The organism is Flavobacterium sp. RSSB_23 (genome assembly GCF_051547145.1).
Classification (GTDB): Bacteria; Bacteroidota; Bacteroidia; order Flavobacteriales; family Flavobacteriaceae; genus Flavobacterium.
Genome location: NZ_JBPTTO010000002.1, coordinates 173,015 through 230,685, shown reverse-complemented (window position 1 = coordinate 230,685; position 57,671 = coordinate 173,015). Strand labels below are relative to the sequence as shown.

Below are 57,671 nucleotides of genomic sequence, written 5' to 3'. Positions count from 1 at the left end.
TGCTGATTACTTAATTTTTGCAATTCCTTCGGCTTTTTTGGAGGGAGAATTGACCAAAATAACTGTTCCGCTAAAAGACAAAATCATCTTTTCGGCCATCAAAGGGATTGTTCCAGAAACCAGCTTGATTGTTGGAGAACATTTTCATATTCAATACGACATCCCTTACTACAACATAGGCGTAATTACAGGTCCTTGCCACGCTGAAGAAGTTGCCTTAGAACGACTTTCTTATCTTACAATTGCCTGTGGTGACCCAGACAAAGCAAAAAAAGTAGCCGAAAATTTATCAGGAAACTATATCAAAGCCAAAATATCAGATGACATTATTGGAACAGAATATGCGGCCATGCTCAAGAACATTTACTCAATAGCAGCTGGTATCGCACACGGTTTAGGTTATGGTGATAACTTCCAATCGGTAATCATGAGTAATGCGATTCGTGAGATGAAAAAATTCATCAAAAAAGTCCACAAAATGAAACGTAACATCAATGATTCTGCCTATTTAGGAGATTTATTGGTAACAGGATACTCAATCTTTTCTAGAAATAGAATGTTTGGAAATATGATTGGAAAAGGCTACACTGTAAAATCAGCCATGATGGAAATGAGTATGGTTGCCGAAGGCTATTATGCTGTAAAAAGTGCTTACAAACTGAACCAAGGCTATGGTGCCAAAACTCCAATTATTGATGCTGTGTATCAAATTTTATATGAAGGGAAAGAAGCCAAAGCCGTGTTTAAAAAACTAACGGAAGAATTGGATTAAATCAGCATCCAAATTATTTTAACTTTAAAACAACACCTTAAATAAAACTAATGAGATATATACTTTCATTCATTCTATTAAGTATTGTTTCAATTAGTTTTGGACAAAATAACGCTGGAGCCGCACAATTTTGGAATCAATTAAAAACACATTGTGGACAATCTTTTGAAGGACAAATTACAGCAGGCGCGACCCCTAACGACCCTTTTTCTGGAAAAAAATTAGTAATGCATATTCGTAGTTGTGAAAACAACAGAATACGAATTCCTTTTTTTGTAGGGGAAGATAAATCTAGAACTTGGGTCCTGACTTTTGAGGATAATAAAATTCAGCTCAAACACGACCACCGTCACGAAGATGGAACACCAGATAAAATCACTCAATATGGCGGTATGTCTACCAACAGTGGATTACCAACAATACAATTTTTCCCAGCTGATCAAGAAACTGCTTCTTTGCTTCCAAATGCTTCCACTAATGTTTGGTGGATTATTCTAGACGAAAAAACATTTAGTTACAACCTAAGACGTATTGGTTCAGACCGATTGTTTACCGTAACTTTTGACCTTACAAAACCTATTCAAAATCCATCTGCACCATGGGGATGGAAAGAATAAAAAAAGGCATCTGTTTTATAAACAGATGCCTTTTACAAAAACACACAACTAACTAATTAACTAAAACAACCAATAAACCTTTTCTTTAGAATCATTTTCTGTTTACTTAAAAACAATTGGCGTGCCAAACTAAAAACCCTTACATCTAAAGAGATTATGTTTTATGAAGTAACTTGAATCTGTCCAATTAATGGATTTTATTTCAAAATTTGGACAAAAAAAATACCATTGGAAACTCCAATGGCATTTTTTAAACGTTCATTATAGCTAATTTACCTCACAATTACTCCATCCACAAAAAGGATAGGCACTTCCTCCATTTCGGATTCATTGATGCTATTGGCTTTGAAAATGAATTTTTTATCGTACAAGGTTCCATCAATAAAATACGTTACCATAAACTCGTTATTGAGCGTAAGTACACTTTTCTCAATCATTTCTATTTTAACAACAGAAACCGCTGGTATTTCAACGAAAGCGTGACGCAAAAGCGATGTTTTTTTCATTTCGCCATCAATCGTTCCAAAGGCTTTTGAAACAACCATAACGCCTTCTAAATTGAAATCACTATCGTTTACCAAGTAGGCGTACCACACTTTTTCCATAAAGTCGTCGCTCCATTCTTGAACGGCAGCAATAAATACATTTTCTACGACAGGTATGATGATGTCTTTTTTCATAGTTTAAAAAAATGAGTCCCTAGTACTTAGTCCTCAGTCAATAGATGCTATGACTGCAAAAGAACTAACTGCTAAGGACTATTAACTAGTTACTAAATAATCGATTTAAATTGCTCTAAGAAACGCACATCGTTTTCATAAAACATACGGATATCACCAATTTGATACAACAACATAGCGATACGCTCTACTCCCATTCCAAAAGCAAAACCATTATACTCATCTGGATTGATACCACAATTGGTTAAAACATTAGGGTCTACCATTCCGCAACCACCAATTTCTAACCAACCCGTACCTTTGGTAATACGATAATCGGTTTCAGTTTTTAAACCCCAATAAATATCTATTTCGGCACTTGGCTCTGTAAACGGAAAATAAGACGGTCTAAGACGAATTTTTGACTTCCCGAACATTTCCTTCGTAAAATACAAAAGCGTTTGTTTTAAGTCGGCAAAAGACACATCCTTGTCGATGTACAAACCTTCTACTTGATGAAAGATACAGTGCGAACGAGACGAAATGGCTTCGTTACGAAATACACGACCTGGAGAAATCGTACGAATAGGTGGTTTGTTATTTTCCATATAACGTACCTGAACCGATGAAGTATGCGTACGCAACAACACATCAGGATTGGTTTGAATGAAAAAAGTATCTTGCATATCACGAGCAGGATGGTATTCTGGCAAGTTCAAGGCTGTAAAATTATGCCAATCGTCTTCGATTTCTGGTCCTTCAGAAACATTGAAACCAATGGTTGAGAAAATATCAATAATTTGATTTTTCACTAAGGATATTGGGTGACGTGAACCTATAGTGATTGGTTCGCCCGTTCTGGTTAAATCGCCATAAATACCTTTGCTTTCTTGCTGATTTTCTAAACCTTCCTGAATCGATTTTACTTTTTCTTCAGCAGTAGTTTTTAGTAAATTGATGACTTGTCCAAATTCCTTTTTCTGCTCGTTTGGCACATTTTTAAACTCGGCAAACAACTCTTTCAAAAGTCCTTTACTTCCCAAATATTTGATTCGGAACGCTTCTAATTCCGCTCCATTTTGAGTAGAAAACGCTTGTGCTTCTGCAATGTATTCTTTTATCTTATCTATCATTTTCATTCCATAATTGAGGTGCAAATATATGATTTTTTGTTAGTAGTGACAAGTCGCGACTTGTCAGTACATAGGAAAGTCGCGACTTGTCACTACAATAAAAATATATTATTCAATTACCTCGCGTTCTACAAAATAATTCACAATCGCTTCTTTCATCAAAACGGTTTGTTCACCGGCTTTTAAAGGCGGTAATTCCTCCTTCACTTTATAATGTGGCCAACCTTCTTCATCAAAAAAATCAAACTCATAAAACCCATAAGGTTCCAGCAATCTACAAATAGCAATATGCATCAGATTTACCTTTTCATCTTTCTTGAATTCACGGTGTACCTGACCCAACTCTTGTACACCAATCAGGTAAATGATAGCGTCTAAATCCAAATCCTCGCCTTGCGAAAATCGATCTGACAATAAGGAAACCAAGCGTTCCCAACGTTCTTTTAACTGTATATCTCTAGACATTATTTTAAAATTTAGGAATTAGGATTAAAAAAATTAGGATTTGAGAACAAATACTATCATTTAATGCTAAATAATTTTCGGCAAAGATAAGCACTTGAAAATTGAGTTACGGTATCGCCTATTTCTTTTATATTTGCGGTTTTAATTTTTTACCCTAAAATATGACTTTTTTTGATCTTTTAATCGGTGGTTTATTGGCGTATGCCTTGTTCAAAGGCATTCAGAACGGCCTTTTTGCCGAATTGGCTTCTTTAGTTTCTTTGTTGATTGGAATTTACGTAGCGGTAAAATTCTCAGCACTTATGGCATCCATAATTTCAAGCATTGTAAAATGGAATCCGTATACAATACAAATAGTGGCTTTTATACTAACCTTCATTGTGGTAGTGGTTGGTATCTATATGCTTAGTAAATTTTTTACAGGTCTAGCCGATTTTGCTTATCTAGGTTGGATCAATAAAGTAGGTGGTGGCGTATTTCGAGTGTTGAAATTTGTACTGATTATCAGTGTATTTTTGACCATTTTCGAAAAAATCAATTACCATAATTTCTTGGCTAAAAAAGAGACTTTAGATAAATCGCTATTTTTTAACCCGATACAAAAAACGTCCGCTTTTATTTTTCCTTCCTTAGAGAAGCTATACGATAAAGCTAAAAAATAAGATCCTTTCTTTAAAGCATACAAAAGCGCCCTTGAAATCTCAAATCCTCAAGGGCGCTTTTGTATATAATCATTAATTACTTTACTTCTTTTATCGCACTAGCATTAAGCCAACCCTCAGTACCATCGGTAAGTTGCACTTTTCTCCATTGCTCTAAATTTTCCAGTACATAGACTTTGGCACCTTCGTGAAGCATTATAACAGCTGGGCTGGAATTCTGCGGCTCGCTTTTGACTTCTGTAATTGCTGCGAAAAGGATGGCTGGTCGATCATTTTTAAAATGACTTTGTTCAAAATAACCCGCAAAAACGCATATCAAAACGAGTAGCAATCCAAAAAACATCCCAAAGAAAAAAACACGTTTCGCTAAAGAAGTTTGAGCAAAGTAATACCCTAAAAAAAGTAATAGTACTACCACAGCAAATCCTATAGCTATCCACGCCCAAGTATCATAATGAAAGAAAGCGGTAAAATCATGTACCAGTTTCTCGAAACCTACTTTGGGAACCACTTTAATCTCATCAATGGTTTTCTTTTGGGCAAATTTCAAATTATTTAGAATTTCTGTATCATTAGGTTTTAAGACCAAAGCTTTTTCATAATTATAAATCGCTGGCGCTACCTGATTGAGCTTGTAATAACAATTGCCCAAATTGAAATACAAATCGGCAGATTCTTTTTTCTCCGTTTGCACCACCGATTCATAGGCCTGAATGGCTTGCTCGTATTGCCCTCTTTTATACAATGCATTCCCTGACTCAAACCCATTTTGAGCAGTTAAAACACTGGTTATAAATAATAATAAATAAACTATATTTTTCATAGTGGTTACACAATTTGTTTTTCTAATCCCGAAATAATTTCGATGGCTTTATCAAAATCCTGCTGAATGGAAGCACTAGAAGAAGGCGCATAACGCGCAATCTCACAATTCTCGGTCAAAGCAATAAAATCATTTACAGCCTCAGGATTCGCTTTTCTAGACAACAACAATTCTTGAATGTTATCTTTACTCATTTCTGAAGTTTCGATGTGTAATTTGGCTTTTAAGAAATTATGCATCGCTTTTTCGAGTGCCACATAGAACAACTCTTTGTTCGCAATTTGTTTTTTGGCTTCCGACAAATATTTTTTAGCCAATTTATTGTTCATTTTGATTCGATTACCAAAGACATCACTATCTATGGCTTCTTTTTTCTTTTTGAAAATCACAATCAAAGGGATTATTCCAAAAGGAAGCAATAACAGCGCATAAAAGCTATTTGAGCCTAGGAAATCTTTTCCGTGAACGTCTTCAAGCTCTGTTTTGAGCTTGATGAATTTGAATTGCTCCAGATTACTAATCTTATTTTTAGCCGTGCTCGCCACTGCGGTACTGTCTGTAGCAGTCGGACCATCTAAAACAGTCACCAAAATCTCTGGAGAAGTAATCGTTTTGTAGGTACCCGAATTCAAATCAAAATAAGTGAATTGCATTGGTTTGATTGGATAGGTTCCTTTGAACTGCGGAATAATGGTATAACTGTCCGAAATCTTACCTGCCATTCCAGAAAGTGGCGTATTTACGGATTCCGTATGAACAGGGTCATACATTTCTAGAGCGTTTGGAACTACAGGTTTGGGTAAGGTGAATAATTTAAGATTTCCTTTTCCAGCGGCGCTTACTACCAATTCTAAACTTTCACCATTGTGTAGCGTTGTTTTGCTTGGCGTAACTTTAAAATCAAAACTTCCCACAGCACCTGAAAAATCTGCTGGCTTGCCCGATTCTGGCAATCCTTTCACCGCAATGGTTCTTGATCCTGCAGAAACTCTTTTACTCGTTTCTCTAATCATCATTTGACCAAACATATCTCTTCTGTTAGTTGGCAACTGTACATCTATGTCGAGCGATAACGGTTCGATTTCGAGTTTTCCTGATTTTTGCGGATATAAAACGGTTTTTCTTAGCACTACGTAACGGAAACGCTCTCCTCTGAACATCCCTTCTTCAGCGACTAATTGTTTGATATCAATATTTTGGCTCCAAAAATCATTGTATTTTGGCTTACTTAACTCACGCCAATTTGAAATTCCGATATTGTAGCTGAAATACAACTTATACACAACGGTAATGGGCTCGTTGATATACGGATTGGTTTTAGAAACATCGGCCACTAAATACAAATTATTATCGGCAGAAATTTGTCCGTCATTCTCTTCCTGACTTTGTTGTACTGCATTGGTAACAGTAATCTTTACAGGAGAGGTTTTGTATACCTGACCATTAAACTCAATCGCTGCTTGCTTAATCACCAAAGCTCCTTTTCGAGTGGGCAACAAAAAATAAGAATACACTTTTTCAAAAGAGCTCCTACCGTTGACCCAAGATTGACTTACTTGTTGGCTAGGTCCAGCGATGATTCGGAAACCATCGAAAGAAGGTTGAATAAAATTATCACCATCTACATTCATAATAAAGTCAACACGAAGGCGTTCATTTAACGCTAGAGTGTTTTTACTCACTCGTGCCTCAAACTGAACTTGAGCCAGAAGCGGGTTAGCAATTATAAAAAGTGCAACTGCAATAAATTTTTTCATTTTAAAATGCGGTTTTTGAATTACCAATCTTTTTCGGTTTGAACTGGTTTTCCTTGGCCTTGTTTGGCTTTTACTTTATCTTGAATTTTCTTTTCTTCGTTGTTTACAGCATCCAAAAGGTTTTCTAAACGGTCTTTAGAAATATCGCCAGGTTTTGGTTTGGGTTGTCCTTTTTGGTCTTGATTTTTGCTGTTTTTTTGCTCGTTTTGATTAGGATCTTGTTTTTTGTCCTGATCGCCTTTATCGTCTTTTTTGTCTTTGTCTTTATCTCCGTCTTTCTTGTCGTCCTTCTTATCTTTATCCTTGTCTTTGTCTTTTTTATTATCCTTATCGTTTTTCGGTGGATTGTCTTTTAGCATTTTTTTGGCCAAAGCATAATTGTAACGCGTTTCTTCATCTTCGGGATTAGAACGTAAAGCGTTTTTATAAGCATCTACAGCGGCTTCGTAATTTTTATCTTTCATAAAAGTATTACCCAAATTGTGCAATATTTTGTGCTTTTGCGATTTTACTTTGGCTTTGCGTAATGCTTCAACATAGGCGTATTGTGCTTCGGCATTTTGATTTTGTTTGTAAATTGCATTTCCTAAATTGTAGGGAGCCACTGTTCGGTTTGGGAATTTCGATTGTGAAATTCTATAATTCGCCTCCGCTTCTACAAACTTTTTTTCTGCAAATTCTTCATTCGCTTTTGGTAATGCTTTGTCTTTTTGTTGAGCAAATAGGCTGCCTAGCCCCAATAGGGAAAACAAGAAAAGGAATATGAAATATTTTTTAATCATTTGTAATTTTGTATTTTATCACTTTCAAGTACATTTATCAACTTCACATTGGGAGGTTAGAAAACTTTATTTCTCGTTAAACAAATTCAATTTTTTCACCCAACTTGTTTTGCGTTCTAACAGAAAAACATCTACCAAAAGCAGCAGAAAACCAATGGCTAAAAACCATTGAAATTGAGATTGGTACTCCGCCATTTCAGTTGCTTCAAACTCAGTTTTTTGGATTTTATCCAAAGTATTTTTTACGAATTCTAACACTTCTTTGGTATTCGCGCCGTTTACATAGTTTCCATTCGTTGCCTTTGCGATGCTTTTCAAGCTTTCTGGATTCAATTTTGTGATAACGATTTGATTGTCTTTGTCTCTTTTGTAACTTTCAATCACACCGTTTCTACGCAAAGGAATCGTACCTCCTTTTTCTGTTCCGACACCAATGGTGATGATTTTCATACCAATTTTATTGGCTTCTTCGGCGGCGCTTTCAGCTCCTTCAGAATGGTCTTCTCCGTCCGAAATCATAATCATCAACTTGCTTGTTTTGCTTTTTTCATCAAAATAAGTAGCCGATAATTTAATCGCTTCGTCCAAAGAAGTTCCTTGAGACGAAACAATGTCGGTATTCATACTTTGCAAAAACATCTTCGCCACACCATAATCTGAGGTAATTGGCAATACAGGAAAAGCACTTCCTGCATAAGCTACAATACCAATACGGTCACTGCCAAGTTGGTTGATGATTTGAGAGACGATTTGCTTGCTTTTTTCTAAACGACTGGGCGCGATATCCTCAGCCAGCATACTTTTAGAAACATCGACCGCGAAAACTATATCAATACCTTCACGTTTCACCGTTTCCATTTTGGTGCCAATTTTAGGATTCACTAAACCTAAAATCAAGCAGGCAAAAGCCAATACTAACACAATTAATTTCAATACCGATTTAAAACTAGAGCTATCTGGACTCAACTTTTGCACCATTTCAACCGAACCAAATTCGCGTTGTTTTTTTCTTTTCCAATACAAATTGTACAAGAAAACCACTACCAAAAGAGGCAATAAGATGAGTAGATATAAATATTTTTTTTCGTCTAATTCCATTTTCTATTTAAATTCCAAAAATTAAATCCCAAATTCCAATTGTGAGTGTAACTACTCCAAAATAAATTCCATCCATTGGAATTTAGAGTTTTAAAAATTGATTTTTGTTTTATTTAAAACAATCCTTTTTAAATCAATATTTTAAATAAAACTCCTGTACACTGTATTTCTCAAACCAACTTCGATTAGTAACAATAGTCCTGCTAGCAACACAAAAAATCGGAACTTTTCGTCGTAGTCGTAGAATTTTAATTCTTCTATTTCTGTGGTTTCAAGTTTGTTGATTTCGTTATAAATCTGTGCTAGTTTGTCGTTACTTGTTGCTCTAAAGTATTTACCATCGGTTTTTCGGGCAATGTTTTTCATTAATTGCTCGTCGATTTCTACTTTCATCATTTGGAACAAAAAGCCTCCGTTCGGTGCGATTGCATAAGGAAACATTGCCATTCCGTTTGTTCCAATTCCGATAGTGTAGACTTTAATTCCGTATTGTCTGGCAATATCTGATGCGGTTTCTGGTTCAATAAAACCAGCATTGTTTACACCATCTGTTAAGAGAATAATGACTTTACTTTTAGCTTTGCTGTCTTTTAAACGGTTTACGGCTGTCGCCAATCCCATCCCAATTCCAGTTCCGTCTTGCAAAACGTTGTCGTATTTTATGCTTTTGATAGCTTCTTGAACAATCGCTTTATCACTAGTCACAGGAGTTTTAGTATACGATTCGGCAGCATAGACTACCAATCCAATACGGTCATTGGGTCTTTCGTCAACGAAACTGGCTGCCACACGTTTTAGGGCTTCCATTCGGTTTGGCTTTAAATCTTTGGCCAACATACTTCCAGAAACGTCAATCGCCATCACGATATCAATTCCTTTGGTGGTTTTCGTTCTATTGCTCACATCGACTGTTCTAGGTCTTGCCATTGCCACAATCAACAACGCTAATGCCAAAATTCTAAACACGCTTAAGTAAGGTTTCAACTGCACCCAAAATGATTTTTTTCCTTGAAAACCTGCTGTTGAACTCATTTTAAGCGCAGCCACTTGATGATTTCTTTTCCAGAACAACCAAGCAATCACCACTGGCAGTAACAAGAACAACCAAAAAAATTCTGGATTTAAAAACGTTATCTTTTCCATTAGTTTCTTGCTAGTTTTAATTCAACAGAATTCAATATACGTTCTGCTATTTTTGTGGCGTACTCATCTCCTTCTTCGTGCAAAATCATAATTTGCTGCAATCCGCCATTTTGACTAAACAATAAAATCTCATAATACAACTTCGTACTGCTATTGGATTTATCGTCAACTTTGGAGAATGTTCCGTATCCTTTGATTCCTTTAAGACCCTCGGGAGTTTCAAAATCCTCTTGTTTAACGAGCATATTTTGAGCGCCTTGTAATTCCATCATTTTTATAGAACCTTCGAGGGCTTTTGACAAATCAAGGGCATTTTCTTGTTTGAAACTATAAGTGGACACCATCAAATAGAAATCTCCTAAAAAGCTTCCATAGCCAAAAGATTGCATATCTTTAATTAATGCTAGACCTTCTTTTGGTAACGCTTTTTTCAAATCAACACGGGTCAAGACTTCTGGAGTTTCAATGATTACACCAGGGTTTCCGTATTGACTTTTTACCCATTCTCCTTCAAGTAATTCTTTGGTTTGATGTCCGATAATAGAATGTACCGTGTACATAAATCCTTTGGTTACCACAAAAAACAAGAATACTCCGATTACGATTCCTACACCAACTCCAACATAAGTTCTGATTTTCGCTTTGCGTTCTTTTTCTAATTGAAGCTGTAATTGCTTTTGTTTTTGTGCTTCGTTCAACACATTTTCCTCTTCAGATTCAACTACAACAGGTATTGCATTATCAAGGGTTAAAATCGCTTTTTGAATTTTATTTCTATCTTCTGTGATTTCAAAATCTAGAGGTTTAGATTTCGCAAATTTCACCAAATCGGCTTGTTTCAATACACGTTCTAAGTTATCGATTGTTTCTTGAGATAACTTCATTTTCTTTTTCTGAGAAGCCGCTTTTAATCCCGCAACCAATTCCGCTGTGGTACTTTCCATAGCTGGAATGGCTATGGCTTCTTCGATATAATTTCTAGCAATATCCGTCAATTCGCTATAATATGCTTTTACATCACCTTTTTGCCAAAGCTCTTTTTGCTCTAAAGTATTCAATAAACTCGTGGCTTTTTCGATAGGCGTTTTGTAAACGACAACTTCTGGTGCCACTGTTTTTTTACGAATTTTGAAGTACCAATAGGCTACTGCCCCAACGATAACAAGAGCTATCAAAAGATACAACCACCAATTGCCCCAAGAATCTTGCGCTTTGATGATGCCTTTGATGTCGTACATTTTTTGTTTCAATGTATCAACAGCAACATTAGCGACTTCCACTTTAATAGAATCCGAGAAAAAAGGTTTTTTATCGATTAAAATCTTTACCGAAGGAATGGTATATCTTCCAGAATCAAACTGAGTCAAACCATACTTTTTGATTAACTCAATTTGGTCATTTTTTTTAACCGTATCAATTGGATAGGATTCGATAACTTCTAATGGTCCAATATTTTTTAGGTTAGGAAAAGCAACCTTTGAAGTAGTTTTTACCGTAGTCTTTAGAGTTAGTTTAAACTCCGCGCCAATTTTATTTTTGGTGGTGTCTATAGACGTGAACACTTGTTTTTGCTGAGCAAAAAGAGAAGTCGATAGCGCTATAAATAATAGGTAAAGTTTAATTTTCATTTGTTTTTACTTTAACCCTTACAGAGTTTAAACTCTGCAAGAATTAGTTTAACGAGATTTAAAATAACTCAATAGTTTAGTCACGTAACTTTCATCAACTCTGGTGTTCACAACTCCTGAGCCTGACTTACGAAAGGTTTCCTTAAAATAATTCACTTTATCTTGATAGTGCTTTTCATAATTCATTCGAACTGTTTTTGAACCTGTATTGATTAATTGAGTTCGTCCTGTTTCGGCATCGAGCATCGTCACCATTCCTAAATTGGGCATTTTTTCTTCGCGAATATCGTACACTCGTATTCCAGTAATATCGTGCTTTTTGGAAGCAATCTTCAAGGTTTGCTCGTAATTTTCACACATAAAATCAGAAATCATGAACACAATCGCTTTCTTTTTTTGAGTGCTTGATAGAAATTTCAAGGCTTGAGCAATATCTGTTTTATGGCTTTTAGGCTCAAATTCGATTAGTTCTCGTATCAGACGCAAGACGTGAGAACGTCCTTTTTTGGGTGGAATGTACAATTCTATTTCGTCAGAAAACAAAATCAAACCTATTTTGTCATTGTTTTGAGTGGCCGAAAAAGCCATAGTAGCGGCAATTTCAATGACAATTTCCTTTTTGAACTGACTTGTAGAGCCAAAATTTTCAGAACCCGAAATATCGACCATTAACATCATCGTCAACTCGCGCTCTTCTTCAAAAACTTTTACGTGGGCTTCGTTATAACGGGCAGTTACATTCCAATCGATAGCGCGAATATCGTCACCATATTGGTATTGACGCACTTCGCTAAACGTCATTCCGCGGCCTTTGAAAGAGGTATGATACTCACCAGAAAAGATATGATCGCTCAATCGTCTGGTTTTGATTTCTATTTTTCGTACTTTTTTTAAAAGCTCTTTTGTATCCATTTATTAAGTGATTAGTGAATAGTAATTAGTGAATAGTAAAAGCTAATTACTAGTCACTAATTACTAGTCACTTTTTAGGGTACTTCGATTTCGTTTACGATTTTGTTGATGATGTCTACCGAAGTTACGTTTTCAGCTTCGGCTTCGTAGGTTACACCAATACGGTGACGCAATACATCGTGAACCACAGCGCGAACATCTTCTGGAATTACATAACCACGACGTTTGATAAACGCATAACATTTGGCAGCATTGGCCAAGTTGATACTTCCACGAGGGGAAGCTCCAAAACCAATCAAAGGTTTTAAGTCGGCTAGTTTATATTTCTCAGGGTAACGCGTTGCAAAAATGATATCCAAGATATATTTTTCTATTTTTTCGTCCATATACACCTCGCGAACCGCTTCTTGAGCACGTAAAATTTGTTCGACAGAGACTACTGGATTTACTTTTTCATAGCTTCCTTTTAAATTTTGACGAATTACATAACGTTCGTCTTCCATTTTAGGATAGTCAATTACTGTTTTAAGCATAAAACGGTCCACTTGAGCTTCTGGTAACTGATAGGTTCCTTCTTGCTCAATTGGGTTTTGTGTGGCTAATACCAAAAAGGGTTTGTCTAATTTGAAAGTAGTATCACCAATGGTTACTTGCTTTTCCTGCATCGCTTCTAGCAAAGCCGATTGTACTTTTGCAGGCGCACGGTTAATCTCATCGGCAAGGACGAAATTGGCAAAAATTGGTCCTTTTTTGATAGAGAATTCATTTTGCTTGATGTTATAAATCATTGTTCCAATAACATCGGCAGGCAATAAATCTGGGGTAAATTGTATTCTGCTAAAAGAACCTTGAACGGCTTGTGATAGGGTATTGATGGCTAAAGTTTTGGCTAATCCTGGAACTCCTTCTAACAGAATGTGTCCTTGACCTAAAAGCCCAATTAGCAATCGCTCTACCATGTGTTTTTGTCCCACAATAACTTTGTTCATTTCCATTGTAAGCAAATCTATAAAAGCACTCTCCCTTTCTATTTTCTCATTGATTGCTCTAATGTCTAAAGTTGTTGTATTTTCTTCCATTGTTAAGTTTTTATTCTCTTTGATATTTGTCCCTTGTTTTGATGGTGCAAATTGAATTTTTTTTTAGACGTTTGGTGTTAAAAAATGGTTAAAAGTTCGGAAGATTCCCGAATTTTAAGTAAGAATTATGATACTATCTATTAAATTTTAAGAACTTTGAAAAAATTACTTTATTTCCAAAGTTAAATTACATTTTAATCACATTTTAAGCATGACTAAATCTTCATTATCCCCTATTATTGCTGGTGCGATGAATTGGGGCGTTTGGGACAAAAATCTCAAAACAAAAGAGATGGAAAATCTCATTCACATCTGTTTTGAAAACAAAATAACCACTTTTGACCACGCCGATATTTACGGCAGTTATACCACTGAAGCACAGTTTGGAAAAGCACTTTCGAATTCAAAAATTAAAAGAGAGCAGATTCAATTGATTTCGAAATGTGGGATTCAAATGTTGGCCGAAAAAAGAAACAACACCATCAAACATTATGATTATTCGAAAGACTACATTATTTGGTCTGTAGAAAATTCTTTGAAAAACCTGAAAACGGATTTTCTAGATGTACTCTTATTGCACCGACCAAGTCCGTTGATGCAAGCCGACGAAATTGCAGAAGCGGTTGAGAAATTAAAATCCGAGGGAAAAATCATTGACTTTGGAGTATCAAATTTCACCAGTTCACAAACGGAATTGATTCGACAAAAAACTCCGATTTCGTTTAACCAAATTCAATTTTCGGCTACAGATTATCAGCCGATGCTTGACGGAAGCTTGGATTATATGCAACTGCACCAAATTCGCCCATTGTCTTGGAATCCGCTAGGAAGTGTTTTCCGTCAAGAGAATATGCAAACTTACCGCTTGCGCAAATTGTTGGCTACGCTAGTTTCTAAATATGAAATTGGTGCCGACACGATTTTATTGGCTTGGATTTTAAAACATCCCGCTCATATTATTCCAATCGCTGGAACGGTAAATGTGGCGCGTATTCAGTCGTTGATGAAAGCTACTGAGTTACAATTGTCGCAAGAAGATTGGTTTGCGATTTGGACAGAAAGTATGGGTAACGAGGTACCTTAATGTAACTATTGTAAATGATGCCAAAAAGGTAATTTGTTGCCTTTTAACCCCGATAGGAGCGGCATCCTTTTTTTATAAACCTGACAGGTGTTAAAGACCTGTGAGGTTTATAAAAAAAGATATAGCGGATAGCGGGACTTTGCCTCCTGATAAATCCCTTTGTTACTGTTCCTAAAAATTCTTAAACTCTTATCAACTTACATTTTATGATAAAAACTGCCTTAATCACTGGTGCTACCAGCGGTATCGGAAAAGCAACCGCAACATTACTCGCTCAAAATAATTTTAAAATTGTGCTTTGTGGCCGAAGAAAAGACCGATTGGAAGCCTTGGAAAAAGAATTGAGCGCTTTTACTGCTGTTCACCATTTGTGTTTTGATGTTCGCGATAAAAAAGCGGTTTTTGAAAGCATTGGGTCTTTACCCGAAGCCTTTGCGGATATTGACATTTTGGTAAATAATGCCGGAAATGCCCACGGTCTTGACTCCATCCAAAATGGGGATATGGACGATTGGGACGCTATGATAGATATTAATGTCAAAGGATTGCTGTATGTTTCTAAAGCGATTATTCCAAAAATGATTGCTAAAGAATCTGGACACATCATCAACATTGGGTCGATTGCGGGAAAGGAAGTATACCCGAATGGCAATGTGTATTGCGCTTCAAAATATGCGGTAGATGCGCTAAATCAGAGTATGCGAATCGATTTGAATCCTTACGGAATCCGTGTTGGAGGTATTCATCCCGGAATGGTAGAAACGGAGTTTAGCGAAGTGCGTTTTAAAGGCGATACGGAACGCGCTGCCAATGTTTACAAAGGATTAGCGCCTTTGCGACCTGAAGATATTGCGGATATTATTCATTTTGTGGTGACGCGACCTTATCACGTCAATATCGCAGACTTGATTGTGTATCCAACGGCTCAGGCTTCGCCAACTATTGTAAAAAGAAATTAACTATTTTTAATGTAGTAGAACTATCTATCTTTAATTACATTCAAAAAAAGCTAGATAGTTCTTTTTCTTTACTATACCATCAAAAAAGTGTACTTTTAGAGACCCAAAGTCCATAAAAGACAACCTTAGTTATGATTAATAAACGCTTGCTTATTAAGAACCTATTGGCTCATAATGATGAGAGCAGTTTTTATGACAAAAAGCGACAATTGAATTTGCATTCTAGAGAGGGAAAAGCCAAGTTTTTGAAACATATTTGCGCCTTATCCAACTCCAATCCTACCAACAATTCATATATAGTCGTCGGCGTTGAAGACCAAGACAATGCCATTGTAGGCGATGATTTTTTTGATGATAGTCGGATTCAGAATTTAGTGAATGCCTTTCTCGAAAATCCGCCTCAAATTCAGTATGAAAATGTGCCTTTCCCCAATCTGCCCAAAGATAAAGTGGTAGGTCTTGTTACCATTAAACCCAATCCGAAAACCTCTTTTTTCAAAAAAGGAATTCATACCATACTTGCTAATAGTGTTTTTATTCGAAGAGGCAGTAATACGCTCCCAATAGAAGGCGAAATAGAACGCAATCATCAAAACACCGAAACAGTTATTGGAATCGAAAATAATTCGCGTAACAGCATTGCGTATACATTAGACGGCGTAATTGATTTTATGAATTTTCGTCACAAAGATATGTCGCCTAAATACAAAGTTTTCAAGGAGTTGTTCGTGATTTGCTGGGCGGGAATAGCTAAACATTACAAAGGAAAAACCTATTTGTCTAGAGTAGATATTGCCCTAATCAACGAACAAATTAAGCTTTTTTACTCTGCTCAAGATGTGGTAGAAATTACATTTGACGAGGATACCTTTACGATTATTGAGTATGTCCCTTTGGGATTGAATGACAAAACCAGTTACTATCCTTTGGAAAAACAAACCTTGCGTTTTCACGATAATGGGTATTACAAAATCGATAGGGATTTTCTGTTTGAACCTCCCGAATTCAATACCAAAATGTTGTACCACATTTATAATGCAAACGGCGCTTTGCTCAACAAACTCGAAAAAGGACAACTACTAAACGATAGGGAGTTAAAAGACCTAGAAAACTTACCTTCAACCTTGATGATTTGCTACCTCAACGGATTTGACGATGCCAAACAAAAATTAATTGATGCCAAAGCGGTACTTAAACCTTTTCCACAAGTGTATTTGTCTTTTAAAGAAGCACTAAGAATTTTGAGAAAAATGAAGTATGATGGGCAGTCGGCAGCTAATTAAATTCAGATGTTCAACTAATGGAACATTCATTAATACATAGCACTTTTTATATTTCAAAGTCCTACAACCTATAATTTACTGTTGCCTCTAAACGGTACTTTATCATACTAACACTTCAGCTATCAAAGCCCTATTTAAGCTTATTCAAACTATTAACAATAGTTAACAAGCAGCGTTAAACCTGTCCTAAATTCCGGATACATTGACATATGTCATATCTGCCCCAATAGACAATAATTATTTTTGTAAAAAACACCTATTGAACTGATATTTAAACACTTTTCGACAATAAAATTTATTGGTCGATAGTATTTGCATTTGATTAATTTATACCTTTATGAAAGGTATATGACAGAAAATCAATGCGTTTCAACATTTTAAATCAAATTTTATGATACTAGCAGGTTCTTTAATTGCAATATTCTTTATTGCAATCGTTGCAAGGTTACTAATCAAAAATTACTATGCGCACGCTGTATTACTCATTAGTGGATTACTAATGTTGGGCATCGCTTCTGTACTAGGTTTTGAAATGCCTAAACTAGACAAACCTACTGGTTCTGCATTCTTTGACATTTTTGAATACATCAACATCGCTTTCAGTCAAACCAATGCTAATGTTGGTTTGATGATTATGGCAATTGGAGGATTCGTTGCTTTTATTGATAAAATTGGCGCTTCAGATGCCTTGGTTTATCTGGCAATGAAACCCCTTTCTTTACTCAAAAAATACCCCTACATTATTGCCTCATTAGTTATTCCTATTGGGCAATTTCTATTTATTTGCATTCCTTCGGCAGCGGGCTTAGCACTTTTGTTAATGGCTTCCATTTTTCCTATTATGGTGAATTTAGGGGTGAGTCGACTTTCTGCAGCTTCGGTGATTACGGCTTGTACGGCTTTTGGGGTGGGTCCTGCCTCAGTGATTACCGCACGCTCAGTTAAAATTATTGAAACCGATTCAGTATCTCATTTTTTTGGTGCTCAAATACCATTAATGATACCACTGACTATAGCCCTAATGATTACCTATTACTTTGTCAACAAGTATTATGACAAAAAAATGAAAGTAGAGGTAACCAACGTTGAAGCCAAAGAAATAGAATTGAAAGTACCTGTTTTTTATGCTATTATCCCCATTTTACCACTTATCATTTTATTAGTGTTTTCAGATTTGTTCCAATTCTTCGAAACTCCAATCCACGTGAATACCACAATGGTTATGATTTTTTGTGTATTCGTAGGACTCGTTTTTGAAGCAGTGAGAACCCGAGATATCAAAGTAGTTTTTAATTCATTGAAACTTTTCTTTAACGGAATGGGAGACATTTTTAAATCGGTTGTGACCCTTATTATTGCTGCCGAAATTTTCTCCAAAGGATTGATAAGTTTGATGTTCATTGATGGTTTAATCAGTAGTTCACAAAGTCTTGGTTTGGGTGCTGATGGTATTAGTATTGTGATGGCGCTGATGATTTTCTTAGCTTCGATTTTGATGGGAAGTGGTAATGCAGCCTTTTTTGCTTTTGGTCCTTTGGTTCCTAAACTTACTGGTGAATTGTCTGTTACTACTACGCACATGATTTTACCAATGGAATTTGCTGCCTCAATGGGTAGAACGGTTTCACCTATTTCAGGAGTGCTGTTATCAACCTCAGAAATCGCCAAAGTTTCCCCATTTGATATTGCGAAACGCAATGCCATTCCATTCGTTGTTGCTTTACTAATAATGCTTATTCACCACTTTATACTATAGCTATGTTAAAACTTATTCAAAACGCTACCGTTTATGCCCCAGAATTTTTAGGCAAAAAAGATATTCTTATTGCTGGAGAAAAAATAGTTGCTATCGAGGATGCCATTGCCGTTTCGACGCTGTTTTCAGAAGTGATTGATTTTAAAGGCAAAATCGTAACACCAGGTTTAATTGACCAACATGTCCACATTACTGGCGCAGGTGGTAAACATGGCTTTGGTTCTATGACGCCAGAAATTATGTTGAGCGAATTTATTGCTTGTGGTACTACAACCGTAGTAGGATTGTTAGGTACCGATGGCAGTGCTAGAAGTATAAAAACCTTATATGCCAAAGCCAAATCTTTAGAATCTGAAGGTATTTCGTCGTATATCTTGACCAGTTATTTTGGATTGGATGCGGTTACCTTTACCCAATCTATTCAAGACGATATGATTTTTATCGACAAAGTAGTGGGCTGCAAAGTAGCCATAAGCGATGAAAGGTCTTCGTATCCTGAAGCTATTGATTTACTTCGTGAATTAAAACAAGTGCGAGTGGGCGGATTAATCGCCGGAAAGAAAGGCATTCTTCATATCCATCTAGGTGCGCTTAGTTCTAGAATGGACGTTTTGTTAGAATTAGTTCAAAAATACGAATTCCCAATCGAACATATTTCTCCAACGCACGTGGGGCGTACCCTTCCATTGTTTGAGCAAGCCATTGAGTTTGCCAAATTAGGCGGTATGATTGACATTACCTCAGGCGGAACAAAATATACAGACCCCTACAAATCGGTGTTATATGCTCTAGAAAAAGGAGTCTCTATTGACAAGATGACTTTTAGTAGTGATGGTAATGCTGGAATCGGAATTGTTAACGAACAAGGCGTTACAATTGGATTCAAAAAAGCACCCATTCATTTGAATTTAAAACAAGTGGTATTGTTAGTGCAAGAAGGAAAATTGCCCATTGAACAAGCCTTCAAACTAATCACTAGTAATCCCGCCAAAAATTTAGCTTTAAAACATAAAGGAAGTATAAAAGTAGGTTTCGACGCTGATTTTTGTGCTTTTACCAACGATTTACAATTAACAGATGTTATTGCAAGAGGTAAACAAATGATGAAAGACGGAGACATCCTTGTTTACGGAAATTTTGAAACTAAAATTAATTAACATCCTCACTATGAATATAACAAAACTAAATCATTACCTCTTGGTATTGTTGTGTTTTGTCTTTGGAACTACTGCTTACTCCCAAGATGATGACAAAGATAATTATGACAATGATGAGGAAATCAACTTAGACGCCACTTCCAGTATTGTTCGTTTAAAAAGGAATTATACGCTTGGAGACGGAATCAATCTCATTTCTGAAAATGGTTCAACTATGAACATTACTCAAAGTGTTCAATCAGTGTTTTTAATGAATACTTCCGATGATTTCGAGACTCTGAATTCCCAATTTAGAATCCGAAGAGCCCGAATGAAATTGAGCGGCAATCTTTTCGACAAGAAATTGTACTACAGAATTCGTTTAAACTTTGCTTCAGATTACCAAAGCACTACCTCAGGGAATCGTTCTTTTAACAATCTACTACAAGATGCTTATATCGAATACCGTCCTATCAAAGGACATCGTATCAATTTTGGACTAAGAGCGGATTATTTGGACTCTAGAGAAACCAGGATTGAGGGCGAGGTATTAGGTTTTATAGAACGAAGTGAACTCTCTAGCACTTTTGATGCTATTTTTGATTATGGGATTCGTTACCAAGGAGAATTTAGGATTGCTGGACAATTATTCAAACCTTATCTTTCTATTACCACTGGAGAAGGACAATCTGGATTAACAAAAAACTTTGGAGGTTTTAAATATGGTGCCCGCTTGGATTATCTTCCGTTTGGCTCTTTCTCTAAACTAGGCGAATTTTATATGGAAGATTTGGCAAGAGAAAAAAAACCAAAATTGGTAATTGGAGCCGTATACAGCTATAATGATGGACAAACCTCAGCTAAAGGAACTAACGGTGGTCGCTACTTGTATGGCGATGCGAATCAAAATATTGTGCTGCCTGATTATCAAAAATTTGGAGTTGATTATATGTTCAAATACAGAGGATTCTATTCTTTGGGAAGTTATTTTATGACGCAAGCCAGTGTTCCTACCAATATTGCAGGTGAATTTTCTTTATCTGGAAACTTCACACCCTTCACAGGAACTCCCGAGGAAACCAAAAATAGAGTACTATCTCGATTAAACTTAGGCTCTGGCTTCAATGTTCAAGCTGGGTATTTATTGCCTTCAAACTGGTCTTTTGGAATGCGTTATACCCAATTATTCCAAGATGAAATATCCAATTCTTTTGATACGTATGATAAAAGCTATTCACTTGTAGCGACCAAATACCTATCTGGTCACGATTTAAAGATTCAAGCAGAAATAGGAAAATCGAACATAAAAGGAGGCTCCAATGATTATTTATATGGACAAATAATGGTAACCATACAATTATGATTATGAAATCGCCACTTATAACAGGTTTGTTGCAAACAAACACCAATAAAAAGGCGATACCATATATGACCTTTAAAAAATAAATTTTACATATATGAAAAAGATATGCGTCACATTAGTTTGTTTTCTTTTTGCCATACACCTCAGCGCTCAAGAAAACGATATTTATACCAAATTCTTCCCTGATTCTCAAAAAGAATTTCCTGTACCCATTACTAGTGGGAGCGATTACTATACCAGCTATACTAACGTGCTTAAATTTTTAGACAATTTAGCCGTAAAGCACCCTGAGATAATGACTGTTTCAAACATTGGAAAATCACAAAGAGGCAACACTATTCCATTGGTCACTTTAAATAAAAAAAACAATACAAGCGATGCACAAAAAGTTCGAGTGACCTTCTTAGGAAGTATGCACGGAGATGAACCCATCAGCACCGATGCCATGTTAAACACTATTTATGAAATTCTTGAAAATCCTAGCTATAGCTCCTATTTAGACAAGGTCATACTTGAAATCGTTCCTGTTGTAAATGTAGATGGTCATAAAGACGAAACCCGATTTTCGAATGATGAAACCGATTTGAATCGAAATCTAGGAATACTCAATGTACCTGAAACCGTGAATATCAAAAACGCTATCAACACTTTTGACCCTCATATCGTTATTGATTTTCACGAGTACAACCCACAACGAAAAGATTTCTTAGATATTGATGATTGTTTGACTTCATCATACGATGCGATGTTTTTGTATTCAGGCAATCTCAACGTGGATGAAAACATTCGAAAAATGATTGAAAAAGATTTTGTTATACCAACCCAAGCAGTATTAGAAAAAAACAAAAGAGTGGTACGCAATTATTGCACGTCACAACGAATGGACAATCAAGTCATCTTAAATATTGGAGGAATAACCTCTCGTTCTAGTGCAACCAATTATGCTTTACAAAACAGAATTTCTATCCTAATGGAAATTCGAGGAGTGACCGAGAAAGAAAAAGCCGTAAAAAGAAGAATTGAAACATCCACTTTGGCAGCTTTATCTTATTTAGAAATTGCCAATAAAGAGTCCGAAAACATAAAATCGACGGTAGAAAAAGCCAATCAAAAAGCGATTCAAGGTAAAACAGACATTGTAATTGTTTCAAAACCGACTATGATTGAGTCCAATTTTCAATTCATAAATACGTGTACCGATGAGTATTCCATTTATAAATTTTTAGCCAAAGACAACAACAATCACATTCCAGAGGAAACCAGAAAACGACCTGAGGGCTATGCTATTATTACAAAAAGCAAACCTTTATTTAACGTATTAAGAACTTCTGGAGTTGAATTTTCGGTTACTGAAAAACCTTATGAAATGGAGGTTGAAACCTATGTGCCAACGACAAACGCAACATTCGAATTGAAAAAAGAAACGATGAACATCCCTGCTGGTTCCATATTAATCAATACGCATCAAAAAATGGGCAATACCATCGTGGATTTACTAGAACCTGAAGGAGCTAATTCGTTATACCAAAACAAGATTTTAAAATCATTACCCAATTCCGATACATTACGACTATTACGCGTGAATTTGAGTCAAATCGTTCAATTACAAAATTAATTTATCATGCAAAAAACACTTAAATATACTATCGCTGCCTTACTATTAATCAGTACTTATGGTAATGCACAAGAGATAAAGCAAGTCCAAAAAACAGATTCTACCTTTATTTACAAAAACGGAGAAGGAACCTTTATCACTTTGGGTAAAAAGAACAAATCTGTGGTTACTATTTCTGGAACCATCCAATCTGGTATCGCTTTCAACAAAGCCGATGATGGCACTGATACCGAAAATACCAGCAGAATGTCTATCAATATGGCCCGTATCTACTTGAACGGCTCTTTTTTGAATGACAAAGCGCGAATTGGTTTGGTTACTGATTTTACAGGAACCAAAGGCCTTTTAGAAGCTTGGGTAGGCTTGAATCTTTATAAAAACAATGCTTATTTATATTTTGGTGAAAAACGAACGAATACTAACAACCGTTTGGCCTTAGAAGACGAACGCTTTGCCCAAAATATTTCACAAACCATCGCTGGACAATCCAATGATGGCGTGGCTTATGGTGGATTAATGCAAAACTTTGTAGGCGCAACACGTGAAGGAGGTTTGTTCATTGAAACGAATTTCACAATTGGAGGCGTTAGATTGTATCCCTCAGTATCGATTACCACGGGAGATGGTCAAATCGCTTTTGGTGAACAATCAAATTCAGGAATGAAATATGGTGGCCGTTTAGATATCATGCCCTTAGGTGATTTTATCAAAAATAATGCGTTTATCAGTCATGATTTGTACTACGAACCATCCTTAAAAATAGCTTTTGGTGTGGCTGGAAGCTATAATGTAAAAGCCAGCGAAGCTAGAGGAAGTGGTAGTAACATTATCACAGGAATTTTTGATAAAGACGGTAAAGCCACCTATGCAGATTACCGTAAAATTGTAACCGATTTTAACGTAAAATACAAAGGATTCTCTTTCATAGGTGAATATACCAATGCCTCAGTAAATGGTAAAAACTTGTACAGCAACAGCTCCGCTTCTACCCTTTTGAATGCTGAAACATCGGCTACAAAATACAATATGGGTTATGGTGTCAACTTACAATCGTCTTATGTAACCCGCAACGGATGGGCTTTTGATACTCGCGTTTCTTTCATTGAACCAGAAGTAGATGCAGCAACTTCTTTAATCCAAAAAGAAAATTGGTACACTGTCGGTATCAACAAATACTTGAAAAACAATGCCTTGAAAATTGGTATAAATACTACGTATGTAGACCGAAAAGTAGAACCTGCTAACACCTCTAACTGGAATACCAATTTAGGCGTACAATTAACTTTCTAAAATTATTATTATGAAATCGCCATTATCAAAAAGTTTGTTGCAAACAAACACCGATAAGTAGAAAGCGATACCATATATGACCGCTAACAAATAAATTTTACACTTATGAAAAAATATCTATATACCAGCTTACTAAGCATCGTTTTCTTCACAGGATGTTCCTCTGATTTCACCGAAGAAAAAATAGACATTCCAACCAATGACTTTCAAGAATTGTTGATTTCAGAAATTGCTACGTTTGTAAATACCGATGCTACTGCAGGTTCAAAAAGAAACCATTATATCGAATTATATAACGGAACAGATAAAGCAATCGATTTATCGAACTATGCTATTGGTTACCAAGCCACCTCTGATGAGGCTACCTTAGCAGAATGGACCTTTACTGACCCTAACAATTACCTACTCTTAACAGGCTCATTGGCCAGTGTAAAAGCCTATGTAATTGCCTCTGTACAAGCCGATGCTACTGCAGTAAAAAGCGATATTACTTGGGGCACAACAAGTACTAATAGCACCAACGCAAGTACACCACTACAACTAAGTGGGAATAGCGCTATTGCTTTATTGAAGAAAGACGCCGCAGGCACACATACCTTAAACGGAGCAAAATATAAAATTATTGATGTGTTCGGAAGTCCAAAAGTGGCTAGAGTTACAGCGACAATAACCTCAACTCGAAACAATTTTATGTGGACTATTTCAGGTGAAACCTCAGAAACCCGAAACAATACCTTCTGGAGAAAGAAAACCGTAACCAAACCTAATACGGATTGGGCTGTTTCTAAAGGAACAACTGCCTTAGATTCTGAATGGAATATTTCTCCTGCCAGAGCTTGGGATTATTCTAATATAGGATTGTATACCAATTAATTCTTAAAAAAATAACAAAGAAGCCAGCAAAATTGCTGGCTTCTTTGCTTTATAAACCTTTTATATTTGCTTATCGCGTCACTTCTTCAATCAAATAAAAAATAGAAGTAAACGATATTCCACTAGATTTTTCTAAACCAATTTCACACGTTCTACTGGTGGAATAGCCACTAGTACAATTACTCGGTATTTGATTTTTAATATCTCTTAATCCGTGTTCGTTTAATTCAGGAATCAAGAAACCACGGTCACCTGCAAAGCCACAACAGTTGCTGTCAATCATCGTTACGTCCTCAGCACAATAGTGCGCCAAAGCCAATAATTGCTCCATTTTTCCGATTTTCTTTACCGAACAAACAGGAAAAATAGTCACTGCTTCCTTTTTCTTTTTTACGGTTAATTTAGGCAACACAAAGTCCAACATAAACTCAATTGGGTCAACAATTTTCAAATTGCTGGTGAATTCTTCTTTGGAATGGTAAAAACAAGGACTCATATCGTACAAAATAGGATACTTGCCATTCTCTGAAACACTTAGCAAATCCGCTTCTAAAAGTTGGGATTGCTTATGATTCACGGCAACAAAACCTTTGCTAGAAAAAGGCATTCCACAACAATGCGCATCCAATTCTTTTGGATAAATAATGGTATAACCCGCCCTCACCAACAACTGATGAGTCAGTGCTGTGAGTTGTAAGTCTTCTTCTTTTTGAAATTCGTTTTTTCCCATCGCACGGTTGATGCAGGAAGGGAAATACACTACTTTTAAATCAGCCATTTTTCTTTATTTTTTGCCACGAATGCACTAAATTTTAAATTTATTTCACCGCAAATTACTTCGTCTATTCGCTATCGCTCGGGTCGCAGATTAAGTTTTACAACTACTTAAATTAAAATTTGCGAATTTGCGGTTATTCTTCCACTTTTATTTTACTTGCTCCTTTCGGAATTTGGGGAATCCATTTAGGAATATTGCCTCCTGAAATCCAATGTAATCCACTAGAAATCGATGACATAATTCTCGTCCCAAAAACCGAGTGAAAAAACGACACTACTTTTAATCCCGCTCGCATTATCGCGGTAGTACTTTCCATATTTGAACCTATGTAGTCGGCCACTTTCTTTTGAGAATCCGTAATCGCATCGGCTCGCCAATGTTTGACAAACTTGCCCGTATCAATGTGAACAGGACAAGCCAAAGCACACAAACCATCGGTAGCACAAGTTTCATCCAGTTGATAAGTAACATCTTTTCGAATGTCTGCCAATCGTTGCGGATTATCATTAGTTACTTCTAATCGGCTGATTTCTCTGGCAATAACGATGCGTTGTCTGGGCGAAAGCGTTAATCCTTCGGAAACACAATGCGGTTCACAGAATCCACATTCCATACATTTATCAATAATAGCGTGAGATTCTGGTAAAGGTTTTAAGTGTTTCAAATGCGCTTTTGAATCGAGATTGATCAAAACATCAGGATTGATTTGGTTCTTGGGATCAAAGATCTTCTTAATGCGTTTCATAATGTCATAAGCCGCCGCTCCCCATTCTTTTTCCACAAAAGGCGCCATATTACGTCCCGTTCCGTGTTCCGCCTTTAAAGAGCCTCCAAATTGATCCACAACAATTATCGCCAATTCGGCCATTAAATCTTCATAGCGTTGCACTTCCTTCGGATTTGAGAAATCTTGCGAAAACACAAAATGCAAATTCCCTTCTAGCGCGTGTCCAAACAAAACCGCGTCGTGGTATTCGTATTTTTTGAATAAGGCTTTTAGTGCCACACAAGCTTCTGCCAATTGCGGTAGCGGAAAAGCAACATCCTCAATAATCACCGTAGTTCCCGTTTTTCGTAAACCGCCTACCGTTGGTAACAAACCTTTTCTGGCCTTCCAATTAAAGTAATATTGTTTGGGGTCTGATGTGAATTCATAATCCGTAAAAGTCGGTATACTCAGAATTTGAGCTTTCACTTGTTGTTGTTTTTGCAACAACACTTCTTTATCATTGTCTCTGCATTCTACCAATAAAGCACAAGCATCTTCGTGTAACGTTTTAAAATAATCAGGTGCTTCGGTATCATTTTCTACCGAACGAATGGAATCTCTGTCTAGCAATTCTACGGCGGCAACAGGACTTGATTTCAACAAAATCGTCGCGTTACAAGCATCCTGAATCGAATTGAAAATCAACAACGAGCAAGATTTATGCTTTTCGTCTACAACCGTCTTGAAAGTCACATTCGAGATAAACGCCAAAGTCCCTTCAGAGCCCACCATCAAATGCTTGATGATTTCAATAGGGTCTTCATAATCCACCAAAGCATTGATGCTGTAGCCCGTAGTATTTTTGATTTTAAATTTCTGACGAATGCGCTCCTCCAAAGCCAGATTCGCAACAATCGTATGTCGCAAGTCCTTAATTTCGTCAATTAAATGTCCCTGAGTTTCATAAAACGAAGCCACACTTTCCGCATCGGCTGTGTCTAGGACTGTCCCGTCGTGTAAAATCATTCGAATATCAGCAATGGTTTTATACGAATTCTGAGCCGTTCCACAGCACATTCCGCTGGCGTTGTTGGCTACAATTCCGCCAATCATCGCCGCACCAATAGAAGCCGGGTCGGGACCAATTTTTAGTCCGTGTGGCGCCAAAAATGTATTCGCTCTAGCGCCTACAATTCCGGGTTCAAGTTTTATCTTTTGCTTGTCATCTAGTAATTCGTAGTGCTTCCAGCCGTGCGTCGCCACGACCAAAACCGAGTCCGTTATCGCTTGTCCCGACAAACTCGTACCCGCCGCTCGAAACGTCAAAGCAATATTCAAGGCATTTGCCGCTTTGATAATCGCCACCACTTCGGCTTCAGAATGTACCAAAAGCACCATCTTCGGAATCAACCGATAAAAACTCGCATCCGTTCCGTAAGCCAAGGTTTGCAAAGGATTTGTCAATATGCGCCCCGAGTCGAGCACAGCTGAAATTTGGTCTTTAAACTTTTGATAAGAAGGAGATAATGACATTGCTTTGTGTAATAAAATGTAAATTTAAGCATTAGCGACCATTAATTTCACCCCAAGACGCACCATTGTTTTTAGGAGCAGCAAAAAATGGGCACATCAGGAAGCAAAGTCCCGCTGTCCTTCCTATCTTTTTATCCAGAAAAAGGATAAAAAGGATATTCCCTCCCATCGGGGCTAAGGATGAAAATAGTCTTTTTTTTGTAAACATTTCTTTGACTTTCTCGCATAAAAAAACGAAGCAATAGGCCTCGTTTTCATATTGTTTTGGAATAAATTCCTAATTTTTCAAGTCTTTAATCACCTTAAAGGCTACATCTACTTCGTTCTCACTCACCAAGATAGTAAACTCATTCGAAGTCGAAATTACCTCATTGATAATGATTCCTTCCCAAGCCAAACGCTGAAAAATGAAATAATAAATACCCGGAACCACTATGTTTTCTTTTGGCAACTTAACCGTAATCGAAGCTAAATTTTCTAATTTCTGAATTAACTTCTCACTAGAAAAATGCTTTTCTACCAAGTGATTCACACTGTTACTCACTACAATGTTAATCTCATTAACCCCACGTGAAGAAGTATAGAAAATATCCGAAAACGTATTAATGTCAGTAATCAAATCGGCTTGCTTGTTCAAAACAGTGTCAGAAACCGCAAAAGTGTAATCCGTTAACTCCGAGCGTACGGTAATTTCACCAATGTTTTTGATTACTTTATTGATTTTATGATTCAATTTGAAATCCAATTCTTCTGTTAATCGTTTCAAAGCCATCACCACAGCACCTTGTTTTACCTCTTTACCAAATTCACTTTCTAATTCGGTCATAATATTCCGAGATAATGAAGTCAAGTTGATAATACCCAAAGAAAGAGCGTTCAATAAAAAAGGTTTGGTTTTGATGTAATTTTCAACAATTGAAGAAACAGTTTTCATAACAAATACATTTTTAATTTTTTTAGAGAAAGATTAGATTTAACTGACAAAATGTGTTAAATCTCTTTGCAAATATAAATAAAAAACAATTTGTTACAAATATAACATTGAATTTTTTTCGATTAAAAATGAAAAAAAGCGTCGGTAAGGTGTTCAATAGCAAAGGATTCCTTCTCTTTATGAATCGCAATAATGTCAAACCGTACATTTACATCGATTTCGTTGAGGGTCACATAAGCATCGACAGCTTTTACCAATAATTGAATTTTTTTGGGTTTTACAAAGTCTTGTGGCAATCCAAACTCGATAGAAGACCGTGTTTTGACCTCAACAACGGCCAAAATATCTTCTTTTTGAGCCAAAATATCAATCTCCGCCTTCTGAAAAATCCAATTCGTTGCTAAAATCGTGTACCCTTCTTTTTTCAGAAAATCAACCGCTAGCTCCTCGCCTAGTTTTCCTAATTCGTTATGTGCTGCCATATTTTAAATCAAAATCCTTTTGAAATTTTAAACATATAAGTCATTTCAGTTTTTTTTATTCACCATATAAGGCATATAAGGCTATTTAAGATTTGAATAGGAATGGGCTTTAGCCCATTCATTATAATGCAAACCCACATCAGGCTTTAGCCAAAATACAACATAATTTTGGCTAAAGCCTTACTAGATTCACAATAAAAAACATCCCGCTAAAGCAGGATGCAAGTGATGATTTTACAACTAATACTCTCGTTAATTCAATGTATAATCAGTTTTTCAACCATATAAGACATAAAAGGTAATTTCAGAACACTCATTATTTGAATCACCAAACTAAAAGAAAACCTTTCTCTGTGAACCTTGTGCCAGCCTTTGTGGCCTTAGTGGTTAAAATCCAAAGTAGTATTTTCAACCCCAGCTTATATGCCCTTCAATGACTTATATGGTTCAACCAAAAATTATTTCCAAACTCAACTTATATGCCCTTCAATGCCTTATATGGTTCAATAAAAAATGGTAAACCTATATGTTTCAACCCAAAAACTATTCAAAAACCACAGTAGACCCTGTAGCCGTGACTTCAAGTGTGATGGTATTTCCCAAAATCAACGCGCGATTATCCTTGATATGCCCCGCCGGGAAATTATACACCACTGGAATATTATAGGATTTGGTTACATCTTCAATAATTTCAAGCGCATTTTTGCCCCAAGGAATATCGTTATCCTTCATTTTGGTCATACCACCTACGATAATTCCTTTGATGCTTTCCAAACAACCGTTGCGTTTTAAATTCATCATCATACGGTCGATGTGGTACAAATACTCATCTAAATCTTCGATAAAAAGAATTTTATCCGAACAATCAATAGCAGAAGGCGAACCAAACAAACTATACAAAATCGATAAATTCCCGCCTACCAATTCACCTTTGGCTTTGCCCAAACGATTCATTGGAGTAGGTTCAATAGTGTAGGCTAAAGGTTGTCCAAACAAGGCTTTGTACAAAGTAGCAATCGATTCAGGAGCGGTTCTAGGAATACTCACAGGCATCGTTCCGTGAATGGTTTTGTAGCCCAACGTATTCAAATGATTGTGCAAAACCGTAACATCACTAAAGCCTACTATCCATTTAGGGTGCTTTTTGAAAGTAGAAAAATCCAATAAATCTATCATTCTCACCGTTCCGTAACCGCCGCGAGCGCACCAAATGGCTTTAATATTTGGGTTGTCCATTTGCTTTTGAAAATCGGCAGCACGTTGTGCATCCGTTCCCGCCAATTGATTTTGGTCTAAACCAATGGTACTTCCAATCACCACTTCGAGCCCCCAACTGTGCAATAAGTCGATAGTTGGTTGTAAATTATCTTCGATATTTTTTCGAGCGGTAGCCACAATGGCAACGGTATCTCCTTTTTGAAGTACGGGTGGTGTAATCATCTTTTTTTGAGCTTGACTGTTAGTAATCGAGCATACAAAAACAAAAAACAAAGCTTGCCATAAAAAATGACCTTTGCTATTGGCTTTTGCTTGTCGATTTGTAATAATGTTTAAGTTGGATTTCAATAGTTTCAAAACTGAGTTAAAAAACAAATATAGGCAAATCCTAAAATATGCAGCGGTTTCTAATGGAAATCCCTTAACTTTACTTGTAGCGATTTTAGTATAATAAATATGAAATATAACTGGTTGATTTTTGGACTATTTCTTGCTTTGGGGACATCTCCTCTATTTTCACAAACCAAAAAATTCAAAATACATACGGTTGCATTTTACAATTTTGAGAACCTTTTTGACGCCATCAACGACCCCGATACTTTTGACGAAGAATGGACACCCGAAGGTTTACAACGATGGACGAAAGCAAAATACCAAACCAAGCTCCATCATTTGGCACAAGTACTTTCAGAAATTGGCACTCCTGAAAACAAAGAATTACCCACATTTATCGGCGGATGCGAAATCGAAAACCGAGCCGTACTCGAAGATTTGATTCAACAATCCCAATTACAAGAGGCTGAATATGGCATCATCCACTTTGATTCGCCCGACAAACGTGGCATTGATGTGGCTTTGTTATACCGAAAAAAATGGTTTCGACCCACAAATTACAGTGTGATTCCCTTGTATTTGAATGCTACTCCAGAATCTGAAAAAACCAATACCACTGCATCAATAGCTGAAAAAACAGAAGATGATGTTCCCATTCTAGCACCAACCAAAAGGATTTACACTCGAGACCAATTGCTAGTTAGTGGCTATTTAGAAGGAGAAGAAATCCATCTCCTAGTCAATCACTGGCCTTCTCGTTCGGGTGGCGAGCAAAAAACAAGTGCGTACCGGGAAGCCGCAGGAAAACTGAACAAAAAAATCATCGACTCGTTGCAACAGCTCAATGTCAATGCAAAAATAATAACGATGGGCGACCTGAACGATGGGCCTCATAACAAGAGTATAAAAGTGGCTTTGGGAGCCAAAGGAAAAAAAACAACGGTAGCTCCACACGAAATTTTCAATCCGTTTGAAGCTTTGTTGAGCAAAGGCTTGGGTACGATTGCACACCAAGATGCTTGGGATGTTTTTGACCAAATTATGCTTACAGGTACTTGGCTCAGTACAGATTATTCGACTTGGCAGTATTGGAAAGCAGGCATATTCCAACGGAATTACCTCATTCAAACTCAGGGAAAATTCAAAGGCTATCCACTTAGGCATTCCCTAACCGAAGTTGGATATAGCGACCATTTCCCAGTATATGTCTATTTGATTAGAGAAGGAAAATAGAGGAAGAATCTGCAACTATTTTTTGGTAAATGGTATTTTTCTTGTCTCCTTCTTTAGCGATTAACCCTTTTAAAATTCCATTTTTTAAATCTCTACTTGCTGTAGCCGTAGACAATTCCGTAAAAAACTTTAAGTAATCTTTCCTAGAAAAAACAGTGATAGGTTGTTCTAAAAACAATTCCAATCGTTCGGTTTCATTTAATTTTCGGTTACTATTTACAAGTAATTCAGCCAATGAAACTTCAATAATTTGAAGCATGTAGACAATAAATGCAGTTGATTTTCCTTCTTTGTCAGAGGTAGACAACGCTTTGTAATAAGCTTCTTGGTTTTTAGCAATAAGAGATTCAAAAGGTAAGAATTCAAATATCGGATAGTCATTCATTAAGATAATGGTTTGCCATAATCTCCCCATTCTACCATTTCCGTCCATAAAAGGATGAATAAATTCCATCTCATAATGAAAAACACAACTTTTGATGAGCGTCAATTCTGAAGTGTCTTTTAAATAATGAAACAAATCTTGCATCAAAAAAGGTAAATTCTCGGAGGGTGGAGCAATATGTTCTACCTTAGTTCCTTTGACAATACCAACACCTTTTGTTCGATATTTTCCTGAATTTTCGACCAATCCTTTCATCAACATTTGATGAGCTTTTAGAAAATCTTTATTGGAATGATACTTAAAGGAACGGATTTTTTTATAGACTTCTAAAGCGTTTAACACCTCAACAATATCTTTCTCAGGGCCTATCACTCTCTTGTTTTCAAGAATTGCTGTAATCTGTGACTCAGACAAGGTATTCCCTTCAATACTAAGAGAAGAATGAATCGTTTTAATTTGATTTTGCTTTCTTAATGTTGGACTTTGTTTCACTAGATATTTGGCATTAACCTCTCCTATTTTAGTTGAAATAGAAGCAATTAATCTTAAAATATCGGAAGTAATATCGTAGGGTGGTTCCATTATGATAGTATCATTTGATAGTATCAAAAATACTATTTTTATGGTTTCATTATCTATTTTAAATGAAAAAAACTAATCGGGTAACCCCTAATAAGATAGATGTTAAATTGAATGGCCTGCTCTCACACGCTCAACGATTCAAAAGTCAGGCCTTTTCCTTATCTTAGCCTTTCCAATTTTAGCACAAAAACAATGGCCATAGCAAAACCCTTCAACCTCAACCAATGGATTCAAGATAACCGTGAGTTATTAAAACCACCCGTTGGCAACAAAAACCTTTATGTTGATTCTGGCGATTATATCGTGATGATTGTGGCGGGTCCGAATGCCCGAAAAGATTACCACTATAACGAAACAGAAGAGCTGTTTTACCAACTTGAAGGCAGTATAAAAGTCATCATTCAAGAAGAAGGGCAGCGCAAGGAAATGGAACTGCATGCAGGAGATATGTATTTGCATCCCGCTAAAATTCCGCACTCGCCCGTTCGTTCCGAAGGTTCTATTGGACTAGTCATTGAACGCAAAAGAGCGGGATTGGGTTTTACCGATGGTTTGCTTTGGCATTGTGAGTCTTGTAATCATAAATTGCACGAAGTCTATTTTGAACTCCACAACATTGAAAAAGATTTTCTCCCTCATTTTCAACATTTTTATAGTTCTGAGGCGTTGCGTACTTGCCAAAATTGTGGCACCGTGATGGATACCGACCCAAGATTTATGGGGAAGAAGTAAACGTTTGCACTAAATTTTTAAAACATATAAGGCATAGGAGTTTTCAATGCTTTGTGTAAATGCTTGTGAATTATGGTATTGTTTTTTGAACCATATAAGGCATTTAAGGTCATTGAAGAGTTTACTTAGTGAACATTGCGTTTTTTTACCACTAAGCAACACAAAGAAGTCACGAAGAAGCACAAAATTATATAGCATTCCTTTGTGAACTTAGTGCAAAACCTTGTGTCCTTTGTGGTTAAATTTTTACACAAAGCAATACTCTTTCACTTTGCGTCCCTTGCGTAAACCCTTGCGTCCTTTGCGGTTAAGCTTTTTACCACACACACTAAAGATTTAAACAAAACTTAAATGACCTTAAATGCCTTATATGGTTGAAAAAAATGGAAACTAAAATGTCTTATATGTTTCATTTTTTTAATAGTAAACTACAACTCCATACGTACACCTTGTTCAGGAAAAACAAAAGTCAATCCCAAATCATTTGGAGCCGCTAATTGTTGCTTAATTTTTTGGATAGCAGCAGCTGGAGGTTTCAAATGGGTAATGATGATTTTACATTTTTGCAAGGCTCCTTTTCCAGTGAGTGCTGCTAAAACCTGCATTTCTTTCATCAAATGTTTTGGTGTTAAATGTCCGAATAGGAATCCATCGGGTTGTTCGTTAGGAAACGAAACTTCTATAAAAATACCTTTCAACTCTTGTTTTTGAATCAAGGGTGCGATGGCTTTCCAAAGGTCGGCTAGGTTTGTGGTTTTTTCTACCGCATCAGGTCCTGTGTCGCCTAAATACAAGACCGCATTGTTGTCTTTTTTAATTAAAAATGCTGTGCTTTCGTAGGGATTTACGTGACTCAACGGAAACGCTTGTACCGTCATTGAGGTATTCGAAATGGGTAGGATTTTTCCAAAAGAAAGGGTTTCGAAATGGTATTTTTTTAAGGGTTTACCTATGCCTGAATCGCCAAAATTCGCCCAAGTCTGGTCGTTAAAATAATGGCTTTGCATCATTTTCATAGCAGGAGCTATGGCGTAAACAGTTTTAGTCGAGTCCGCAGGCGAATTGATAATCAAACCCGACACGTGGTCCAAATGGGCATGTGAAATACAATACCCTTTGATGTATTGGCGCAAAACTGTACTTGAAGACACTGAGAAAGTACCTTTTTCAATTGCTTTTTCAATACCTGAATGAACGGTTCCAGCATCTAAACAAACGTATTCCTTTGTTCCGAAAGGAGCCACTAAATAGGCCGATAAATTGCGTTCATCGATTCCGCCATACACTCCCAAAGGCACCACTTCAAAAACGGGTTTCGCTTTTTGTCCAAAAGAAACTATAGTGGATGCTAAAAACAACAGCACCCATCCAAAAACTTTTCTCATCTTTTCTTCATTGAAAATTAAAGGTTAAAAGTACGGCTTCTGCTGAAAATGACTGTTTTTTTTCTAAATGAAATCTATCTTAATTTTGGGATTTAGGTTACTTTTACAGCTTCTCAAAAGGACTTCAATCAACAGAAAGTCTTGATTTTTTGGTGTTTACTAATTTTAACTAGGAACACTTCTTTGAAATTTGCATCTAAATACTATCTTTACGAAAAAATATAACAATTTTAACTAAAAAAGTTACAATGACAACAATAGCAACTCAATTCGGAATGAACGAAGCCCTAGCGCAACTAGGTATTAAAGCAGTAAATGAAGGAACTTCTACTGGAACCCAGCACTTTGCAAGCGGTTCTTTGTTAGAGAGTTATTCTCCTGTAGACGGACAATTAATTGCCTCAGTAACCACAAGTTCTGCTGCTGATTATGAAAAAGTGATGCAAACTGCGACGGCTGCTTTCAAAACATTTCGATTGATGCCAGCCCCACAACGTGGTGAAATTGTACGTCAGTTTGGAGAAAAATTACGCAAAAACAAAGAAGCTTTAGGGAAATTGGTTTCTTATGAAATGGGGAAATCGTTGCAAGAAGGCTACGGCGAGGTTCAGGAAATGATTGACATTTGTGACTTTGCAGTAGGATTATCTCGTCAGTTACACGGATTGACGATGCACTCTGAGCGTCCGGGGCATAGAATGTATGAGCAATACCATTCGCTTGGCGTAGTAGGTATTATTTCTGCCTTCAACTTTCCGGTAGCGGTTTGGGCTTGGAATACGGCTTTGGCTTGGATTTGTGGCGATGTTTGTGTTTGGAAACCTTCTGAGAAAACACCTCTTTGCGGAGTAGCTTGTCAAAATATTATTGCCGAAGTGTTAAAAGAGAACAACCTTCCAGAAGGAATTTCTTGTTTGATTAACGGCGATTACACTATTGGTGAATTGTTGACCAAAGACACTCGTGTACCTCTAATTTCGGCTACAGGTTCTACTAGAATGGGGAAAATCGTAGCACAAACAGTGGCGGGTCGTTTAGGAAAATCGCTTTTAGAATTGGGCGGAAACAATGCGATAATTGTGACTCCTGATGCTGATATCAAAATGACGGTAATTGGCGCTGTTTTTGGCGCTGTTGGAACCGCAGGACAACGTTGTACCTCAACGCGTAGATTAATCATCCACGAAAGTATGTATGACAAAGTAAAAGATGCTATTGTGGCGGCTTACGGGCAATTGCGAATTGGAAATCCATTGGATGAAAAAAACCACGTGGGACCACTTATTGATACACAAGCCGTTGAAATGTATAACCAAGCATTGACGAAAGTAGTAGCCGAAGGCGGTAAAATCTTAGTTGAAGGTGGTGTACTTTCGGGTGAAGGATATGAGAGTGGTTGTTATGTAAAACCAGCTATTGCTGAGGCTCAAAATAGCTTCGAAATTGTACAACACGAAACCTTTGCTCCTGTATTGTATTTGATGAAATACAGTGGCGATGTTGAAAATGCAATCGAGTTACAAAATGGCGTGGCACAAGGTTTATCCTCTGCTATTATGACCAATAATTTGCGTGAAGCAGAACGTTTCTTGTCAGTAGCAGGGTCGGATTGTGGCATTGCCAATGTGAATATTGGAACTTCGGGAGCTGAAATTGGTGGTGCTTTTGGTGGAGAAAAAGAAACTGGTGGCGGAAGAGAATCAGGTTCTGATGCTTGGAAAGTGTATATGCGTCGCCAAACCAATACGATTAATTATACAACCAATTTGCCTTTGGCACAAGGGATTAAATTTGATTTGTAATAGCGCTTTTAAATATATCAAAACCCTTTCAGAGTTTAATTCTGAAAGGGTTTTTTATGGCTAATTGTTTCCAAAAAAAACTAATGTGGCTTCCTAGCCCCGATTGCAGTGGAAATCCTTATAGGCCGGGGTTCGGGCTATAAGATTGCAACGGAAAGCGGGACTTTGCTCCCAAAAAAGCCAATTGCCCACTGCTTCTAAAACTATAAGTTAAATGATGCACCAATAGTGAAGGTAAATTGATTGTTTAGAGGATAGAAATACCGAGTACTTTCGCTGTATTTGGCTATGGGAAAACCGGCTTCTGTAAAAAGACCAAAACCATCTGTAAAGAAATAGCGAGCTCCAACGTGGCCTCCAAAATTCTTTAATCCTAAGCTTAAGCCTGGATATAAGTCGAATTTTTCGTCAATTTTGAGTACACTACTCAAATTGGCATTAATTCTAAACTTGGCTTCGAAACGGTCTTTAAATTGAGGACTGGAATTTGCTCCTCCACCATCTAAGCTATTAGCTCCTAAAACATATGCACCTACAAAGCCGTAGGACAGATTTTCACCTAATCCAAAATCGGCAGAGAGCTGAATGCCAGTTCCTTCATTTTGAAACTGCATTCCGATATTGAACTTTGTGTCGCCTTTGCCTTTAAAGGCTTGTTGCGCTTGGATAAAACTAATACTTAATAGAGCTACTAAAAGGGCTATTTTTTTCATTTATAAAAACTTTGTTTTGGTTTAATTTCTTCCTTTTTCGTCGAAATACAACTGATGCAAGGGTTCGCTTTGCCAGTATTCTTTGGTATCGATGTCCATAATTGTGAGTGGTCCTTTGAAGGCGGCACCAGTGTCTACATTCCAAACATTCGCCATTTGAACGGGTGTGGTTTGCTCTAATCGAGTGACTGGAGTGTGGCCAATATAAATTTCGTTATAAAGTGTTAGGCGTTTGGGGTACGACAAATGGTCTTTTGGCAATGCTTTATCTAAGGCTACGGCCGTTTCCCAAAGGGTTCTATCCCAATAAAATAGGCGAGGAAAGTATTCGTAATGGATTCCATTAAGATTGGTAAAACCCGCGTGAATAAACAATCGGTTCTGCTCGTCTAGGTAATAATTGTCTAAAGAGTGTAAAAATTCGATATGCTGCTGAATGGTAGCTTCGTCCACCTTTTCATAAGCCAATACGGTCGCCTCACCTCCGTGTTTGTACCACAAGGGGTTGTCTTTTCCACTATCTAGGTAGTCTAAAAAAAGTTCATCGTGATTCCCTTTAATGCAAATGATGTTATGTGTTTTTTTCATTTCGATGAGCAAATCGATAACTTGTGGAGACTGGCTCCAGCCATCGACATAGTCGCCCAAAAAAATCAATTTATCGGATGGGGTTACTTTGGCTCGCTCTAATACTTGATGCAAGGCACGCAAACCGCCGTGTATATCTCCAATGACTAATGTTCTCATATAGTGTGGTATTCTAAAATAAAAATGCAAAAATAGGGGAAAAATGGGCTCGTTTTTATTTTAAATTAGTTGCTTGCGACACTATTTACTTCTATCCAATACCCATCTGGGTCCTGAAAATAAACTTGCTGAATACCATCGGCGCGAGTAGTGATTTTGTTAGGCTCTCCTGGCCAATCGGAATACGGTATGTGTTCTTTTTGCAATTGCTTTATCAAGGCATCAAAATGTGGTGTGGTTAAAGCCAAATGCACGGCTTTGTTGATTGTCACTGGCGAAGTAATCGTGGAAACCAAATGCAACTCTTTGCCATCTCCTAAGGAAAACCAACGAATGCCTTCTTTTTGAGTTCGATTGGTGATTTCTGTCAAATACAAAACTTTGGAATAAAAAGTCGCGGCTGTATTGACATCTTTTACAGAAATAGCCAGATGATTCAAGCTTAATCCTAATGTTGTTTTTTCTTGGGCAAACAAGCAAATCGACCAAAGAAACAAACTATATGTAATTGCTTTTTTCATAGTTTTTATGGTTTGAATAAAAACTAAAGATAGGTATTTTTATATCATTTACGGTAGTGGCACTAAACCTTAAGCACTCCTCTAAACCCTCTGGCTGCATAATAGGATGATGCGCCGTTATGATATACAAAAACCGTTTTGTAACGGTAATCGCCAAATAAAGCACCACCTAAAGCGCGAATCGGAGCAGCTGTCAACAACCAACTTGAGGTTTTGGTATCGAATGGTCCAAATTGTTGTAAATAGCGGTATTCTGATTCGTTTAGTAGCGTAATTCCCATCGCTTCAGCCGCTGCTACCGCAGAGTTTTCGGGTTTGAATTCTTTTCTTTCGTCCAAAGCTTTGGCATCATAACACCAACTGCGACGTCCTTTGGGACTCTCTACCGAACAATCATAAAAAAGATATTCGTTTGTAGCTGAATCATACGCCACCACATCTGGTTCACCACCAGTTTCTTCCATAGCTTGGAGCGATTGCAACTTCAACGGTTGTTGCTGTAGTTTTGTTACTACGTTCTCCCACTGTATGCCTTGATGGCGATGGCTATTTTGCTCAAAACGATTTTGTAGCAATTGCAACAATTGCTTATGTTCTTCGGAAGTAAGGGATTGTAGAGGGAGCATAGGTTTTGAATTAGAAAATTATAATCGAAATTCCTTTTCGAAATCGAATATAAAAAGAAGGAAACAGAAATTATCTAACTTTTCGTTTTTCTGAATCTTGTCGATTATCCCAAAAAGCTACAATTTCAATAGTATTCCCTCGTAACTCATAAAAAATCAAGTACTTTTTTACTGGAATAACACGAGTAAATTTGTTCGAAGTTAATCTTCCAATAAACGGTGTTTTGGATAACGTTTCTAATAAATCTTCTACTTCCGATAGAAATTTCATACTGTACTTTGCATTTCCATTTCTGTAGTAATAAAACTCAAGTATCGTTTTGAACTGAATTTCGGCTAAAGTTGACCAAACTATTTCTTTTGGAGCCATTCTCTCAATTCTGAAATTACTTGGTCGTTTTTACGAAATTTACCTTCTTGTAGTTCTGCTCTCGAAATTTCAATTGAAGCCTCTTGTTCGTTTGTTAACTGATAGAGTTCTTGCTCTGAGGAATCAAAAATGGTCTGTAAAGCACTTAAAAAATTTACATCCTTTGACTCTTTTATCCTTGAAATCAAATTTTTCTTTAATTGTGAAGTACTGTCCATTACGCCAATTTTTTAATTATCAAAAATAAACAATTTATTTCTAATTAACAGAAAGTTACAAAACCTTTAAAAGTACAATAGTTATAGTACTTCAAACAGAATCAATAATTTTAAAGTAAACGATTTTCTTCTTAATACCTACTTCTCCCCTCCCAACAATTCCATCAACTCCAAACATCTTCGGGTGGTTTTGGCATTATCGAAAGTCAGCAACAAACGAAGGCCAGCTGGGGTTTGCTTTTCTTTCATTTTGCATAGGTTAGGATGCTTTTGTACAAAATCCAAGACTTTGTTGAAGCGATTCGATTGGTAAAAATCCGATTGTTGGTCGGAAACAAAATACCCAATCATTTTGCCTTGTTTGAGTACCAGTTTTTCGATGCCCACGCGAGTGGCAATCCACTTAATGCGAATGCTGTTCATCAAGGCATTGGCTCTAGCTGGCAAAGGACCAAATCGGTCTATCAACTTGTTAATGAAAACCGTGAGTTCTTCTTCGTTTTTGACTTCTCCTAGTTCGTTGTAGAGCAGCAATCGCTCCGAAACAGTATTGATGTATTCATCCGGGAATAACAACTCAAAATCGGTGTCGAGTTGCAGGTCTTTCACATATTGTTTGGTTTCGATGTTGTTCTCTTCAGGATATAGGTCTTTGAATTCATTCTCCTTAAGTTCCTCGATGGCTTCATTCATAATTTTTTGATAGGTATCAAAGCCAATCTCATTGATGAAACCACTTTGTTCCCCACCCAACAAATCGCCTGCGCCTCGAATCTCTAAATCCTTCATCGCAATGTTAAAACCGCTTCCCAATTCACTAAATTGTTCCAAAGCTTGGATGCGTTTTCTGGCTTCCTCGGTCATCGCAGAATACGGCGGACAAATGAAATAACAAAATGCTTTTTTGTTGCTTCGTCCCACGCGTCCTCGCATCTGGTGCAAATCCGACAGTCCAAAATTATTGGCATTATTAATGAAAATGGTATTGGCATTGGGCACATCCAATCCGCTTTCGATGATGGTGGTGGCAACCAAAACATCGAACTCTCCGTTCATAAACGCCAACATCAATTCTTCGAGTTTTTTACCATCCATTTGGCCGTGACCAATGCCTACTCGTGCGTTGGGCACCAAACGCTGAATCATACCAGCAATTTCTTTAATATTTTCGATTCGGTTATTAATGAAATACACCTGACCATTGCGCTGAATTTCATACGAAATCGCATCTCGAATGGTTTCTTCATTAAAGCCAACCACGTGCGTTTCTATCGGATAACGATTGGGCGGTGGCGTAGTAATTACCGATAAATCTCTGGCCGCCATCAACGAAAACTGCAAGGTTCTTGGAATAGGAGTTGCAGTAAGTGTCAACGTATCTACATTAGCCGCAATGGTTTTGAGTTTGTCTTTGACGTTTACGCCAAACTTTTGCTCCTCGTCTACAATCAACAAACCTAAATCTTTGAAGACCACATTTTTGTTAACCAATTGATGTGTCCCAATCAAAATATCTAACTTTCCTTCGGCGAGTTGCTTTAGGGTTTCTGCTTTTTGCTTGGCGGTTCTAAAACGGTTCAAATAGCCCACTGTTACAGGCATATCTTTCAATCGCTCGCTAAAGGTTCGGAAATGTTGGTAGGCCAAAATCGTAGTCGGCACCAAAACCGCGACTTGTTTGCTATTGTCCACGGCTTTGAAAGCAGCACGAATGGCGACTTCGGTTTTACCAAAGCCTACATCACCACAAACCAATCGGTCCATTGGGCGTTCGCTTTCCATATCGGCTTTGACATCCTGAGTTGATTTTACTTGGTCAGGGGTGTCTTCATAAATAAACGAACTTTCCAACTCGTTTTGCAAATAACTATCGGGTGCAAATTGAAAGCCTTTTTCCAAACGACGTTTGGCGTACAACTGAATCAAATTGAACGCAATATGCTTGACTCTCGCTTTGGTTTTTTGCTTTAAAACTTTCCAAGCATTCGACCCTAATTTGTAAATTTTGGGAGGCGTTCCGTCTTTGCCGTTGTATTTCGAAATTTTGTGCAGCGAATGAATGCTCACATACACAATGTCATTATCAGCATACACCAACTTAATCGCTTCTTGGGTTTTGCCTTCGACCTGTATTTTTTGCAAGCCTCCGAATTTCCCAATTCCGTGGTCAATATGGGTCACATAATCGCCTACCGAAAGTGAGGTCAGTTCTTTGAGGGTTAAATTTTGCTTTTTCGAATAGCCGTTTTTGATGCTGAATTTGTGATAGCGTTCAAAAATCTGGTGGTCGGTGTAACAAGCAATTTGGTTTTCTTCATCGATAAAGCCTTGATACATTGGCAACACGATGGTGTGGTATTGCTTTCGAATGTTTTCGGCATTGGCTTCGTCTAAACTTTCAAAAATATCGTGAAAGCGTTTGACTTGTCCATCATTGGAACAAAACAAATAATTCTTGTAGCCATTGAAATGATTTTCGTTCAGGTTATTCAACAACAAATCAAACTGTTTGTTGAACGACGGCTGCGGTTGAAAATGAAAAGGAAACGTTTTTAGGGTTTTAAAAACCGCTTTACTTCCCCATTCCACCACCGAAAAATCCAAAGCGCGCTTAATGAAACTCGCTTGGTTCAAGAACAATTGCTCGGGTGTAGAACGTTTGATTTCTTGGGATAATTTCGCGAAAGCTTCTTCGGCTTTGCCAAAATGTTTGTCTAAATCGGCCAACAACAGCTCGGTATTTTGAATAAAAATTACCGTTTGTGGCGAAATATAATCCAGAAAAGATTCCCGATTTTCTTGAAAAAAAGAGTTTTCTACATTGGGAATAATCGTGATTTTTTTCTTGGTCTCAATCGACAGTTGCGTGGCGACATCAAAAGTTCGAATGCTTTCGACTTCGTTGCCAAAAAACTCGATGCGGTACGGATTATCATTCGAAAACGAAAAGACGTCTACGATTCCTCCTCGAACCGAAAATTCTCCGGGTTCGGTAATAAAATCAACTCTTTTGAACTCGTATTCGAATAACACCTCGTTGATAAAATCGATAGAAATTTTATCATTGACCGCAACTTTCAAGGTGTTTTTGTCTAATTCCTTTCGGGTGACCACTTTTTCAAAAAGCGCTTCGGGATAAGTGACAATTACGGCGGGTTTTTTACGCGAATTGATGCGATTCAACACCTCAGCGCGCAACAACACATTGGCGTTGTCGGTTTCTTCTATTTGATACGGTCTTCGGAAAGAGGCGGGATAAAACAGCACATCTTTTTCGCCCACTAATTGCTCCATATCGTTCAAGTAGTACGCCGCTTCCTCTTTGTTATTGAACACCAACAAAAAAGGCAATTCGGTTTGGGTAAACAACGAACGCGTCACAAATGAAAATCCAGAGCCTAGCAAACCTGTCAAATGCAATTTGCTAGCAGGTTGTGCCGTCAAACTCGCACTGATTTGGATACACTTAGGTGATTTCTCGTAGGTACTGTATAAAATCGGCTTACTCAACGCGTGGGGTGTTTTGTGAAGGTGGCATACTAGATGGAATGGCTCTTGCAGTATCTCTTATCATTTGTAGCATTTCAGATTCACCAAATTCTACAGGAATCTTACTTTTTACGTCAATTTTGTCCATTTCGCGTTGTAAAGCAATCAATTCCAAGTTAATTTCAGCAACTTGTTTGACTACTTTTTTATGTGGAATTTGAGTCAAATGCAAGTACATATCCAACAAACTTACATTGGTTATCAAAATCGAAATCCTGCTTTTGATTGCTGGATTGTTGTATTGTCCGGGAATATTGTCTTTTAATTCCAACGCTTTTTTGGTCAATGCTTTGGATTTCTTTTGAAAAGCGCTAATCGAACTTTTCGGTTTCTGAGACAATTCATCCATAAACGTACGCCATTGTGGCCAAAAAGACATACTGTTTTCTGCTACTGCATTTATTGGCGCAGACTGAAAAACCCAGCCTTTGTTGATATTGGTAAAAATGATTTCGTTTTTTTGCGCTTCCTTTTTTTGCGCTTCCATTCGGAGTTTGTTGTCATCGTTGCAAGAAGACAAAAATAGTGTGACTACAAAAAAGAACCAGAATTGGTGTTTCATCTGAAGAATAAATTAAAAGCACAAAGTTACAAAGTAAATTTAAGTTATCCGTTTCTGTATTTTCTCTTTTCTGTGGCTATCTTTAGTTGATGAATGCCTTATTCTTTTGTGTTGTTTCTATTTTTTTAAAGCTTAATCAACATCTAATTACATTTTTTTATTAAATTTATTGTCATTTTTGCGAAATCGATATTTTTAAGATAAATTCTTATCTTTGTTCTCCTAAAACGGCAACTTATGAATCCAAAAATATTAATCATTGGCGCGTGTGGTCAAATCGGAACGGAACTGACCCAAAAATTGAGAAAAATTTACGGTACCGAGAACGTCATCGCCTCCGATATTCGAAAACTGAATGTAGATGTGGTCAACTCGGGTCCTTTTGAAGTCATCAATGCGCTCGATTTTAACCAAATCGAACATTTGGTCGAGGTACACCAAATCACCGATGTCTATTTGATGGCCGCTTTGCTCTCGGCTACTGCCGAAAAAAACCCAGCTTTTGCTTGGGATTTGAATATGAATTCCTTGTTTCACGTGCTGAATTTGGCCAAAGCCGGAAAAATCAAAAAAATATTCTGGCCTTCAAGTATTGCGGTTTTTGGACCTACTACTCCCAAAGAAAATACGCCTCAATACACCATAATGGAACCTTCGACCGTGTATGGCATTAGCAAACAATCGGGCGAAAGATGGTGCGAGTACTACCACAACCTTTTTGGCGTAGACGTGCGCAGCATCCGTTATCCGGGTTTGATTAGCTGGTCTTCCCCTCCGGGCGGTGGCACTACGGATTATGCGGTAGACATTTACCACAAAGCCCTTGAAAACCAATCGTACGAATGTTTCTTGTCCGCCGAAACCAAAATGCCAATGATGTATATGGACGACGCCATTGCCGCTACCATCCAAATTATGCAGGCACCAGCGGAGCAAATCAAAATTCGTTCGTCGTACAACTTGGCCGCGATGAGTTTTACACCCACCGAAATCGCTGCCGAAATCCAAAAACACATTCCTGAATTCACCATCAGCTATGCGCCAGATTTCCGTCAAAAAATTGCCGACAGTTGGCCTGCCAGCATCGACGACAGCCGTGCGCGCGAAGATTGGGGTTGGAACCACCATTTTGCCCTCGACAATATGACCGTAGACATGCTCGAACATTTAAAATAAAACGGCAACTGACTGATTTTATCAAACATATAAGTCATTGAAGTTTTTCTTATAATAGCAAACTGAAAGTAGCCCATAGAAGTTAAATTCGTGGCTGCTTTTTTAAAACCATATAAGGCACATAAGGACATTTAAGTTATCCCTTTTCTTAACTTAAATTCTTTATGTGCCTTAGTTTTTTTGGTGCAATCAATAGGAGCACAAGAACGGCTATCTCCACACTTCCCCTCCCGTGATACGCTATATCTTTGCTGCCGAACCCCGTCAGCAAAGGATGCCGCTCCTCCCGGGGTTAGTTGAGACGAATTGTTTTCAAAACTTCCAAAAAAAGCAATTTATCTTAAATTATTCACGCTTGCTTTTTAAACTATTTTGCTCCTTAGATTGCTTTTGATTAATATCATTTTTTAGCTTTTTTTTACTAATTACAATAGTTTTTAAAAAATGAATAAAACCGATTATCTTTCTTACTATTCTTATTACGGTAAAAACATCTTTAAGAACTTCGATAACATCTTCAAAACTTTCTAAAAATAGTAGTATTTTATCAATCATAGTCGATGAATTTTTGGGTTATACTTATCAAACAAAAAATTCACAAAGTGTACCTTTTAAGAAAGTTTGGTATTCAATAGAAATCAGTTGTTTTTTCTAAATAAAAACCCTTTCAGAGTTTTGAACTCTGAAAGGGTTACTAAAAATACCAGCTACTCCTGCAAGGTTTTCAAAACCTTGTAGGTGTTCTATTCCTAGGTTTTAAACAGCTAGAAAAAATAGCTTACAAGAGAATTTGTAGGATAATAATTAAAATGTATTTTTGATAAAACACATTACTATGTTAGGAGTTTGTCTCCTTTTTGGGAGATGTTCTTGTTACTTCATAATGGCTAAAGACATCCATGAGCAAATATTTTACGATAACTAACTACAAATAAAAACATAGCACAATTCATATGAAAAAGCCCCTTTTTATCCTCATCTCTATTTTGGCAATAAGCTGTAACAATGATGAGACCGATATTCAAACAGATAAGAATTCAATAAATTTAGTCACAGGAATTAATTGTAGACAAACATCAGACGATTCAGGATTAAAACTTGGAAACCCTAATATTTTAGTGAATAATAAATTTTTACTTTATCCAAATCCTTCAAATGAATCGGTTTATATTTTAGCACAAGAAAATGTTACAGATGTTTGGTTTGTATCAGCAAATCCAGAGAAAATTCATCAAGATATAAATTTCACTAATATTTTCAATTCAAACTTGTACACCGAACAATCAATTATCTCAAATTCAACTTTTTCACTTAGAGGACAAACTTCAAACAGTTTTAAAATGAACATAGGAAATCTTGCTAAAGGATATTATAAAGTATTCGTTAAAATCGGCGGAAAAATATATTGGGATAATTTATATAAATATGAAAATCAAGGAAATAACGAAGAACAATTTAATAAAATAAATGATTTTTGGAAATAAAAGTGCTGAAAAGCGTTTTCTAATAGCTCCAACTCTATAATTAATAGGCTTTCGAACGCTAGTGCGAGCGTCACGCTCGTACACTTTTGAAAAAATTGTTTTTCATTGTAAATATGAACGAAAAAACCTAGTTTTACCTAAAGTCATATTTTCAACTTTCTTTATTTCTGTTACAAATGATTGATAAATACAAAAAAATCACAATCTATATTCTGCTTTTTATTCCGTTAGTTTTTGGACTGTTTTTTATTGATTCCTACATTTTACCAAACAAAACAATTACTGATGAAATCATTTCTTACAGTGAGATTTACGAAACCAATTCTAGCAATAGATTTAACAAAAGTAAAGTTCTAGTAGGGTATGTTTTTTACACGAAAAAAGGTAAAAAATTTTCTATGCAAGAAACCTATATTACTGAGAGTAAAGTAACACTCAAAGAGAGTTATATTTTTAAAAACATTACCGAAGTAACATCAAAAGTAAATGATTATACTCATAAACTGATGTCAGGATTAAGTGGCGCAACTTTATACTTTTCTGTTGGATTAATAATTTCGGTTATAGTTAGCTTATTGTATCTCTATTTCGATAAAAAATTAACCGAAAACGGATTTCAAAATATCATCTTATTTAATGGGTTCCTAATCATTTGCATCCTTTACATTCTTGTATTGCACAATTAATCAAGGTGTAATGAATAAATCCTTGATAAACAGCAACACCTGACAGGTATTTAAAACCTGTCAGGTGAAAATTCACTGCATTAACAATCTCATTTTTATTATGAAAACAAAACGTTCTCGCCTAGCCCCGATGGCAGTGGAAATCCTCTTGTGCTGGGGTTCAGCACAAGAGATTGTAATGAACAGCGGGACAACTCGTGTGGTGCGCAAAAGAAGTACTGCTCCTAAAAAACAAACACGAATGACACGAATTGGCACGAATGCATTCCTTCGAATTACCGTTTGTTGCAAGCGATAGTTTTCCTTTAAGCGGTTACTTCCAGCTTGTATCCTTTGCCGCGTACCACTATGATGTTGCTCTTTGGGTCAAGTTCTAGTTTTTTTCTGAGTTTTGAGATGAACATATCCAGACTACGGCCTACGATGACGCCTTCGTCTTCCCAAATTTCTTTTTGCAAGCGGCTTCGGGCTATGGTTTCGTTGGGAGCTGAAGCAAAAATGCGCAACAGACGTGTTTCGGTTGCGGTGAGAACTTCGGTTGTTTCGTTGATTTGCAGTTGTCGTTGCTGCGTGTCAAACACTACCGAACCAAAAGTAAATAGCTTGTCATCCTCCGTTTTGGCTACCGTATTTTTCGGCTTAACAGGCTTCAAAAAAACAAAACCAAGCAAGGCAACAAATGACAAACCTCCCAAAAGATACGCATAGTTTTTTGCGATTCCATTGGGTTTAAAAGTAATGTTGATGGTATAACAAGCCACAGGTTGTTTTCTTCCTATACAGGCTACAATATCGTCTTTTTTATTTTTGGAAATGGCGTATCCATAAGCGACAGTCGAGTTGGCGCAGTTAAGCACGCTAACCACATAATCGTTGGCGAGCGGGTCTTTGGCTAACCAACGCTGCGTAGTTTTCACCAGAGCATCGGGCTGAAAGCTAAACGCACTCTCAAAAGTGATTTGATACTCGTTTTCGGAAATCTTTTTTATGGGAAGCACTCTTGAAGTACTGTCGCCAGACTGCAGGAGTATGTCGTGTCCAATACGGCGCAATAACACTTCTCTTTTAGAGCTAGGATAGTTGTCATTATCCCCGAAGCTAAACCCAACACAGATTACCACAATGAATAAGAGTCCCATCCATCCGAAGAAGTAGTTGCGTTTTCTGGAAAGGAGATTTTGTGTAAATTGCATAGTGTCAAGTTTATATTTACAAAGTTTACATTTTTATTTACAATCCCAATTGCTTCAGCCTTAAAATATTCAAATACATTCGCAGTATCAATTTTAAAAAACAGCAACGTTATGAAAAAAACCATCTATTTGTTGACCTTAGCCCTGACTTTACTAAGCGGAGTAGTATTGGCTAATTGTGAAATGAAAAATGAAAACAATTCCCCCAAGAAACCTAGCTCGATTGCTGACAAAAAAGCCAATGAAAAAGCAAAAAAAAAATGGGAGGCTTCTCCTGACGGCAAACGGTATATGGCTTGGAAAGTTTCTCCATTGGGAAAAAAAGTGCAGGCTAGTTATGAAAAAATAAAGCCTTCTTTAAAAGCTTTCAACAAAATGGAAGCCGTGGTTACATGTATTAATTATCAGCGTCCAAGTACAAATAATTCGGGACCAAAATGGCTTATTGTGGAAATTAATGGCGAACGATATATGATACAATTCATTCCTAAAGAATTCGAGCTATTGAAAGACCTAAAAGTTAACGACAAAATAACTATCAAAAGCCGCAGCGCCGGACTTTCTGATAATCATCCCTATTTGATTTTATCGAGCGACTATATCGAGTACGACAATAAGGTGCTTTTTGAACGTGATTTGAGCAAAAATAATGGTTGCTGAGGATTGTAATCTCGATTCCATAAAAGCGGCTTAAACGTCTTAAAAAAGCAAAAAATGTTGCTTAAAGAATAAAACCACAAAAAAGCCCAACAGTGCGTTGGGCTTCTTTTGTTATATCTATCACTCCAAGCATTAATGGGTAAAAAATACTTTACAAATCAATGTTTTTTTGTCTAGTCTTCATTGATAGACTTACGATAACTGAAGTACAAAAAAGTGCCAAAAAATAGTTCAATACTTCCGCCAGCGAGTAAGGTCATAAATGCTTGTGCGTGTAAACTAAACAATAAATAGGCAAATACACCCAAAGTAGCTCCCAATACCCAATAGAATTTTTTACCATAAAGAGTTGAAAATGTTAAGTATCTTCCTCCGATAATCAACAACATTGATTGAAAAAACCAAGCAACATTTTGAGTTGAAAGGCCATAGGCAATGGGAATACACATTAGCATCCAAATGGTGTTTTCCATAGCTAAATTTTTTAATGGATTCCAAGCGCTATGCCCTTTAAGTCCAATAAGTTTTCCTAAAATGTTTGACACAGGACTTATCAAAACACCACCAATTAAAAGGGACCAAATGGCTAGCTTAGGTGAATAATAATGAGAAACTAAAGCAGAAACTAGCCACATCATTCCTGAAGTTACTATTCCTAATGAACCAAAGGCATAACCTTTGCACATATCCGTCTGTGCTTTCTCAAGCGTAATAAAATCCTCGAGGCTTTCTTTTGTTGTTTTTTGAGTCATTTTGATAAATTTTTATAGTTTATAGTCCTTAATAAATCATTTAGCGCACCAATTCTAGTCGCATTAGAAGGGAAAATTTCCTAGGATTTGGATAATTATTCTTTCAAGATAGGTCCCAAATAAATGGGGTCTATTTCTTTTAGGTCACTTAATGGGAGTATGAAAGAAGTAGTTGTTTCTACTAAAAATCTTTGTTCTATGTTCCCATTTGAACAATAATAACTTATCGCCATAACTATGAGCGAGGAATAGAATGGCAGAAAAAAATAATACAAATAGTCAAATGAAATAGAGCAATACAATTGGTTTTTCAAAAAGCTTAGATTAAAATAATTGTTTTTCATCTGTTCAAATATTAAGTTCATAATCATATTCCAAAATTGAATAGAAAATAAACCAATATCATTCACCTAAGTTAACAAAGCTATTTCGTCATCCGACTTCTAATTCTGCTGAGGGATTGAGGTTTGACCCCTATAAAAGAAGCAATAAGGTATTGAGGAATACGTTGCGTTAGTTCAAAATAATTTTTCACAAAAAGAGTATACCGTTCTTCAGGCGTATTTTTATTGAGAGAGACTAACTGATTGACTACTATTCCAAATCGATGCTCAATAATAAGACGACCTATTTTATTTCCGTTTAAAGTATCATTAAAAAATGTCTGTAATCCTTGATAAGAAACCACCAATAGTTCCGAATCCTCTATCGCTTTTATATTGTGAATGGCGGGCTGTTGCGCTACAAATGTGTGGTATTCAGAAACGAATTCGCCTTCTTTTGTAAAATCGGTAACCGCTTCCTCGTCATTTTTTAAGGCACTATAATAAACTAAACCACTTACTAAAAAACCCACTTTATCGCTTTTATAACCCGCTTGTTGAAAATACTCTCCTTTTGCCAAATGCATAGGTTTGAAAACTTTTTCAACCAGTTTTTTATCCTCTGAAGTTAATGGCGCTAAATGCTCAAAAATTGCTATAAGTTTTTCGTACATAGATAAAAATTTACTTTTGAGGACGCTTGAAATAATCTTTTAGTAATACAAAAAGTGCCATTACAAAGCTCAAAAGGTAAACCATATCAAGCATAGGCTTTTCAAATTTAAAATTTTGAAAGTCAAAATGGTTAAAGAGTTTGCTTCCCGTAAGAATAACAATAATCAATAAGAAAAAATTGAGTCCTTTTTTGTCCTTCATAATTTGTATTTTTTGTAAATATACTATTTTGAAAAATAGTTTAACAACAACATAACCTAATAGTTAGCTACTTTTTTTGTTTAAAACGTAGGCTAACTTTTCGAAGAGTTGCCTTATTTATAGCGTGTGCAGTATTAAGGTATCACAAGCTCGTAACACGTTAAATCTGCACTATCTTTGCCGTTTTTGTTAACTTCTCAAAGCATTCCTATTTGAACTCTTTAAATTCACAAGCAATATGATATTGGAAAAATACAACCCTTTCTGGATTAACCATTTCGAAGCGATAAAAAGAGCGATTGAACAAGTTCTAGGAGAAAACCAATATGAGATAGCACATATCGGTAGCACGGCTGTTCCAAACTTAGATGCCAAACCCATTATCGATATTGATATCATTTATAACGACCTCAACGAATTGGAATTCATACAATCGAGATTAGAAAAAATAGGGTATTACCACAATGGCAACCAAGGCATTGAAGACCGAGAGGTTTTCAAAAGAAATCAAGATGGAACGCATCCAATTTTGGACAACGTTAAACACCATCTTTATGTGTGTTCTGCTCAAAGTAAAGCGCTTGAAAGACATATTTTAAGTCGGAATTATTTAAGAAAAAACGACGAGGCTCGCCTTCACTATCAGCAGTTAAAATACGAATGCGCTGAGCGCGCGAATCAAGACAGAAAGGTGTATCAACTTCTAAAAGAACAACTAGTAAATGAGTTTATAGACGATATCATTGCAAAAGAGAAAAAGGAATGCACAAAATTATGAGCACAAAAAAAGCCCAACGTACTGTTGGGCTTTTTGCTATATTAACGCTATAGATTACCAAATTTTAACACGCTTTTCTGGTGCTAAATACAAGGAATCTTTAGGTTGTACCTTAAACGCTTCGTAGAATTCAGGTATGTTACGCACTACACCGTTTACTCTGAATTTAGCTGGCGAATGTGGATCAGTTGCGATTTGATTGCGCAAAGAAGCTTCACGCGATTTCTCCAACCACACTTGTCCCCAACCTAAAAACACACGTTGCACCCCTGTAAAACCATCCATCACTGGAGCTTCCTTGCCGTTTAGTGACATTTTGTAAGCTTTTAAGGCAATGGTTAATCCACCCAAGTCTCCAATATTTTCTCCCAAAGTAAACGCTCCGTTTACATTCAAATCTGGAAAAACTTTGAAGGTATTGTATTGTGCAACTAAAGCATTGGTTTTGGCTTTGAATGCGGCCAAATCAGCTGGTGTCCACCAGTTTTTCATTACGCCATCTCCGTCGAAAGTGCTTCCTTGATCGTCAAATCCGTGACCAATTTCGTGACCGATTACAGCCCCGATTCCACCATAATTTACCGCATCGTCTGCTTCTAAATTAAAGAAAGGCGCTTGCAAAATAGCCGCTGGAAATACAATCTCGTTCAGCGTTGGATTGTAGTAAGCGTTTACCGTTTGTGGTGTCATTCCCCACTCGGTTCTGTCTACAGGCTTACCTAATTTGGCAATCATTCTGTTGTATTCAAAGGCTTTCGCACGAGCACGATTGCCATACAAATCATTCTTCACTACTTTCAAAGTAGAATAATCTTTCCATTGGTCTGGATAGCCAATTTTGATCATAAATTTATCCACTTTGGCCAAGGCTTCTTTTTTGGTTTTGGCACTCATCCAATCCAAATTTTTAATGCTTTCGGCATAGGCTTTCAACAAGTTTTTCACCAATTCGGTCATACGCTCTTTGGCTTCAGGCGTAAAGTGTTTTTTCACATACACCTTCCCGATGATTTCGCCCAAACCACCATTTACAGCATTCACAGCTCTTTTCCAATCATCTTCTTGCTCTGGTGTGCCGTATAAAACTTTGTCATAAAACTCAAAATCCTCTTTATCCAATGCTGTGGTCAAACTACTTGCGCTCTTATTGATCAATCCCCATTTCAAATAGGTTTTCCAAGTATCAATTGGTGTATTTTTAATCAAAGCGTTCAAGTTTTTAGTATACGCCACTTGCGATAACACAAGGCTTTTTTCTTTATCCATTCCCGCTTTTTTGAGCATCGCCGACCAATCAAAATCTGGCATCACAGTTTTCAAGTCTTTGATGGCGTATTTGTTGTACAAAGCAGCAGTATTTCTTGTTTCTTCTTTGGTCATTTGGATCTTCGCAATTGCGGTTTCCAATGCCATAATTTTTGCTGCATTTTCTGTTGGATTAGCAATCCCTCCTAATTGTAGCATCTTTTCGATATGCGTCACATATTTTTTACGAATATCCGCCGTTTTGGCATCGCTTTGAAGATAATATTCGCGTTCTGGTAAGCCAAGACCACCTTGCCAAGTCATCAAAGTGTATTGTTTTGGATCCTTAAAATCCTCGGTAACAGCAATCGAAAACGGCACAGAAAGCCCCGTTCTATTGGCTTCCCCAAAATAAGCCGCCAAATCCGAATAGGTAGCAATTGCATCTATGGCTTTTAATTCGGGTTGAAGCGGTGTAATACCTTTGGCGTCGCGGTCTTTTCGGTTCAAAAATGAATTGTAGAAATCGCCGATTTTTTGCTCATCCGAACCTTCAGAAAAACTCCCTTTCGAAGCTTCTTCGATAATCGCTTTCACGTCTTTTTGAGCTTGTTCGTACAGTATATAACCCGCACCATAATTGGATTTATCGGCAGGAATTTTGGTGTTTTTGACCCAAGTTCCGTTAACATAAGCCGCAAAATTGTCTCCTGGTTTCACTAAAGTATCCATATTTTTTTGGAGTATTCCCGAAACCAGTTCTGGTTTTTTATCGCAAGAAGCCAAAATCAATGTGGCCGCCAAAAGCGATAGTTTGATGTTTTTCATAAAATGTGTTTTTGATTAAGGCTAATCTAATGGTTATTTAATTATTGGTATTGGTATGCTTTCGTAACGATTTGTTACATTAATTTGAAAATGAAAGCTTTGAATTGGTTTTTATAACAGAAAATTACTTTTTGTCGTGTTCCGAAGCGATTAAATTCGCTACCAATCGTCCGGATTTCATCGCGGCATTGATGGAACCGTTTAGCAAATGATCCCCACAACAGTATAGATTGGGTGCCAATTTCAGTTCCGCTTCCGAAACATCATCATGGAGTACCGGTAACTTCGGTAACGCATACGCAATGGTATAAGTTTTCAAATGCGACCAATTTTCGACTTGATTACCAAACCAAGGTCGCAATTCTGCCTTAATGTTTTGAGACCATTCGGCATCGCTCAAATCATAAGCTCCATTGCAAGACACCGAAATCAAAACCTTCCCCGCGGGAGCATAGGCTTTACTTATGTTGGTCATCACCGTGAGGTTATTCACCCATTGTTTGTTCTCGGAAGCATTCAAAATAACCACCGCTTGATCTGATGGCGCTACAGTAGCTTGAAAATAGACATTGGTTACCGAATGATGTTCGGTAGTTGCATTTTCTTTATATTTCGAAAGCAAAGCATTGGCCTCAGTCGCAATCACAATAACATCCGAAGTGATTTCCAAACCTTCACTGGTCACGATTGTTGTATCTTGAATAGCAGTGACATTGGTATGAAACATAAAAGCATCCGAAGGCAATTGATCCGCCAATTGTTTTGAAATTTCCTCCATACCCAAGGCCGGAATAGCCGCATCACCCTCGGAAAACATTTTCATTACAAAATCAAACATTCGGTTGGGTGTCGCAAGTTCGTTTTCTAGAAAAATCCCAGAGAAAAACGGTTTGTAAAAACGATTGATCATTTTGGCACTGAAACCATAGTCCGAAAGTTGTGCCAAACTGGATTGTTGCTCTTGCGAAAAAATCTTCTGAATCGATTTGCCTAGCAATTTTTGCTTCAATACAAAAGTGTTGATTTTATCTTTAAGCGAACCAACAGGAGCCAAAACCGTTGCCACAAAAGCCGACGGTCTTCGGAAAGGATCTGCAAGGTCAAATTGACCACCGTCATACAAAACGGTAGCACCCGGCAAAAAAGTTTTGAGCTGCAAGGCCTCATAATTCAAAAGACTTTGAGCCTCTGGATAAGAAGTAAGCAAGACTTGAAACCCACGATCGAGCCTGAATCCCTCCACCATATCCGTCTTGATGCGTCCGCCGGGTCGATCACTAGCCTCTATAATTTTTACTGAAAATCCTTGACGGTGCAAATGCAAAGCAGCCGAAAGCCCCGAAATTCCTGCGCCAATAATGGTTACCTTTGGTTTCATAATGCTGAATCTATTGATGTCCTCACAAAACTACGCTTTAATTTATTCGATCACAACAGTTTCGCTAGAACAAAAAAGCCAAGTTTTCACTACCTCAAAAAGCATCTTAATGAAAAAATAAATGGGCAACTAGACTCCAAAAAAGTATTATTTGCAAAAGTATTAGGAGCACACCACCCTTCTTTACCACACGACTCCTCCCGTGATCCGCTATATCTTTGCTGCCGAACCCCGTCAGCAAAGGATGCCGCTCCTCCCGGGGCTAGTAAAGACGAATTGTTTTCATAACGCATAGTGTAAGCTATAAACCTAGCTCCTGCAAGGTTTTCAAAACCTTGTAGGTGTTTTAGTATTTGCTTATAAACAACTAGAAAATAAATAGTTCGATTATGATTTGTAGGAATAATTGAATATATTTGAAGAACGATAAAGCGAAATCAACCTTTTCTTAGCGTTCCTATTTTGATGAATATATGGAGGGTTGTTTCGCATATATACAAGTTATGTGACATTGTCAGAAACTAAGTGCTAAATGGAACAAAAAGAATTTTCAAAATTGATAATTGAATTCCTCGATGGAAATTATCCAGAGTTTACGCAGACAATAAAGTACCAAGATGATGGATCATTTGATTGTAGTTTGAAAAGCGAATCCGAGATATTTTCGATTTGGATTGCAACATATAATTCTGAAATTACTATTGGAATTGAAGACCCGAAAGGCGAATGCAATATTCATACTCATATTGCGTGTTATGAATTGGACGATTTAAAATCGTGTCTTGAAGAACTCACAACATACATAGAAAATATTAAAGCCGACAAATTGATTTTATACCAAGATGAATCGGAAAAATATGACTGGATAGACTCATCGAAGTTTGAAAACCTAAATGGTAACAAAAAAATTTCGTGGAAAATCACTCCCTAGCTAGAGTAGTGCCAGAAATTATGGTAATAATGACCAAACTATTTTAGAAATTGATATAAATTAGTTACGGGCACGAGCGTGACGCTCGCGCTAGCTAAGGAAACTTAAATGAATAAATAACTACACCCCACGCTAATGCGAGCGTCACGCTCGTACCCAATATCATCAATAGCTAATAAACTTCAACGTTCCCGAGACAAATTTGAAATATTCATCTTTGCGGGCACGAGCCTGAGGCATCGCGCTAGCGAAGGGGAACAGTCATATTGCCAATTAGATATTGCTGTTTTTTTTATGAAAACAAAAAGCTCTCGCCTAGACCCGATTGCTTCGCCAGTTCGCTTCGCTCGGGTGTAGTGGAAATCCTTATGACCCGGGGTTCAGGGCATAAGATTATAACGGAAAGCGGGACAACTCGTGTGGTACGCAAAGAAGTCCTGCTCCTAAAAACTTAAACACGAATGACACGAATGGGTACGAATTCGTAGTCAAATGGTAGTTCCTTCTCGTAAACCTTTCAGAAATTTGATAAAAAAAGTCTAGCTTTCACTAGACTTTTTTAAGATATTTCGAAAAAATTATTTCACTTCCAAAATGTTGTTAGCGGGTTTTACATCGGCTAGTAAACCACTAGGGTCGATGGTGATTTTTTTGATGGCTGATTTGGGTTTGCCAATCGTCAACTCATAGGTGGGATACGCCCAAGCCCAATCCTTGGCCACCGTTCTTTTGATGGCTGGCGTTGGATTTTCTTTTTCAAAACTCATCATTCGCAACGGAATGTAGAAGCTTTCGGTAGTGCCATCGGTGTATTCTACATACAAATCGATAGGCATTGGCATACGCCCAATGCGTTCTAACGTCACCACGGTTTTATCGGAGGCGTCTTTAGCGTCTTTTATGGCGTAATCAATCGTGTTGGTAGTTTGGGTCCAATCGGTCAAATACCAGTCCAAATTGGCGCCAGAAATGCGTTCTGCGCTTCTTTTGATGTCATTTGGCGTTGGATGTTTGAATTGAAAGTCTTGATAGTACTTTTTTAGCGTTTTCAAGAGGTTGT

At 37.1% G+C, this 57,671-nt stretch carries 56 protein-coding genes (2 of these 56 running past the window's edge); 22 read left to right on the top strand and 34 right to left on the bottom strand.

The genetic code is table 11. The annotated features are described in order from the left end of the window. Both ACSVH9_RS04575 and ACSVH9_RS04570 read left to right on the top strand, forming a co-directional pair. Window positions 1-772, top strand: partial view of an NAD(P)H-dependent glycerol-3-phosphate dehydrogenase gene (locus ACSVH9_RS04575; RefSeq protein WP_438062677.1) — the 3' portion only. The gene continues 224 nt to the left of window position 1, outside the view; 772 of the gene's 996 nt are visible here — the last part of the coding sequence; its start codon lies off the left edge, out of view; it ends in the stop codon at window positions 770-772. Window positions 773-822: 50 nt separating this feature from the next. After that, window positions 823-1,389: a hypothetical protein gene (locus tag ACSVH9_RS04570; RefSeq protein WP_438062676.1), complete on the top strand. Its 567-nt coding sequence runs from the start codon at window positions 823-825 to the stop codon at window positions 1,387-1,389. Between the two features lie 272 nt (window positions 1,390-1,661). On the opposite strand, the gene ACSVH9_RS04565 is transcribed toward ACSVH9_RS04570, so the two are convergent. From ACSVH9_RS04565 to ACSVH9_RS04555, 3 genes are all read right to left on the bottom strand, one after another. Then, on the bottom strand, window positions 1,662-2,069 hold the full coding sequence (locus ACSVH9_RS04565) for a hypothetical protein (protein ID WP_438062675.1): 408 nt from the start codon (window positions 2,067-2,069) through the stop codon (window positions 1,662-1,664). 92 nt (window positions 2,070-2,161) lie between these two features. Beyond that, on the bottom strand, window positions 2,162-3,181 hold the full coding sequence (gene pheS / locus ACSVH9_RS04560; protein WP_438063029.1) for a phenylalanine--tRNA ligase subunit alpha: 1,020 nt from the start codon (window positions 3,179-3,181) through the stop codon (window positions 2,162-2,164). Window positions 3,182-3,289: 108 nt separating this feature from the next. Continuing rightward, complete coding sequence (locus ACSVH9_RS04555; RefSeq protein ID WP_159688590.1) at window positions 3,290-3,646, bottom strand: hypothetical protein; 357 nt, start codon at window positions 3,644-3,646, stop codon at window positions 3,290-3,292. A gap of 161 nt (window positions 3,647-3,807) precedes the next feature. On the opposite strand from ACSVH9_RS04555, the gene ACSVH9_RS04550 reads away from it, so the two are divergent. Further along, on the top strand, window positions 3,808-4,308 hold the full coding sequence (locus ACSVH9_RS04550; RefSeq protein ID WP_159688593.1) for a CvpA family protein: 501 nt from the start codon (window positions 3,808-3,810) through the stop codon (window positions 4,306-4,308). A 76-nt stretch (window positions 4,309-4,384) separates the two neighbouring features. Here ACSVH9_RS04550 and ACSVH9_RS04545 read toward each other — a convergent pair whose 3' ends face one another. The 8 genes from ACSVH9_RS04545 to ACSVH9_RS04510 form a co-directional block, all read right to left on the bottom strand. Next, the gene (locus tag ACSVH9_RS04545) at window positions 4,385-5,131 is read right to left on the bottom strand and encodes a tetratricopeptide repeat protein (RefSeq protein WP_438062674.1); all 747 of its coding nucleotides are present in this window, start codon (window positions 5,129-5,131) and stop codon (window positions 4,385-4,387) included. 5 nt (window positions 5,132-5,136) lie between these two features. Beyond that, window positions 5,137-6,888, bottom strand: a complete 1,752-nt coding sequence (locus tag ACSVH9_RS04540; RefSeq protein ID WP_438062673.1) for a BatD family protein — start codon at window positions 6,886-6,888, stop codon at window positions 5,137-5,139. 20 nt (window positions 6,889-6,908) lie between these two features. Then, window positions 6,909-7,670: a tetratricopeptide repeat protein gene (locus tag ACSVH9_RS04535; RefSeq protein WP_438062672.1), complete on the bottom strand. Its 762-nt coding sequence runs from the start codon at window positions 7,668-7,670 to the stop codon at window positions 6,909-6,911. Window positions 7,671-7,736: 66 nt separating this feature from the next. After that, window positions 7,737-8,768: a VWA domain-containing protein gene (locus ACSVH9_RS04530; protein WP_064716031.1), complete on the bottom strand. Its 1,032-nt coding sequence runs from the start codon at window positions 8,766-8,768 to the stop codon at window positions 7,737-7,739. A gap of 141 nt (window positions 8,769-8,909) precedes the next feature. Continuing rightward, complete coding sequence (locus ACSVH9_RS04525; RefSeq protein ID WP_024982511.1) at window positions 8,910-9,911, bottom strand: vWA domain-containing protein; 1,002 nt, start codon at window positions 9,909-9,911, stop codon at window positions 8,910-8,912. Beyond that, window positions 9,911-11,539, bottom strand: a complete 1,629-nt coding sequence (locus ACSVH9_RS04520) for a hypothetical protein (protein ID WP_438062671.1) — start codon at window positions 11,537-11,539, stop codon at window positions 9,911-9,913. Before ACSVH9_RS04520 ends, ACSVH9_RS04525 begins: the two co-directional genes overlap by 1 nt. Before the next feature lie 48 nt (window positions 11,540-11,587). After that, window positions 11,588-12,451, bottom strand: a complete 864-nt coding sequence (locus ACSVH9_RS04515) for a DUF58 domain-containing protein (protein ID WP_298300784.1) — start codon at window positions 12,449-12,451, stop codon at window positions 11,588-11,590. 74 nt (window positions 12,452-12,525) lie between these two features. Next, the gene (locus ACSVH9_RS04510) at window positions 12,526-13,530 is read right to left on the bottom strand and encodes an AAA family ATPase (RefSeq protein ID WP_159688622.1); all 1,005 of its coding nucleotides are present in this window, start codon (window positions 13,528-13,530) and stop codon (window positions 12,526-12,528) included. A gap of 211 nt (window positions 13,531-13,741) precedes the next feature. Between ACSVH9_RS04510 and ACSVH9_RS04505 the strand changes: the two genes are divergently transcribed. The 9 genes from ACSVH9_RS04505 to ACSVH9_RS04465 all read left to right on the top strand — a co-directional run bounded on the left by ACSVH9_RS04505 (window position 13,742) and on the right by ACSVH9_RS04465 (window position 24,889). Beyond that, window positions 13,742-14,614, top strand: coding sequence for an aldo/keto reductase (locus tag ACSVH9_RS04505; protein ID WP_438062670.1), 873 nt, complete (start codon window positions 13,742-13,744; stop codon window positions 14,612-14,614). Window positions 14,615-14,820: 206 nt separating this feature from the next. Beyond that, window positions 14,821-15,573: an SDR family NAD(P)-dependent oxidoreductase gene (locus tag ACSVH9_RS04500; RefSeq protein WP_438062669.1), complete on the top strand. Its 753-nt coding sequence runs from the start codon at window positions 14,821-14,823 to the stop codon at window positions 15,571-15,573. A gap of 131 nt (window positions 15,574-15,704) precedes the next feature. Next, a complete protein-coding gene (locus ACSVH9_RS04495; RefSeq protein WP_438062668.1) occupies window positions 15,705-16,856 on the top strand; it encodes an ATP-binding protein in 1,152 nt (383 codons plus the stop codon). A gap of 391 nt (window positions 16,857-17,247) precedes the next feature. Further along, the gene (gene dcuC, locus ACSVH9_RS04490) at window positions 17,248-18,612 is read left to right on the top strand and encodes a C4-dicarboxylate transporter DcuC (protein WP_438062667.1); all 1,365 of its coding nucleotides are present in this window, start codon (window positions 17,248-17,250) and stop codon (window positions 18,610-18,612) included. A 2-nt stretch (window positions 18,613-18,614) separates the two neighbouring features. Then, window positions 18,615-19,769 (top strand): beta-aspartyl-peptidase, encoded by a 1,155-nt coding sequence (iadA, locus tag ACSVH9_RS04485; RefSeq protein WP_438062666.1) that lies wholly within the window; start codon window positions 18,615-18,617, stop codon window positions 19,767-19,769. 10 nt (window positions 19,770-19,779) lie between these two features. Beyond that, window positions 19,780-21,111 (top strand): porin, encoded by a 1,332-nt coding sequence (locus ACSVH9_RS04480; RefSeq protein ID WP_438062665.1) that lies wholly within the window; start codon window positions 19,780-19,782, stop codon window positions 21,109-21,111. 94 nt (window positions 21,112-21,205) lie between these two features. Further along, a complete protein-coding gene (locus ACSVH9_RS04475) occupies window positions 21,206-22,726 on the top strand; it encodes a M14 family zinc carboxypeptidase (protein ID WP_438062664.1) in 1,521 nt (506 codons plus the stop codon). Between the two features lie 6 nt (window positions 22,727-22,732). Beyond that, a complete protein-coding gene (locus ACSVH9_RS04470; protein WP_438062663.1) occupies window positions 22,733-24,016 on the top strand; it encodes a hypothetical protein in 1,284 nt (427 codons plus the stop codon). 105 nt (window positions 24,017-24,121) lie between these two features. Beyond that, on the top strand, window positions 24,122-24,889 hold the full coding sequence (locus ACSVH9_RS04465) for a lamin tail domain-containing protein (RefSeq protein WP_438062662.1): 768 nt from the start codon (window positions 24,122-24,124) through the stop codon (window positions 24,887-24,889). Between the two features lie 70 nt (window positions 24,890-24,959). On the opposite strand, the gene ACSVH9_RS04460 is transcribed toward ACSVH9_RS04465, so the two are convergent. The 5 genes from ACSVH9_RS04460 to ACSVH9_RS04440 form a co-directional block, all read right to left on the bottom strand. Continuing rightward, window positions 24,960-25,667: a heterodisulfide reductase-related iron-sulfur binding cluster gene (locus ACSVH9_RS04460; protein ID WP_438062661.1), complete on the bottom strand. Its 708-nt coding sequence runs from the start codon at window positions 25,665-25,667 to the stop codon at window positions 24,960-24,962. 133 nt (window positions 25,668-25,800) lie between these two features. Beyond that, window positions 25,801-27,909 (bottom strand): FAD-binding and (Fe-S)-binding domain-containing protein, encoded by a 2,109-nt coding sequence (locus tag ACSVH9_RS04455; RefSeq protein WP_438062660.1) that lies wholly within the window; start codon window positions 27,907-27,909, stop codon window positions 25,801-25,803. A 277-nt stretch (window positions 27,910-28,186) separates the two neighbouring features. Beyond that, window positions 28,187-28,843 carry an aspartate kinase gene (locus ACSVH9_RS04450; RefSeq protein WP_159688653.1) on the bottom strand — a complete coding sequence of 219 codons (657 nt, stop codon included), beginning with the start codon at window positions 28,841-28,843 and terminating at the stop codon, window positions 28,187-28,189. 122 nt (window positions 28,844-28,965) lie between these two features. After that, window positions 28,966-29,325 carry a YraN family protein gene (locus tag ACSVH9_RS04445; RefSeq protein ID WP_342692164.1) on the bottom strand — a complete coding sequence of 120 codons (360 nt, stop codon included), beginning with the start codon at window positions 29,323-29,325 and terminating at the stop codon, window positions 28,966-28,968. Between the two features lie 543 nt (window positions 29,326-29,868). Next, window positions 29,869-30,765 carry a S66 peptidase family protein gene (locus ACSVH9_RS04440; protein WP_438062659.1) on the bottom strand — a complete coding sequence of 299 codons (897 nt, stop codon included), beginning with the start codon at window positions 30,763-30,765 and terminating at the stop codon, window positions 29,869-29,871. Between the two features lie 234 nt (window positions 30,766-30,999). On the opposite strand from ACSVH9_RS04440, the gene ACSVH9_RS04435 reads away from it, so the two are divergent. Then, window positions 31,000-32,109, top strand: coding sequence for an endonuclease/exonuclease/phosphatase family protein (locus ACSVH9_RS04435; RefSeq protein ID WP_438062658.1), 1,110 nt, complete (start codon window positions 31,000-31,002; stop codon window positions 32,107-32,109). Here ACSVH9_RS04435 and ACSVH9_RS04430 read toward each other — a convergent pair. Beyond that, on the bottom strand, window positions 32,093-33,076 hold the full coding sequence (locus tag ACSVH9_RS04430; protein ID WP_438063028.1) for a Fic family protein: 984 nt from the start codon (window positions 33,074-33,076) through the stop codon (window positions 32,093-32,095). The genes ACSVH9_RS04435 and ACSVH9_RS04430 overlap by 17 nt on opposite strands. 192 nt (window positions 33,077-33,268) lie before the next feature. On the opposite strand from ACSVH9_RS04430, the gene ACSVH9_RS04425 reads away from it, so the two are divergent. Beyond that, a complete protein-coding gene (locus ACSVH9_RS04425) occupies window positions 33,269-33,808 on the top strand; it encodes a 3-hydroxyanthranilate 3,4-dioxygenase (RefSeq protein ID WP_438062657.1) in 540 nt (179 codons plus the stop codon). Between the two features lie 428 nt (window positions 33,809-34,236). Here the strand turns inward: ACSVH9_RS04425 and ACSVH9_RS04420 are convergent, their stop codons facing one another. After that, the gene (locus ACSVH9_RS04420) at window positions 34,237-35,193 is read right to left on the bottom strand and encodes an MBL fold metallo-hydrolase (protein ID WP_438062656.1); all 957 of its coding nucleotides are present in this window, start codon (window positions 35,191-35,193) and stop codon (window positions 34,237-34,239) included. A gap of 248 nt (window positions 35,194-35,441) precedes the next feature. Between ACSVH9_RS04420 and amaB the strand changes: the two genes are divergently transcribed. Next, the gene (gene amaB / locus ACSVH9_RS04415) at window positions 35,442-36,995 is read left to right on the top strand and encodes an L-piperidine-6-carboxylate dehydrogenase (RefSeq protein ID WP_298298037.1); all 1,554 of its coding nucleotides are present in this window, start codon (window positions 35,442-35,444) and stop codon (window positions 36,993-36,995) included. A 203-nt stretch (window positions 36,996-37,198) separates the two neighbouring features. Here amaB and ACSVH9_RS04410 read toward each other — a convergent pair whose 3' ends face one another. The 8 genes from ACSVH9_RS04410 to ACSVH9_RS04375 form a co-directional block, all read right to left on the bottom strand. Beyond that, a complete protein-coding gene (locus ACSVH9_RS04410; protein WP_438062655.1) occupies window positions 37,199-37,708 on the bottom strand; it encodes a DUF6646 family protein in 510 nt (169 codons plus the stop codon). Between the two features lie 21 nt (window positions 37,709-37,729). Further along, window positions 37,730-38,455 carry a metallophosphoesterase family protein gene (locus ACSVH9_RS04405; RefSeq protein WP_438062654.1) on the bottom strand — a complete coding sequence of 242 codons (726 nt, stop codon included), beginning with the start codon at window positions 38,453-38,455 and terminating at the stop codon, window positions 37,730-37,732. 65 nt (window positions 38,456-38,520) lie between these two features. Next, a complete protein-coding gene (locus ACSVH9_RS04400) occupies window positions 38,521-38,976 on the bottom strand; it encodes a VOC family protein (protein ID WP_438062653.1) in 456 nt (151 codons plus the stop codon). Between the two features lie 62 nt (window positions 38,977-39,038). After that, complete coding sequence (locus tag ACSVH9_RS04395; RefSeq protein WP_438062652.1) at window positions 39,039-39,602, bottom strand: DUF4256 domain-containing protein; 564 nt, start codon at window positions 39,600-39,602, stop codon at window positions 39,039-39,041. A 70-nt stretch (window positions 39,603-39,672) separates the two neighbouring features. Next, window positions 39,673-39,972 (bottom strand): type II toxin-antitoxin system RelE/ParE family toxin, encoded by a 300-nt coding sequence (locus tag ACSVH9_RS04390; protein ID WP_300978484.1) that lies wholly within the window; start codon window positions 39,970-39,972, stop codon window positions 39,673-39,675. Continuing rightward, a complete protein-coding gene (locus ACSVH9_RS04385; protein ID WP_438061829.1) occupies window positions 39,954-40,190 on the bottom strand; it encodes a hypothetical protein in 237 nt (78 codons plus the stop codon). Before ACSVH9_RS04385 ends, ACSVH9_RS04390 begins: the two co-directional genes overlap by 19 nt. 138 nt (window positions 40,191-40,328) lie before the next feature. Further along, entirely contained in the window at window positions 40,329-43,700 is a 3,372-nt protein-coding gene (mfd, locus tag ACSVH9_RS04380) for a transcription-repair coupling factor (protein WP_438062651.1), read from the bottom strand. Then, window positions 43,693-44,301 carry a hypothetical protein gene (locus tag ACSVH9_RS04375; RefSeq protein WP_438062650.1) on the bottom strand — a complete coding sequence of 203 codons (609 nt, stop codon included), beginning with the start codon at window positions 44,299-44,301 and terminating at the stop codon, window positions 43,693-43,695. The genes mfd and ACSVH9_RS04375 overlap by 8 nt, the downstream gene beginning before the upstream one ends. A gap of 237 nt (window positions 44,302-44,538) precedes the next feature. Between ACSVH9_RS04375 and ACSVH9_RS04370 the strand changes: the two genes are divergently transcribed. Then, the gene (locus tag ACSVH9_RS04370) at window positions 44,539-45,477 is read left to right on the top strand and encodes an L-threonine 3-dehydrogenase (protein ID WP_438062649.1); all 939 of its coding nucleotides are present in this window, start codon (window positions 44,539-44,541) and stop codon (window positions 45,475-45,477) included. A gap of 345 nt (window positions 45,478-45,822) precedes the next feature. Here the strand turns inward: ACSVH9_RS04370 and ACSVH9_RS04365 are convergent, their stop codons facing one another. Beyond that, window positions 45,823-46,032, bottom strand: coding sequence for a hypothetical protein (locus ACSVH9_RS04365; protein ID WP_438062648.1), 210 nt, complete (start codon window positions 46,030-46,032; stop codon window positions 45,823-45,825). 398 nt (window positions 46,033-46,430) lie between these two features. On the opposite strand from ACSVH9_RS04365, the gene ACSVH9_RS04360 reads away from it, so the two are divergent. The 3 genes from ACSVH9_RS04360 (at window position 46,431) to ACSVH9_RS04350 (ending at window position 47,945) form a co-directional block, all read left to right on the top strand. Beyond that, window positions 46,431-46,961, top strand: coding sequence for a hypothetical protein (locus tag ACSVH9_RS04360; RefSeq protein WP_438062647.1), 531 nt, complete (start codon window positions 46,431-46,433; stop codon window positions 46,959-46,961). A 176-nt stretch (window positions 46,962-47,137) separates the two neighbouring features. Further along, window positions 47,138-47,647 carry a hypothetical protein gene (locus tag ACSVH9_RS04355; RefSeq protein ID WP_438062646.1) on the top strand — a complete coding sequence of 170 codons (510 nt, stop codon included), beginning with the start codon at window positions 47,138-47,140 and terminating at the stop codon, window positions 47,645-47,647. A 64-nt stretch (window positions 47,648-47,711) separates the two neighbouring features. Then, complete coding sequence (locus tag ACSVH9_RS04350; protein ID WP_438062645.1) at window positions 47,712-47,945, top strand: hypothetical protein; 234 nt, start codon at window positions 47,712-47,714, stop codon at window positions 47,943-47,945. Between the two features lie 7 nt (window positions 47,946-47,952). On the opposite strand, the gene ACSVH9_RS04345 is transcribed toward ACSVH9_RS04350, so the two are convergent. Continuing rightward, window positions 47,953-48,786 (bottom strand): winged helix-turn-helix domain-containing protein, encoded by an 834-nt coding sequence (locus tag ACSVH9_RS04345; protein ID WP_438062644.1) that lies wholly within the window; start codon window positions 48,784-48,786, stop codon window positions 47,953-47,955. A 165-nt stretch (window positions 48,787-48,951) separates the two neighbouring features. Here ACSVH9_RS04345 and ACSVH9_RS04340 point away from each other — a divergent pair, with 165 nt between their 5' ends. Beyond that, entirely contained in the window at window positions 48,952-49,500 is a 549-nt protein-coding gene (locus tag ACSVH9_RS04340; RefSeq protein WP_438062643.1) for a hypothetical protein, read from the top strand. A gap of 173 nt (window positions 49,501-49,673) precedes the next feature. Here ACSVH9_RS04340 and ACSVH9_RS04335 read toward each other — a convergent pair whose 3' ends face one another. From ACSVH9_RS04335 to ACSVH9_RS04325, 3 genes are all read right to left on the bottom strand, one after another. Beyond that, window positions 49,674-50,252: a DUF7010 family protein gene (locus ACSVH9_RS04335; protein WP_438062642.1), complete on the bottom strand. Its 579-nt coding sequence runs from the start codon at window positions 50,250-50,252 to the stop codon at window positions 49,674-49,676. A gap of 424 nt (window positions 50,253-50,676) precedes the next feature. Next, window positions 50,677-51,249: a Crp/Fnr family transcriptional regulator gene (locus tag ACSVH9_RS04330; protein WP_438062641.1), complete on the bottom strand. Its 573-nt coding sequence runs from the start codon at window positions 51,247-51,249 to the stop codon at window positions 50,677-50,679. A gap of 10 nt (window positions 51,250-51,259) precedes the next feature. After that, entirely contained in the window at window positions 51,260-51,451 is a 192-nt protein-coding gene (locus ACSVH9_RS04325; RefSeq protein WP_315144705.1) for a hypothetical protein, read from the bottom strand. A 238-nt stretch (window positions 51,452-51,689) separates the two neighbouring features. On the opposite strand from ACSVH9_RS04325, the gene ACSVH9_RS04320 reads away from it, so the two are divergent. Next, entirely contained in the window at window positions 51,690-52,229 is a 540-nt protein-coding gene (locus ACSVH9_RS04320; protein WP_438062640.1) for a GrpB family protein, read from the top strand. A 54-nt stretch (window positions 52,230-52,283) separates the two neighbouring features. Here the strand turns inward: ACSVH9_RS04320 and ACSVH9_RS04315 are convergent, their stop codons facing one another. After that, window positions 52,284-54,302 (bottom strand): M13 family metallopeptidase, encoded by a 2,019-nt coding sequence (locus ACSVH9_RS04315; protein WP_438062639.1) that lies wholly within the window; start codon window positions 54,300-54,302, stop codon window positions 52,284-52,286. A 124-nt stretch (window positions 54,303-54,426) separates the two neighbouring features. Then, on the bottom strand, window positions 54,427-55,680 hold the full coding sequence (locus ACSVH9_RS04310; RefSeq protein WP_438062638.1) for a protoporphyrinogen/coproporphyrinogen oxidase: 1,254 nt from the start codon (window positions 55,678-55,680) through the stop codon (window positions 54,427-54,429). A 532-nt stretch (window positions 55,681-56,212) separates the two neighbouring features. Between ACSVH9_RS04310 and ACSVH9_RS04305 the strand changes: the two genes are divergently transcribed. After that, on the top strand, window positions 56,213-56,611 hold the full coding sequence (locus tag ACSVH9_RS04305; protein ID WP_438062637.1) for a hypothetical protein: 399 nt from the start codon (window positions 56,213-56,215) through the stop codon (window positions 56,609-56,611). 578 nt (window positions 56,612-57,189) lie between these two features. Here the strand turns inward: ACSVH9_RS04305 and ACSVH9_RS04300 are convergent. Beyond that, window positions 57,190-57,671 carry the 3' portion of a M1 family metallopeptidase gene (locus ACSVH9_RS04300; RefSeq protein ID WP_438062636.1) on the bottom strand. 1,393 nt of this gene lie beyond the right edge of the window, so only the last 482 of its 1,875 coding nucleotides appear in the window; its start codon lies off the right edge, out of view; it ends in the stop codon at window positions 57,190-57,192.

Excerpts from the sequence above, each read along its gene's own strand:
- ACSVH9_RS04395 (WP_438062652.1), bottom strand. The coding sequence starts at position 39,602 with ATGCTCCCTCTACAATCCCTTACTTCCGAAGAACATAAGCAATTGTTG.
- ACSVH9_RS04420 (WP_438062656.1), bottom strand. The coding sequence starts at position 35,193 with ATGAGAAAAGTTTTTGGATGGGTGCTGTTGTTTTTAGCATCCACTATA.
- ACSVH9_RS04445 (WP_342692164.1), bottom strand. The coding sequence starts at position 29,325 with ATGGCAGCACATAACGAATTAGGAAAACTAGGCGAGGAGCTAGCGGTT.
- ACSVH9_RS04325 (WP_315144705.1), bottom strand. The coding sequence starts at position 51,451 with ATGAAGGACAAAAAAGGACTCAATTTTTTCTTATTGATTATTGTTATT.
- ACSVH9_RS04530 (WP_064716031.1), bottom strand. The coding sequence starts at position 8,768 with ATGGAATTAGACGAAAAAAAATATTTATATCTACTCATCTTATTGCCT.
- ACSVH9_RS04460 (WP_438062661.1), bottom strand. The coding sequence starts at position 25,667 with ATGGCTGATTTAAAAGTAGTGTATTTCCCTTCCTGCATCAACCGTGCG.
- ACSVH9_RS04440 (WP_438062659.1), bottom strand. The coding sequence starts at position 30,765 with ATGATTACACCACCCGTACTTCAAAAAGGAGATACCGTTGCCATTGTG.
- ACSVH9_RS04320 (WP_438062640.1), top strand. The coding sequence starts at position 51,690 with ATGATATTGGAAAAATACAACCCTTTCTGGATTAACCATTTCGAAGCG.
- ACSVH9_RS04355 (WP_438062646.1), top strand. The coding sequence starts at position 47,138 with ATGATTGATAAATACAAAAAAATCACAATCTATATTCTGCTTTTTATT.
- ACSVH9_RS04525 (WP_024982511.1), bottom strand. The coding sequence starts at position 9,911 with ATGGAAAAGATAACGTTTTTAAATCCAGAATTTTTTTGGTTGTTCTTG.
- ACSVH9_RS04550 (WP_159688593.1), top strand. The coding sequence starts at position 3,808 with ATGACTTTTTTTGATCTTTTAATCGGTGGTTTATTGGCGTATGCCTTG.
- ACSVH9_RS04370 (WP_438062649.1), top strand. The coding sequence starts at position 44,539 with ATGAATCCAAAAATATTAATCATTGGCGCGTGTGGTCAAATCGGAACG.
- ACSVH9_RS04495 (WP_438062668.1), top strand. The coding sequence starts at position 15,705 with ATGATTAATAAACGCTTGCTTATTAAGAACCTATTGGCTCATAATGAT.
- ACSVH9_RS04340 (WP_438062643.1), top strand. The coding sequence starts at position 48,952 with ATGAAAAAAACCATCTATTTGTTGACCTTAGCCCTGACTTTACTAAGC.
- ACSVH9_RS04520 (WP_438062671.1), bottom strand. The coding sequence starts at position 11,539 with ATGAAAATTAAACTTTACCTATTATTTATAGCGCTATCGACTTCTCTT.
- ACSVH9_RS04345 (WP_438062644.1), bottom strand. The coding sequence starts at position 48,786 with ATGGGACTCTTATTCATTGTGGTAATCTGTGTTGGGTTTAGCTTCGGG.
- ACSVH9_RS04405 (WP_438062654.1), bottom strand. The coding sequence starts at position 38,455 with ATGAGAACATTAGTCATTGGAGATATACACGGCGGTTTGCGTGCCTTG.
- ACSVH9_RS04470 (WP_438062663.1), top strand. The coding sequence starts at position 22,733 with ATGCAAAAAACACTTAAATATACTATCGCTGCCTTACTATTAATCAGT.
- ACSVH9_RS04310 (WP_438062638.1), bottom strand. The coding sequence starts at position 55,680 with ATGAAACCAAAGGTAACCATTATTGGCGCAGGAATTTCGGGGCTTTCG.
- ACSVH9_RS04360 (WP_438062647.1), top strand. The coding sequence starts at position 46,431 with ATGAAAAAGCCCCTTTTTATCCTCATCTCTATTTTGGCAATAAGCTGT.
- ACSVH9_RS04390 (WP_300978484.1), bottom strand. The coding sequence starts at position 39,972 with ATGGCTCCAAAAGAAATAGTTTGGTCAACTTTAGCCGAAATTCAGTTC.
- ACSVH9_RS04385 (WP_438061829.1), bottom strand. The coding sequence starts at position 40,190 with ATGGACAGTACTTCACAATTAAAGAAAAATTTGATTTCAAGGATAAAA.
- ACSVH9_RS04430 (WP_438063028.1), bottom strand. The coding sequence starts at position 33,076 with ATGGAACCACCCTACGATATTACTTCCGATATTTTAAGATTAATTGCT.
- ACSVH9_RS04480 (WP_438062665.1), top strand. The coding sequence starts at position 19,780 with ATGAATATAACAAAACTAAATCATTACCTCTTGGTATTGTTGTGTTTT.
- pheS (WP_438063029.1), bottom strand. The coding sequence starts at position 3,181 with ATGATAGATAAGATAAAAGAATACATTGCAGAAGCACAAGCGTTTTCT.
- ACSVH9_RS04510 (WP_159688622.1), bottom strand. The coding sequence starts at position 13,530 with ATGGAAGAAAATACAACAACTTTAGACATTAGAGCAATCAATGAGAAA.
- ACSVH9_RS04565 (WP_438062675.1), bottom strand. The coding sequence starts at position 2,069 with ATGAAAAAAGACATCATCATACCTGTCGTAGAAAATGTATTTATTGCT.
- ACSVH9_RS04330 (WP_438062641.1), bottom strand. The coding sequence starts at position 51,249 with ATGTACGAAAAACTTATAGCAATTTTTGAGCATTTAGCGCCATTAACT.
- ACSVH9_RS04535 (WP_438062672.1), bottom strand. The coding sequence starts at position 7,670 with ATGATTAAAAAATATTTCATATTCCTTTTCTTGTTTTCCCTATTGGGG.
- ACSVH9_RS04505 (WP_438062670.1), top strand. The coding sequence starts at position 13,742 with ATGACTAAATCTTCATTATCCCCTATTATTGCTGGTGCGATGAATTGG.
- ACSVH9_RS04315 (WP_438062639.1), bottom strand. The coding sequence starts at position 54,302 with ATGAAAAACATCAAACTATCGCTTTTGGCGGCCACATTGATTTTGGCT.
- ACSVH9_RS04305 (WP_438062637.1), top strand. The coding sequence starts at position 56,213 with ATGGAACAAAAAGAATTTTCAAAATTGATAATTGAATTCCTCGATGGA.
- ACSVH9_RS04540 (WP_438062673.1), bottom strand. The coding sequence starts at position 6,888 with ATGAAAAAATTTATTGCAGTTGCACTTTTTATAATTGCTAACCCGCTT.
- ACSVH9_RS04435 (WP_438062658.1), top strand. The coding sequence starts at position 31,000 with ATGAAATATAACTGGTTGATTTTTGGACTATTTCTTGCTTTGGGGACA.
- ACSVH9_RS04425 (WP_438062657.1), top strand. The coding sequence starts at position 33,269 with ATGGCCATAGCAAAACCCTTCAACCTCAACCAATGGATTCAAGATAAC.
- ACSVH9_RS04400 (WP_438062653.1), bottom strand. The coding sequence starts at position 38,976 with ATGAAAAAAGCAATTACATATAGTTTGTTTCTTTGGTCGATTTGCTTG.
- ACSVH9_RS04545 (WP_438062674.1), bottom strand. The coding sequence starts at position 5,131 with ATGAAAAATATAGTTTATTTATTATTATTTATAACCAGTGTTTTAACT.
- amaB (WP_298298037.1), top strand. The coding sequence starts at position 35,442 with ATGACAACAATAGCAACTCAATTCGGAATGAACGAAGCCCTAGCGCAA.
- ACSVH9_RS04475 (WP_438062664.1), top strand. The coding sequence starts at position 21,206 with ATGAAAAAGATATGCGTCACATTAGTTTGTTTTCTTTTTGCCATACAC.
- ACSVH9_RS04375 (WP_438062650.1), bottom strand. The coding sequence starts at position 44,301 with ATGAAACACCAATTCTGGTTCTTTTTTGTAGTCACACTATTTTTGTCT.
- ACSVH9_RS04365 (WP_438062648.1), bottom strand. The coding sequence starts at position 46,032 with ATGATTGATAAAATACTACTATTTTTAGAAAGTTTTGAAGATGTTATC.
- ACSVH9_RS04500 (WP_438062669.1), top strand. The coding sequence starts at position 14,821 with ATGATAAAAACTGCCTTAATCACTGGTGCTACCAGCGGTATCGGAAAA.
- ACSVH9_RS04335 (WP_438062642.1), bottom strand. The coding sequence starts at position 50,252 with ATGACTCAAAAAACAACAAAAGAAAGCCTCGAGGATTTTATTACGCTT.
- ACSVH9_RS04465 (WP_438062662.1), top strand. The coding sequence starts at position 24,122 with ATGAAAAAATATCTATATACCAGCTTACTAAGCATCGTTTTCTTCACA.
- ACSVH9_RS04555 (WP_159688590.1), bottom strand. The coding sequence starts at position 3,646 with ATGTCTAGAGATATACAGTTAAAAGAACGTTGGGAACGCTTGGTTTCC.
- ACSVH9_RS04515 (WP_298300784.1), bottom strand. The coding sequence starts at position 12,451 with ATGGATACAAAAGAGCTTTTAAAAAAAGTACGAAAAATAGAAATCAAA.
- dcuC (WP_438062667.1), top strand. The coding sequence starts at position 17,248 with ATGATACTAGCAGGTTCTTTAATTGCAATATTCTTTATTGCAATCGTT.
- ACSVH9_RS04410 (WP_438062655.1), bottom strand. The coding sequence starts at position 37,708 with ATGAAAAAAATAGCCCTTTTAGTAGCTCTATTAAGTATTAGTTTTATC.
- ACSVH9_RS04455 (WP_438062660.1), bottom strand. The coding sequence starts at position 27,909 with ATGTCATTATCTCCTTCTTATCAAAAGTTTAAAGACCAAATTTCAGCT.
- ACSVH9_RS04570 (WP_438062676.1), top strand. The coding sequence starts at position 823 with ATGAGATATATACTTTCATTCATTCTATTAAGTATTGTTTCAATTAGT.
- ACSVH9_RS04450 (WP_159688653.1), bottom strand. The coding sequence starts at position 28,843 with ATGAAAACTGTTTCTTCAATTGTTGAAAATTACATCAAAACCAAACCT.
- iadA (WP_438062666.1), top strand. The coding sequence starts at position 18,615 with ATGTTAAAACTTATTCAAAACGCTACCGTTTATGCCCCAGAATTTTTA.